Origin of the sequence: Persicobacter psychrovividus, assembly GCF_036492425.1 — a bacterium.
GTDB lineage: Bacteria > Bacteroidota > Bacteroidia > Cytophagales > Cyclobacteriaceae > Persicobacter > Persicobacter psychrovividus.
The window spans coordinates 57,672-115,342 of record NZ_AP025296.1; the positions used below are offsets into that span (position 1 = coordinate 57,672).

Sequence of the window (57,671 nt, forward strand, 5' to 3'; positions counted from 1 at the left end):
GGCCGTCTTGGGAAATTCATAAAAATTCGGTGAGGTAGGGTGATATAAAGGAGCGATCATGGTCTGGAATCTGCTTTTATCATAGGGGATATAAGGAATCATTCCGGGATTGTCCCACTCCCTATTTTCTACCTCGTTGAAAGTCACAAAGCCAAAGGAGGCGATGTTGATCTGCTCGTAATGCTTGCCATAAAACTCAAAAGAAAATGGCAATTGCTTGTTGGCGAAAGGCTGACCCGTCCAGAAATTCAACTCAGGCATATATTCTGCCTGCGGGTGATCAGCAAGTTCCACCCAATCGTAAGAAGGTCCCCTGCGTCCACAAACTTCAATCAAATCAAAGCCCCCGCTTTGTTCCCACCAGCATTCCTGCTTTCCGGTTTCAAACTTGTAATCCACTTCGGAAACTTCTGAGCTGCTGCCCGTTTTAAGGACATTGAACCAACTGTCGGTATCAAAGAAGAAGGTCAGGTCTGAGCGCCCTTCATTTTTCACCGTAAAGGGTTCATAATGCAGGTCTCCTCGGTGAAGGTCCACGGTGGTTTGGTCATTTTCCCATTGCCAACTGAAAATCGGCACTTCCGTTACTTTGGCCGTCAGGTTGAAATGCAGTGGATCAATACCCGATAACGCAACCTGCATGTCGGCACTATAATCGCCCACGTTTTCAGTATCAGCCACAATTTCAAGGTAAGCAGTTTCTTTAGGAGCAACGGTGGCACCGAGAATGGATTGATTTTTAAGTACGAAGCCCGGGTTTGAAAATTCTACCCCATCAATCCTGAAAGCAGACGTTCCGGTATTGTTGACTGGAATATACTTGGACTCGAGCTGCTGATTTAGCACCGCATCAAAGTGAATATCTTCCACAATGGTTTCGACACCTGGCGTACCTCCAGAAACAATATTCATCTTTACATGAACACCCTGAGAGGTATTGACAGGGTCGTTGGAAACCACCGCAATATATTGCTCAAACTCGCCTTCAAACCATTGGGAAGGATCGATATCGAAGGTAATTACTTCCTCTTCACCTGCCAGCAAAGTGCCGTGGGTGGTGTTGAAGTTTTCCGCCAGGTTGACGCCAGGGTTCCGAAATTGCAGGTAATAGCCCAGGGCCGTTTTATCCAATGCTTCGGTATCCTCAGGATCTATCGTGCCATAGCCCAGTTCTGGAAAATGGTTCCATTTTTTGAAAAGCAAACCATCCTCCTGCTGTGGTTCTTCAATAGCCACATAAGCGAACGTTCTCAGGATATAGCCATCGGTACCCTCGGCAGGCCACGAGCTGTCATATACAATATCAATGTCGCCACTGCTGTAAATTACATACTGAAAACTAAAGGCTTTATTGTAGGTTGAGGCATTGGCTGTTTTCACCTGATCGTACTGCACGGTCAGTTTACCCTGTTCCTGCAAGTAAAGCAACCGTCCGCCATCATTGAAAGACAGGTTTTCAAAGAGGCCTGAGATGTAGCCTTCGGGCATATAGGTATCCCTGAAGCTTGGTGTAGCATTGAAAGCATGATCACTGAAACACAGGATGCCGTACTTGCTCAGATAGATATGTCCATAGTATTCCCCAAAAAACGGGAAGGCAAAACCGATATCAATACGCTTGTTAAGTTGTGAACTTACTCGGATTTCCTCTGTAATATCCTGTGTTGAAACATGATTGGAAATATCACGAAACTCGGGTGCATCCTCTGCGGGATCATGTGACAGATTGCTGTTTTTAAAATCCGTTTTATAGGTATAGCCAAACAGGTTGCTGCGTTCATAATCCGGAATATCCTTGTCGGAGTATTTAGCAATAACATATTGCAGGGCAGCATTGCCATCATTCATGATTTTGAAAGTGTTGCCGATATGTTTCGGATCATTCAGATCCGTGTCAGGCAATACAATTTCCGCAGGGGATAATTTCAAAACACTTGGTGCGATCCCGCTGCCAGTAAGTACCAGTCGCAGCTTCCGATCTGTGCCCTCCATGCTTGCGATTGCCGTAGCGTTGTATTCTCGCTGTTCGGTGGGCTTGAAGGTAAAAGCAAATTTGTTCCGGTATCTTGCAGGAAGATCTGAAGGTCCTGTTACCGTGAAGGCATCGTCGGAAATTTCCCATTGAAGGTCCTTGGCGTCGGCGTAGCCAATATTCGAAATATACAAATCATGAGTGGTTGTTCCCCCTTCAAATATTCGCCCAAAATCTGTTACTTCATCCACTTCAAGCTGTGGCTGTACATTGATCAGGTTAAAATCTACCAGAAAATTGTGATAGGTTTGGTCTTTTTCATTAGTGAGAAAAGTGTGGGTAAGCTCATGCTCGCCCGCCTTCACGCTGTCCAGGTGTAACTGAATAGGGATCTGCACCTGTTCGCCGGCCTCCAGAATACCTTCGGTAACCGTTGGCTGTAGTATTTTCTGGGACTGATATACATAAGGCATCACCATGACATCAAACACACTGCCATAAAATTGCGGTAAATCTGATTCGAGCGCTTCGTTCAGGTCTTGCCAGTTTTTTCCACCATCAAAAGACATCATGGAGGTTTTATCGTGCTGAACCCCTGCCCAAGTACCGATAAACATCGGTGAGGCATTGAATTTCCCCGCAGGATGATGCACCACCACCCAGAAGTTTTCGCCTTCTTCAAAAATTAATTTGTTGGGTAAATATGCCCGACGAGTCATTGTCAGTGGCGCATCGTAATCTGAGGTCGTCCCACTTGGATTAAATTCCTGCGCATTGAATGCCGCCACACGCTTGGCGGTTTCCAGCGAGGAACCAAGATATATTTCCACCGATTCCGTGCCATAAAAGTCGGGACGGCTGCTGGCCCTGAAGGTCACATAATCTATCGTATATTGCCCGCTTTCTGTCGCCGGAACGGTAAAACGCTGCGCCTGACTGTTGGTCAGGTATCTTGAGCCATCTCCTATGGAAGTATACAACGTTTCATAAGGATCGCCCATTAAATGCAAGTAAGGGTCGGTGGTATTTTTAGGGTCGATAGCACCGATATAGTTCGGGTCCGAAACATTATTGGCTGCTGCGGAAATCGCAACATTGAGATCACTTCGCTCGAGTAACTGATTGGTCAGTGTCACCGAAACTCCTGCTGCCGATCGAGCGCGAGGGGCATTAAAACTCGCTGGCACTTCTGCCATTTCAGCGGCTTTTTCAGCCATAGCATTCAATTCCAAAGTTCCCGAAACAAGTTGCCATTTCAGGGCCCCACCTTCAGAGGCCGAGGCCATATTTTTTACTTTCAGCCATGGGGTCGAGGGGTTAAGAAAATCCGCTGTAATCAAATGATGCCCATCCGCATTTGAATCATGAAATTCCACTGTAAGTTCAGGAGACCTTTTAATTTCAGACGCAACAGTTACCGATTCCTCATTGGTATTCCCCCAGCGGTCGATGGCTTTTATTTTGGCAAAAATCGGTGTGCCGAAAGGAAGGTCGTCAAGCTTTTTCAAATCAAATTGCATCTTTGTTCCTGCCTGTTGATTATTGTTTTTTATGGTGACCGTTTCCGCATTTGAAAACTGGGCGTCGGTGGCCCAGGTAAAATGGTATTCTTCGGGATAGATATCCACCACATCGGAAGGTACCGACCATTGGTAGCTCACCATATCGAAAGAGCTCCCTACGGCAATAAAGTCGGTAATATTTTCAGGGCCATTTCCGTCGTCAATTCGCAAAGCATATTCTGTGTCAATATATCCGCGTCCAAGCTGCCCAGCATATCCCGAGGCATTGTACTGATAGATATCACGGACAGAAGTCAGGATAATATTTCGGAGACCTTCACTGTCAAGTTTCCCGAAATTTTCCGGATGCGAAAGTACCAAAGCGGCAATTCCCGACACATGAGGGCAGGCCATTGAGGTCCCTGCAAAGTAGGCATAACCATCACTTGGCGCCAGGCTCAAAACCTCGGTAATCCCGTATCCGTCCCCTCCTGGGGCAAACACATCAAAATATTCCCCAAAATTAGAGTAGGATGCTTTGGTGAAATCTGGAGCCATGGCACCCACAGCCACAACCTCATCATAAGCACCAGGATAAAACCTAAAGTTCACATTGCTATTCCCAGGAGCAAAGAATACCAGGCCTCCCTTCATAGGACTTCCTTCATAATCTCCAGCTTCCGCAACAAAATACTTGATGGCATCATGAATCACCTCTTCCTTGAAATCTGGGCTGGTGTATCCCCAAGAATTCTGTGAAATCACGGCACCATTATCCGCGGCATAAATATAGGATTCAGCGATACGCTCGGCCGTAGATCCTCCTGAAAGAATCTGACAAACCATCACTCGGGCACCGTCACCATTCCCCGATCCGCCAGCAACACCCGACACACCCACGCCATTGTTGTTTACCGCAGCCACAGTTCCCGCAACGTGCGTGCCGTGCGGGTCTGGGGTGATTTCAGGACTGTTTTCTCCAAAATTAAATCCGTGGATATCGTCAATATAACCATTGCCGTCTGTATCTTTTCCCACTTCCATTCCTGTGTTAGACTCCCCTGAATTGACCCATAAATTGGCCTTCAAATCTTCATGCTCAATGTCAATCCCTTCATCGTGCACCGACACAATCACCCGGGAATCCCCATAAACCTGATGGCGTTCCCATGCTTCAAACAAATTAATATCGGCTCCCGCAACCGCCTGATCATGCCATTCTCCGGTATTATGATAATGCCACTGATCAACCAGCGAGGGGTCATCCATGGGCATCGACTCATTATTTCGGCTGCGCATAGCGTTCAGGTCTGCGGCAATCATTTTACCCTGATCAAACTGCTTCTCATAATTGGCCTCTGCCCGCTCAATTTCTGCCAACTGCTCAAAATGTGTTATCATGGTTGCGATATCCTGAGTCGGATCTCCGATCACCTCATACCACAAATGCAGTCCGTGTTTCCTAAGTTTGGCCTCATTGCCTCCTTTGGCTTCAAAAACCCGCTTAACTTGAGTGGCTCCAAACTGCACATTGATCTGATCAAAGGCCGCTACGCCTGTCTGTATAGCCTCGCCGCTCGTTCTGGCGTTAGAAAAATAGGCTGGCTGATGGCCCTCCTTAAATTTCACACGGACAACACCCCTGCGCATACCGTCCATAAATTGGGCTTGGCTAAAGGCCCATTGTGTACTGAAAGTGCATATAAGCAACCCTATTACAGACACAAATACCTTATAGTACCTGTATAAAAAATTTGACATTAATAATAAAGGTTAAAATGGATAATGATGATATAATTATTACTATTTTTTGGGAGTGCTCTTATCTAAAGCACGTACCAATTTTTTAAGGGCATTATTGAGTACAATTCTTTTTTGAATTTTTTTTCTCAAATGATCTTCAAAATCGGAATCTGTTTTGGTGTTTTCTTTCTTGTCTTTTTTCATATATAATTAACGCCTCCCAAATGCAATTATACATCGATATCTCATTCTCTTCTAATTCTTCACCCTAACGAAAACACTACCTGAATCACAGTGGCTACTACACAGCGACACAAACACCACTCAAATAGCGTTAACTCACTTTTTATCAGCGATAATAACACACATTTAGAAACCTTAAAAAATGAACTACAAAGAGTTTATTCTTCTTAAATTCTACTGAATCAGCCTTAATTAAAGAGGATAATCTGTATCGAAAGCCTATTTAGCATACCAAATTTAATTCTTCATTTCAGCCTGAGAGCAATTGATATATAGGTGAAATTGGTGAATGAAAGTAAAAATCGTGTTAAACACACAACCCCCAAAAGGATGAGGCTACGGGTCTTTCATTCCTTACATTGTCTGTAAATACTTAATGTATGCTGATGTAATTTTATCAAATATCACAAAACAATATATTTAATAGATGAATGTATCCCAAAGCAAAATTCGCCCTGACTTTATCTGATGATTTCTTAGGTTATAAAAAGTTATCATTATCTTTAAGCCTGCAACAACTTTCATTCTTTCAGCAAGCATATCATGCATAAATTTTATATCCTTACAAGTATATTAATCATATATACTAACACCAGTATTGCCAGGCAACCTTTAAATATCGACAGCCTGCTGGTCGTGAGCAATACCGCTGAATCCCCATTGGTTCAATGTGAATCGATATTGTTACTCGCACACCATTATGCCTTCGATCAAACCGAAAAATCCAAAAAATATAGCCGACGATTGCCCGAACTTATCTCGCGAATTCAAGAGGCTGCTCACCGCGCAAAACTTCACAGCAAATATGCTGCTTTACTATTTATCAGCAATCAATATGTCGCTGCTACGGAGGAGTACCTGAAGAGCCGAGCGCTGTGGGAAAAACTGAATAACAAAAAAGAGCTTCTGATACTCAATAATAATTTGGGGCTTGTTTATGAACGAAAGGGAGAATATGACAAGGCAATCCCTCTTTTTAAGACTGCTTACCGGGGACTTGACTTGTTCGAGCCCGCAAGAAAGCATCAGTTGCGGGCTTCCATTTGTCTTAATCTCGGCTCGGCCCTGCAAGGAATAGACCGCCTGGAGCAGGCGCATGCGTATTATGTGGAAGCCATACGGTCGGCGGAAATTTCAGGTTTCCTACTGCCTAAAGCCAAAGCATTACATAACCTTGGCAACCTGAGTTTGGCGCTGGAAAAAAATAACTTGGCAAAAATTTATTTTGAACAATCTTTACACCTAAAAGATAGCCTGGGCGAAACCAGCAGTCAATTCAGTGATTTGATTGGTTTGGCTCGCTACCATCTGGCGGTGAATGATACAGACATCGGGCTTAAGTATATTCAGCAGGCCGCAACTATTACTTCCGAAAATCAACAAGCAGTTTATCTTCAAGACCTTCACCTGTTACGTCACTCCTATTTTCTGAAAACCCACCAAATGGACTCCGCTTTGAATTACTATAAAGCTTATAAAATAGCCTCTGACAAGCTTCAGCGTTCGGAACAAACTGATGTGGTGAGCAACCTGATTGATCAATATGAGCTGGATAAAAAAAATGAAGCCACCAAAAGGGGGCATCAGAAATGGAGATGGCGAATGTATATGGGCTTGGCAATTGCGGTCGGTTTAATTATCAGCCTGGTTCTTTTAGGATTGTACCTGAAGCAAAAGCTTCAAAAAGAACGCGAGGCCACACAAAGAATTCAGGCTGAAAAAGAATTGGTAGAACAGCAGCTTGATTTTAAAAACCGAGAACTGGTTAATAATGTAACCCATCTTGTGCAAAAAAATGAGTTGATCAATACCGTCTCGCAGCGACTGTTTGAGTTCAAGTCAAAATTAAGAATGGACCAGCGCAAGAACCTGACCGCCATCATTGAACACCTGCAAAATATCAACAACGACAATACCTGGGAGGAATTCAGCTTACGATTCAATGCCGTACATTCCAATTTTTATAAAATCCTTGAAGCCAAACATGGTAAACTGACCAACAATGAGCGGAAGCTTTCTGCCCTGCTTCGCATGGACATGAATACCAAAGAGGTTTCGGCAATCACGGGGCAAAGTCCCAAAGCCATTGAAGTCGCTCGTACACGGCTACGTAAAAAACTCCAAATTGACAATACGGAAATCAACCTGAGCAATTACCTTCAAGGCATTGAAACGCAGGAGAGCGAGATTCGGGTGTTGGGGGAGTTCTCCAATGCTATTAATAAAGCATAACGTCATTATTATAAATAACCTCCTATTAAAGGAAAAAACTCCTTCCCCCAAGCATATCATTCCACTTCTTGTCTGATTTTAAAAAGACTTCAACTAAACAACGGTTTTGATACCATTAAACAACAAAATAATCCACCGCCATATCGTGACTAAGTGACCTGATCGAAAATTGCAATGAGCCTTAAGGTTAGCAGGATGTCAATCAAGAAATATTCCATCGAATTGCCATTAACCTGTCGAACCCATTGATAACTAAATAATTTAATACAGGTATCGATTCGAATCATTTGCATCGGTTTTACCAATAGTTCATTACCTTGAATTTCCGCCACTTCTATGCTTTCAAATTCTGTTGAAGGGGGGGCTATTGCTTCTTGTTCACAATGCAACACTAACGACCCCAAAACCGCAAACCTATGCCATAAAAAACTCTTCCGATAGATTCCTGTTAATCTGATGAGTAAAAAAATTCTCCTTAATTGTACTGAATATGGCCTCAAAATTAATTGTTTCAGCATTTATATTATTGCTTAGCCTTGGATTTTCGTGCACTCCTTCGATGAAAGAGAATCCACAAGAGCAAAAGTCCCTGCAAAGTTCTCCTTCTGAAAGTGATCCGCTGCCCTCATGGCGGGAGGGAAAAACGAAGCAAGCCATCATGGATTATGTGGCTTCGGTTACCGATCCCAACAGTCCGCATTTTATCCCCGTCCCCGATCGTATTGCTACTTTCGACAATGATGGTAACCTGTGGGCTGAAAAGCCGCTGTATTTCCAACTGATTTTTGCCATGGATAAATTAAAGTCGCTGGCTGATCAGCACCCCGAATGGAAAAAAGATCCTGTGATGAAGGCGGCGATTGATCATGATACCGAAGCTTTGTTTAAATATGGCGAAAAGGGTTTAATGAAAATTGTTTTGGCATCGCATGCCAATACAACGGGCGAGGAGTTTGAGCAAGAAGTGTTGCAATGGATAAAAACGGCTAAACACCCCTCACTCAATAGACCATATACTGAACTGATTTATCAGCCAATGGTAGAACTTGTCCACTTTCTTCAAAAGCACAAATTCAAAACATTTATTGTTTCCGGAGGTGGGCTCGCCTTCATGCGCCCCTGGGTGGAAGAGGTTTATGGTATTCCACGCGATCAGGTGGTGGGCAGTACCATAAAAATAAAATATGATGACCACGGGGAGCAACCTGTAATCCGAAGACTTCCTGAACTTGAATTTATAGACGACAAGGCAGGAAAGCCCGAGGCTATTTACAAATTCATCGGGCGGAAGCCTGTATTTGCTTCTGGAAATTCGGATGGAGATTTGCAGATGCTCAGATGGGCGGCATTGGGAACACACCAAAGTTTTATGCTATTGTTGCACCATACTGATGCAGAAAGAGAATGGGCTTACGATCGCGAATCTGCCGTTGGGCGGTTGAATATGGGATTAACAGAAGCACCGATGAAAAATTGGACAATCACTGATATGAAGAATGACTGGAAGATAATTTTCCCACCATCAGACTCCAAATAATCCTTATTTAGTCCTGTTCCATAAAGGCTAAAAGTCATTAATAATCATAAATGATTTATTGCCTAAAATAGCGCACAAATTCCCTCATAAATCGAATTTTGATAAATTTTGAGTTATTTTGTTAAATATCAATCTGAATATTGACATTTACACCATGATTTTCGTATTTTAATTAATGACATAGGTCATGTTTTGTAATGACTAAAATCTTATTTGTTGAAATAATTAAATTACTTCCATGTTATTAATGAACTTATCCAATCACGTAGATACCCTTGAACATATCCAACAAACCAAAAAAGACCTGGGAAATGACTTCATTGATATGATGAGAAGGAAGCCTCGATATAGCGGACAATGGTGGGCTTCCCCAGACCTCACCTACACTGGGCAGCCAGTGGTTTATATCGGCGACAAATTACCTTTGGGGGAACGGGGCTACATTATTGGCCATTCCAACTGGTTCGATGAGCGCATGTTTTTTGTGGGTTTTCCCGATCTTGGTCATGATCAACCTGTAGTGATTTTTGAAACGATCGAACATTTTGGTTTTTTAAAAAGATAAGACTTTCCATCGTAGTGGTAAGGTAAAAACAGCCTGAACATCTCGTTCAGGCTGTTTTTTTTGATCGTGTTTTTAGACTGTCGCTGCGGTCAAACACCTGAGGCATTAAATACTTTGGGCCCATTTCACAAGCCAACACCAAAATTCAGCGTTGGTAGTACCAAAAATTACGCACTTTTAGTTTTACAACGCTGAACAGGTTTATCCCTCACCGATCAAACTACCGTCGCAACACATCTATAAAGGTAACCACAGTTAAAAGCTGTAAAATTCGGAAACTTAAAATTGCATGTAAGATTCTACCCCTTCACGCATAAGATTACGAATGCGTCAAATTTGATATCGCAACGTATCTAATTTCGATACGGTAAAAAATGAATGCCTATTTTGATTTAAAGCGGAAAACTCAATACAAACGGCTAAATTATTAGCATTCTATAATAACATTGTGATTATTTATGATAATTTTCAGTTGGAATGCGCTATTTTGGTCGGGTAACAATCAAGCATATTTGATAGTAAAAAATCAAACAATCGAATAGAATAATAAAAATATAAAGACTAATATGCAACCCCAATATACCCCCATTCATCATGACAACAACACAAACAATTGCTAAATATGTTCCAGAGCGCTTGCTGGTGTATATCCCATCCCGAGAACAATTTTTTTATGTGAACAGAAAACACATTGACTATGGCACCGAGGTTGTGGATGAACACCTACACGCCCAGGTGAATTTGTATGCTCAGGTGCCTGGGGACTCGGATCATCTGAACCCAGTCTTATCGAAATGCATTGAGCTCTCCCTCGGTCACCTCGAGTCCATCCATATTTGTACCTTTACTGACGATGACTGCCGATTAGTACAAAAAAAAATCGCTGAAGAAATGCTTCAGGTCAATGCCGCAGAAGCCCACTTGATGACAGTGGCCGAAGCCAAATAGTTCAACACCGCACCATTTTTAGCATGATAACGGTGGAGCTTATCTGCGGTCACATTTTTTAACTTGCACAAAAACCAATGACTCCCTACGGTGCCTCTTTATTTTTTAAGTAGGTCATGGTACCATAAAAATACGCACGCATTAAAGGATTAATATTGAAGTGAATCTCTGTGTCGAGAATCGAATAGGAATGAATGATAGGCATTCGGAATCCTTTCAATAACTTAAGCGGAGGAAGGTAGTAATTATCCATCAATTTATCGCACGATTTTTCGAGGAGCGCACTTGTGAGTAATTGCTTGGAATGTATTTGAATCGCTTGAATATCGATCACAAGTTCATAGGAGGTAAATTTTTCAATAGACAAACAAATCACATTGATAATTGCTGATTCGGTTTCACTAAAAACAATGTCGTTAGATGCTGCCAAAGCATAAAAATGCGGTAATACTTTTTGCTGTAAATTTTGTTCAGACATTTGATAATCACACTAAATTGAACATCCACACCTACATGAATATTAACTTATCATTGATACATAAGTCATGTTTCTGCTAACGCTAAAACAAGAATACCACTAACCATCTGCGCTAAAGTATCTCGCCCGTTTCGCGTAGGTACATTTATTTTGATATACCTTGAAACAATCAATTTTGTTAATTTAAGTCTGTACAAAAATAAGTCATAATTATTCTAATAATCTAAACACAATACCACAGATCATGATGAAACTGACTTAATCCCGAAAAATCCTGCTCAACCAACATCATTTTTAGCCATTCCTAAAGCCTATGAGGTGAAATTTATGGTTTGCGCGTAACAAAAGGTTGATTCGATATTTTTAGTAAATGTAAAAGTTTATTCAAAATAACGCCTATTTGCCTGCTCATGCCCTAAAAGCAACTCTTTCAATCAATTACAAAGTGGACAATAGGTAAATTTTAAATGCCCACGATCGGTCAAATTGACCAGCTACTGAAAAACAGTATCACACTTTTATATATATTTTAGTACGGTTATCATACACATGGAAAAATTCCTGAAATCCCTCAGGCATCATATCATAATATCCGACCACCAGCAAACCATTTGGTTTCAATGCCTTATGAAACTTGATCAATACTTTGGATTTAAGATCGTTATCAAAATAGATCATGACATTACGACAAAAGATAATATCTACCTCTTCTGGAAATTCATCTTTCGTCAGATTGTGTGTATAAAATTCAATGCTACGTTTAATTCGATCTTTAATTTTGATCCCTGTGGGTATTTCTTCAAAAATACTGCTCCAGTCTCCTTTAGGAAATGCTTTGCCAAAATTTCGTGCATATTTATTGGCCTGCACACCAAAGTACTTCCCCTCCTTGGCTGTGTTTAATGCCATGGGACTCAGATCAGTCGCAATTACTTTACTTTTAAAAGTCAGCATAAGGGAATGAATAATATAATACATTGAATATACCTCCTCGCCAGTGGAACAACCCGTGTGCCAGATCTTGACCTTCGCCTGTTTGCTATGTTTTTTCTTCAGCAATTTTTGCAGAAAAATCCATACCTCAGGGTTCCGAAACATCTCGGTAAGGTTTACCGTCAGGTCATCAATGCAACCAAGAAAAAATTCCTTATCCTTTAAAATGGCGCTCCAAAGGTCAATCAGGGAAGTCATCTGATGCTTGTTGATCAAACGGCCAAAACCTCTTTTCAGGGATTTAATTTCATAATTGGTGAAATCGATTCCATAGCGGGTTTTTATGGCCGTAGCCAAAGATTTCAGCTCTTCGTCGGAAATTTTATGATCTGTAACTATTGTACTCATTATGAAATAGCGCTAATAACAAAAGTAGATAATTCCTGCAGTTTAATATTGTGCTGGATCGCCCCAAGATGATTGGCCGCTTTGGGCATCCCGTAAACAACACAACTTTCCTCACTCTGCGCCACCGTCAAGCCACCTGCATGATGAATCCTTAACATCCCCTCGGCGCCATCGCGCCCCATCCCCGTCATGATTACACCGATACACCGCCGACCAAAAATATCAACTGCCGAACTGATCAGTCCGTCGATGGAAGGCTCATTATAACTTGCGAACTGCATTTTTGTAGGGCGAAACTTGACCTTCCCATGCACTTCGCGAAGCACCGTATTTACCCCCCCTGGCAAAAGATAAATTGCCCCAGGCTCTAATAAAGTGCCCGATTTGGCGATAATCACCTTTTTCTTGGTTAATGAGTTGAGTCTTTGACCAAAAGAAGGGATAAAGGAGGCAGGCATATGCTGCGTAATAACAATAGGAACAGGTAAATTTTCAGGGATTTTCGTTACAAAAGCCTCGACCGCGGAGGGCCCTCCCGTGGAAGCTCCCACACAAATAATATCATAGGCCAACTGCTGTTCAAAAGTATGAGGAGCCGTATTGCTTTTGAGCTGCTTGGCCGCCGTGAGTGCTGAAACATCGGTGGCCAGGGCCGTTCTTATTTTCTCAAAAAGCACCGTTTTTATAGCATGAATATCGGAATGGTGATCAGCAGATTTATTCACATAATCAAAAGCTCCTTCCTTCAGCGCCGTCAGTATGGGGTCCATGTCTGTATTGCCCAGAGCCGACAGAATAATGATCGGCACCGGGGCTGGCCCATTCATGATTTGCTTCACGGCAAACAGGCCATCATAGCCCCCCATATTCATATCAAGCAAAAGGATATCGGGCCTAAGGGACTCATTCTGCATCACGGCATCCCGGCCGTTATTGGCCGTACCGACCACCCGCAAGCTTTCATCCTGCTCCACCACATCTTTAATCAGGTGGCGCATAATACTTGAATCATCGACCACCAACACGCCTTTTTTATGTTGCATATTCAATACCTATCAAAAGTACGTCATCAATTTGTTTTGCCCCTCCCTGCCAGTTTTTCCATTGAGAGATGAAATTATTTTCGAGCTCCTTCAGGCTTTTTGCCGCACCATCTTGCAAGGCATCGAAGGTTTGCTTTCTCCCAAATTTCCGATTGGTAGATTCTCCGAACTGATCGACCAAACCATCCGAGAAAATGAACACACGATCTCCAGGCTTCAGGTCAAAATCATGTGCCTTGAATGGCTTCCGATTTTTGTATTGAGTACCACCGACAGGCATTTTATCCCCACGAATCATCTGCAAAGTTCCCTCCTGCTGTAAGAACATCGGCAAGTGGGCTCCACTGAATTGCAGGTGATTGGTTTTGGTGTTGAATCGAACCAAGGAAATGTCAAGCCCATCATTAATTTTCACTTTTTCGCATTCCTGCTGTAACAAATCGACAATTTCAAGGTGCAGCAAATCCAGAATCTGATTGGTCGTATGCGAAATATCGGTACACAGGTATTTCAAAATCACATTGGTCATGATCGCCAGCATTGCCCCAGGAACGCCATGCCCTGTACAATCCACGGCAGCTACATAAAGGTAGTCACCCATTTTTAAAGCCCATGGGAAGTCACCACTGACCACATCCTTCGGCTGATAAAAAATAAACGACTGATTAAAATACCCCTTGAACCGATCGCTATTGGTATTTAACGCCTGCTGAATACGATAACTGTACTGAATACTTTCGGTAATTTTTGAGTTTTGAACCTCAAGTGTGGACTTCGTTTCTTCCAGTAACTTGAGCAATTCTGCCAGTTCTTCCTTCATTTCGCGCTCGCGGAAAGTCGCTGAAATAAGATGTTCGTTGGTGGTGGTCAGTTCCTGAATACTAATTTGCAGCATCTCTGCCTTGGTCGCCAAAGAATGATTCTCCTCTTTCAGCCGACTGATTTCCTCATTAATACCCTCTTGCTCCGACTGCATCGCGTGGTGGTTGTACTGAAAAAGTTCGAGCTGATTCCGCAACGATTTAATATCAAGGGGCTTGGTCAGGAAAGCCCACGGAAGGGTACGCTTGGCAATTTGCAACACATCGTACTGATCATGGGCAGTAATATACATGAAAGGAGTTTTGTACTTTTCCCGATAGTAGGACATGGTCTGAATACCATTCAGATCCCCCATCAGGTTGATATCCATAATGATCAAGTCGGCACTTTTAAACACTTTTTCCTCATTTTGCAGAAATTGCTCCCCCGTCTGAAAAGTACTGATGACCTCATGACCACAACTTTCGATCAGTTCGGTAAGCATTGCCAAAGCCACAGTACTATCATCGATAAGTACAAACTTCATTTTTTCATTCACTGAGGCGTTCAGGCGACTGACGCGCTCCTGCTCCAGGTTATCCTTAACCCTCTTAAAGATGCGCTGATTTTGAGGATTACAGATAAAGGTGTTCACCGAATCCATAAATTTTGCATCAAGGCTCCAGATAAACTCCGGGCTAATATCGGCCTCTTCAAAATGTAAAATCACCTTAAAGTACATTAAGTGTGAATTTACCCCAAGCCGTTCACAGAGTGCGGGATTCAGTTCATCTTCCGTATAAACATCATGCTCAGGCACATAACCATGCATTTGCAGTTCAAGCAAATTTGAAAATTGAGTAACGACCGAAGCGGCGATAATATTGTCAAGCTCCATCAGGAAAGCCTTCCCCATCGCTTTTGCTTCTTCGCTCTCGGGATTCAAACTTGAAGGCAGGGTTTTAAGCAATAGTTGTTCCCGCTCCTGCTGATTGAGGATAAAAAAACATACCCCCTGCATTTGCCCTTTGATCGCGGTGGTCAATACGGTCACCTGTTCCCCTTGTTTTTTGCTGACCCGCATTCTTGGCGATACCCGCTCAATACTCAGGTTGAAATCTTTGAGTTTAATTTTGTCGGCCACAAACATCGACATGGCGTCCGCAGCTTTGGCCAATCCAATATTAATAACCTCTTTGGCTACATCAAATTCAATTTGTGATATATTCATGTTCCTGACCCCGTCTTTTATTTTTTAAAACCTTCCGAATGATGTTTGGAATATCAAGTACCAAGCAAACCTGACCGTTTCCTAAAATGGTGGCACCACTGAATAAGGGCACCTGATCAAGGGGTTTCGAGAGGGTTTTTTCCACAATCTCTTTTTGTTGCAAAAGCTTATCAACGATGAAACCGAGATAAGTATTTTGATAGGAAATCACCAATACCTCAATCTTTTCCCCTTTCTTGAGTGCATTAAAGCCCTGGTGGAAGTCAAAGCTGGTATCCATCGTTTTTCCATACTGAAAAAGGTCTTTCAGGAAAAATACCGACATCGGCCGATCGAGATAACTTGACATCAAGCCATTGCTGATTTTATGCAGATCCTTTTTATGCAGGGAAATCACCGCCTCCGTATAGGACAGCGGCACCGCATAAGTTTGCCGATCCATCTGAAACAACAAGGCTCCTTTTAGCGCCATTGATGACGGCAACGCGAGTTGCATAACGGTTCCCTTTCCAATTTCAGACTGCACACTCACCCGTCCGCCGATCGATTCTGTTGCCCGCTTGACCACATCCATCCCGACCCCACGACCAGAAACCTCCGTGATCTTTTCCGCATTCGAGAAGCCTGGCTCAAAAATAAACTGCAACTTTTCATCTTTGCTGAGGCCCTTGCCGATTTCTTCGGAAACCAGCCGTTTTTCAATGGCTTTTTTCAGAATCACCTCTTCATTAATCCCCTGCCCATCATCCACCACTTCAATAAAAACGGTGTCCTTTTCATTAAACGCCCGCAGGGTTACATTTCCCCTTGTACTTTTACCGCTTGCGCGTCTTTGTGCTGGCGACTCAATGCCATGGCTTACCGCATTTCGTACCAGATGCACCATCGAATCACTGAGGATTTTCAGGATATTACGGTCGATTTCGATCTCCGTGCCTTCCAAATTCAGGCTGACTTCCTTCTGCTCTATGGTGGCTACATCGCGGATAATACGATGAAATTTATGAAACATAAAACCCACCTGCACCAGCCGAATGCCCATAATTCCATATTGCAAGTCAGATGTAATCCGATGCAAAAGTGCCAGCTCATTGTTGCGTTGGCCGTCTTTCCTGCCCGCGGCAAGACTGTCTTTTTCAATCAGTAATTCCCCCACAAGGTCAATCAGGCCATCGAGTTTTTTGATCGGCACGTTGACAAAATCTGAAAAGGAAATATCTGAAACGGTCGATAAATCATCTTCCACCTCTTCCGCTTCCTGACTTTCCGTAGCCGCTGTTTCTTCCATTGCCGGCGCTTCCTCCTGCACGGCCTGTTCTTCCGTAGCGGACAATGAATCCTCAGGTGCAACAGGTGCCTCGGCAGGTTCCGATTCAGTGGCGACAATGGTTTCCGCTGCATTCGGCAAATCAGCAGGCACCACAACTGCTGAACCGCTATCGTCAGTGGCTTCTTCTTCTGGCAAAATTTTTCTGAAGGCTACCTGCAGTTTCGTTCGTATGCCCTTATAACTGACTTTTTCATCCGTATTAATCGCCTGAATCAGCTGCCCGAGCTTATCTACTCCACGGTATAAGTTTGAAAACAATTCTGAAGAGAGGGAAAACTTTTTCTTCTTAATCTCTCCGAAAATATCTTCCATAACATGGGAGATCTCGGCAATGGACTGAATCCCCAAACCCATTGAATTTCCTTTCAGGGTGTGGGTGATTCTGAAAATGGCATCGATGGCTTCCTTATCGTCCGAATTGGCTTCCAGGGCGGTAAAAAGCCTGTTCAATTGCTCAAACTGGTCGTGCGCCTCTGCCTTAAAAAGTTCAAGGTATTCTTTTTCCTTCTCTTTCATCAATTATTCAAATGCTTTGGCAGCCGAGGCTACGATGCCTTCCGCTGTAAATGGTTTGACAATGTAATCAGTCGCTCCGAGGCTTAACCCTTCCTGAATCACTGATTCTTGCCCTACCGCACTGATCATGATCACTTTAGCGTTCATATTTTCTTCACTTTTCAACACCCTGAGAATATCAATACCGATCATGTCGGGCAGGATATTATCAAGTGTGATCAGTTCAGGTTTCAACTCCATGGCAAGGTCGATGGCTTTTTCGCCATTTTCTGCCTGCCCAATAATTTGGTAGCCTGCCGACTCCAACGCATCACTGATCAGTGATCTCATATACATAGAGTCATCCACAATCAAAACAGATCTTGACATAATTAAAATTTTGGTCTTTAATAGTTTAACTTCCGAGTGTTACATCATCCATTTGCAGCATGGCGATAATGTCCAGCAGAATAATCATCCGATCCCCCACCTTTGCGATGCCACGAACGCACTCTTCCTTCAGGCTTGAAAACTGAAGCACCTCCTTGGAGTCGTCAATATCTTCTGAATCGATAGAAAGGGTATTGGGAACTTCTTTGACCAATACCCCTACCTTGAACTTTTCATTTTCGATCACCAGCGAATAATGCTCCTGCGCCTTGACATTCGCAATCTGATCACTGAGGTGAAACTTATGTTCAAGATCCATAATCGCAATCACGGATCCCCGAATATTGGCCGCACCGAGAATATATTCTGGCGTATGTGGCACAGGTGCCAGGCGGGGGGTGAGCACCACCTCCTTCACCTGATCAATCGGTAAGCCATATTCTTCGCCGCCGAGCTTAAAAACGATGAGCTGAGACCGTGTAGATTGCTTATTGGCATTGCCCTTCATGGCATCGGTACTTTGTCCATGAAGGGGATCGTTTACGATGGGTTGACTCATTGTTTTCTCAGTTTAAATTTGGAAACACCTTCGAGTAACTGATAGGCCACATCCGCAAGGTCAACGCTGGTAGCAGAAACCTCATCCATCCCCTGGTTCAGTTCCTGAGAAGAAGAAGCGATCTGTTCCGTTCCTGCGGAAGTTTCCTCAGAAACCACCACTACTTTCTCAATATTTTTCACCGTTCCATTGATGGCTTCTTCCTGAATGGCTGCTGATTCCAAAATCTGCTTCGAGAGGTTGAGGGTCTCAATGGAGGCCGCATCAATTCTTTTGAATACTGCCTCAGCTTCTCCGCCTGCTTTATTGCCATTTTTCACCGATACCTCCATGCCTTCAATGGATTTTGAAGCTTGGTTGATATCGTTTTGTACTTCAGAAATTACCTTTTCAATATCCTGTGCCGACTTCCGTGAGTCTTCAGCAAGTTTCCGGATTTCTTCCGCAACAACGGCAAAACCACGTCCCGCTTCCCCTGCTCTGGCCGCCTCAATGGCGGCATTTAATGCCAACAGGTTCGTCTGAGAGGCGATATCGGTAATTACGTTCAACGTACGGGCGATTTCTTCTGATCTTTTGGTCAGCACCTTAATGGACTCCGAAGTAACCGTTGCCGACCCCTGAATCTCTTGCATATTTTCCACCACCGCTTCGATGGTTGACACCCCCTCTTTACTGTTTCGCTGTCCTTCTTCGGCAGACTTATTAATCACATCCGCTTTCAGGGCAGTATCCTTGGCATTGGTCAGAATTTTGGCAATCAGTGAATTCGCCTGATCAATTTGCTGCGCCTGATCCTGAACACCTTCGGCCATTTGCTGAATTGCCGAAGCCATTTCCTGCGTGGAACCCTTCATTTGTTCGCCTTTTCCTGACATTTCCTTAGCAGACTTCACCACCAGGTTCGCTGAATCATTGATCTGTAAGATCAGCTGATTCAAATTGGCCAACGCCTCATTGAATGCCGATCCCATTTCCTTGAAATCCCCCTGTACATCCAACAGAAAATCTTCACTCAAATCTCCCTGAGACAAACGGATCAGTAATTCTTTGATTTGACTGAAAGGCTCAACAATATTGTCCATCAATCGGTTGAAAGCATCTGCAAGAATCTGATAATCCCCTTCGGCATTGTTCAGATGAACCCTTGCGGAAAGATTTCCGTGATCTCCCGCTTCACGAACCACATCCTGAATCGCCTTGATAACCTCTTTCTGCTGCGTAATCTCATTGGCAATTTTGATCACCTTAAACACCTTTCCTCGCTCATCCCTGACAGGAGTGTAAGAGGCGTTGATCCAAACGGATTCCCCTAATTTACTCATCCTTTCAAACTCCCCGGACTTGGAAATGCCATTCGCCAAATCATACCACATTTTCTGATACTCATCGGATTTTATCAAACCTGGACTACAGAAAATACGATGATGCTTGCCTTTGATTTCATCCACAGAATGATAGCCCAATGTGCTGATGAAATTGTCGTTGGCGGTAATAATCGTACCATCTGGCTCAAATTCAATGGATGCCCAGCCGGTATCAACCGCAGATTTCACTGCCGATGCCTGTAGTCGGCTTTCCACCATTTTGGTAATGTCATTGGCAATTTTGATCACCTTCACCACCTTACCCTGCTCATCGAATACGGGAGTATAGGAAGCGTTGATCCAAATGCCCTGCCCTTGTTTGGTCTGACGTAAAAACTCTCCTGTAGTCATTTTTCCATTGCCCAGTGCATCCCAAAAAGAGGCGTATTCTGCGCTATTGGCGTATTCATACTCACAAAAGATCCGATGATGACGACCAGAAAGCTCCGCACTGCTCTGGTAGCCCAAGGCTTTCACGAAGTTATCATTGGCACTGATGATGGTACCATCTGGCTCAAATTCAATGGATGCCCAACTGCTATTGACCGCACTTTCAAGGCTTTGTGCTCGCATCAGGTTTTGGCGCGCCTCCGTAACATCCTTAATGAAGGCTGTAAAGTTAAGCTCACCACCAATTTCTACTTTACTCAGGCTGATATTTGCCCAGAATTTGGATTGATCCTTTCTGCTCACTTCAAAATCTTGTGTCTTCCCCGCAGGATCATCCATCCCATAATCATCCTGTGCCTGCTGGCTTACCTGAGCAATGACCGGCGCAAGCACTTTAACTTCTTTGCCCAGTACATCCTCCTCACGGTGGCCAAACATCTGTACCGCCGCAGGATTAATATAGGTGATTTCTTTGCGGGAGTTAATCGTTACGATGGCATCAACGGCCTGATCCAGTGTTTTCCTGATCCGCTGACTGTTGCGTTCCACCTCTTCCTGAGTGGCCTGAATTTCCTCCAGATTCTGTCGAAGCTCCTCTTCCTGCGTACGGATATTCTCGATCATATCACTTGTTTCCCGCTTACGATCAGTAATATTGGAAGCCAGTTTAATAATTTTGACCACCTCATCCCTACTGTTTTTTACTGGCGTATAAGCGGCCTGCAACCAAACTTCCCGACCAGTGCTATCGAAGCGGCAAAATTCCCCATCCATACTTTCACCACTGGCAAGTGCTGGCCAGAACCGAGCGTATTCCTCGCTGCTGGTGAACTCTTCATCACAGAACATTTTATGATGTTTTCCTTTTATCGCTGACAAGGAATAGCCCATGGTCGCCAAAAAATTATCGTTGGCATCCAAAATGATGCCTTCAGGCGTGAATTCAATCATGGCCATACTGATATCCACCGCCGACTTGATACCTGCTGCCTGCACCCGAAGCGCCACCATATCGGTGATGTCGGAAGCAATCTTTAGCACCTTTTTCACCTTACCAGCACTGTCTTTTACAGGCGCATAGCTTGCGCTAATCCAAATAGATTTCCCTGCTTTCGTCTTGCGTTCAAATTCGCCAGACTTCACCATGCCATTGCCCAAATCCTGCCAAAATTGTGCGTAATCCTCGGACTGTTCGTAGGCTTCGGCACAAAAAATTCGGTGGTGTTTGCCTTTAATCTCCGATAAATCTTCATAACCGAGGGCATGAACAAAATTCTCATTGGCATTGAGTATTTTCCCTTTAGGGTCAAACTCAATGAATGCCCATGCTAAATCAATGGCTGATTTGAGGTTGGTATCCTGCACGGATTTTGCTCTTGTGCCAGTAGGGTTGGTGGTTTCACTTGCCATTATTATCTCATACTAAATTGTTGGTAAAACATCGTTTTGAGCCTTCGGTGATAAAAACAAAAGCAGGGGCTACAATGCCCCTATTTGCCTGATCTGGCTCGAAAGAAGATTTCAAACTATTTTAAAAACCTTCTCCCTAAACATTTTTTTTTACACGATTCATGAGGAAAGGTTCATGGCTGTGCTTCAGTAGCGCACTGGTCGAACTCCTCACCGATAACAATATCAAAACAAGTGAAAAACGACCTTTATACTATCTCTATGCGCATATTGAAGATCTCTATGAGGATAAAGTAACCGCCTAAAAATAAAAAAATGATGAAAATAGGTACGTGATTTTTACTGTTGATTTATAGGTAATTCCTCCTACATATCACCTTGAGGAATACGCAGGGGTTACCATATTCTATGAAAGCCAGCGAAAAAATAGCAGGGATAAAACGGATATAGCGAGTTAAAAAGGCCAATGGTAACCCACCCTTGACCGGACCCATACATTTATTTTCTTTATTCTTAGACATCCAGAACACAAGGTGCTCCTGCCTATTTCCTGATAAATGGCACATACAGGCAATAAAAGCATGTTCAGTCCGAGATCTGCTGATGAGTGTGTTTGATCAATCCAATTTTCTGCGGCAAGCTTAACTACAGATTCAACACCCAATGAAAAAAAAATACACTTTCAGACTTAACTAAAAGTGTATGTATATTTATAGAATTGAAAGCCAGAAGGCTCCTAATACTGCTGTACTACAGCGTGGCTATTGCCCAATATATCAGGCTTGGAGGTCGTAATAATTTTTGTGATCCGCCCATTGGCATCCCTGACCACCGTTCGGGTATTGCCCAGCACATCGGGTTTGGAGGTAACTGCCGAACCAGTTTGCTGCCCCTGTGCATTTCGAAATGTGGTCTGTTGATTCCCCAATATATCGGCTTTCCTTGTGGTAGAAGTCCCTGTGTATTGCCCTTGAGCATTTTTAAAAGTCGTCCGTCGGTTACCGAGAACATCGGCTTTTTGGGTGGTTGACGATCCTGTATACCGCCCTTGTTGATCTTTGAAAGTGGTCTGTTGATTCCCCAGTATATCGGCTTTTTGGGTAGTATAAGATTGCCCAAAAGCGAAGGGCGAAAGTAGCATACAGCATAAAAAGCTAAAACAAATACGTTTCATATCGAACTGATTTTAAATAAAAGATGGGAGATACGCGCTGTTGAGTTGAGCTGCGTTTAATGGCCTGCGGCTTCATAAGCTTTGACCCGTTTGGCGCGGGCTTTTTGTTCGCGAATAGCTTTCTGTTTGGCCGCCTTTCGGTCAGCGACTTCTTTTTGGTAAGCCTCAAAGGCTGCGGTAGTGGGCAGGAGTTTATCCTCAAATCCGACCTCCATCATTTGAGTGCTGTAACCTTTAGACGGCATTTCAGAACGGTAACGATATCGGGGAGGGTCATTCGACGGTAAACGAAAGTACCCCTTAATGGAATCGAGCGTGAGCAGTTCCACCCATACCCCATCAATATCAGGGGCAATTTCGGCACCATATTTACCTGTTAACTTCACAAAGTCTCCCCGCTTGAGGTGTGCTACAACGGCAGAACGATTAACCTTGGCAGAAATTGACGGCTCAGCCCAAACCCTGGTTCCCTGGTACACCTGCGCATAGCATTTGAAGGCATGAACCTGATGCACCGAATCATTAAAATGCTTGGTAGCATAATATGTACTGTCGTGACCAAATACATGAGTGTCTACAAAAGTGCCCACTGCGGTATCTCGGAGGGCACCAATCGCAATTACCGCATAAACGATCAGCGATAAATAGGTGCGGTAATCTGCCTTAAAGTCCTCCCGTTCCTTGAATTTTCTGTAAATCTCCGTCATTGGCCAAACCACCAACACATAAAAGAAAAATTGCAAAGAGATCAGCAGTAGCATAAGCGCACCTGCGACCAATATGATTCCAAAGGCATCTTTAGCCCGAATTCGGGTAATAAAACTAAAGCCACCACCTAAGTGCGTTCTATGATAAAAAGCCATCGTTGTGTCTTATTTGGATCCTCTTCCTCAAGAGGAAGAAAGGGCCATTAAAATTAATAATTAAGATTTTTAATAAGCCAAAAGTAGACCAATAAAGAGCAGTGGAAGTGCATTGGGTGGGGGCAACAAATTTTTAAGTGCACCGAAGTTTCGATTGTCCTGTTTTTTAATCTGTAAATTTGTTGTGGTTCAAGTTAGAATTCAAGAAACGAAAAAATATACCATAAAAAAAAGCTGCACAATGGCAGCTTTTTCAATATTGTTTAGTGTGAATCTACTCAATTATTATTTTGGTAACTATTGAATGATTGTGCTGAGTAACCTCAACAAAATACACCCCTGATGGTAAGTGTTTAACATCAATCCCATCTGTTTCAATTACTGTTTTTTCCAGCCATTTACGTCCAGAAATATCCAATAATTTTACCTGAGCAGTGCCCTGAAGCTTAATATTCAGAATATCCTTCACAGGGTTTGGATAAATGCTAACCTTGCGTGCATCGTCATTACTTAATACGCTTATTGTTATGCTTAGACCAGCACTGGCTTCTGACATAAAATGCGTTTCCGTTTCCGCTACCCGCTGGTAGAATATATAAGTATTGTCAACTGATAAGCCTGTAAAGGACGACTCTGCCTGCCAATCACCATCATCCATCTTATATTCATAGCCTTCCGTGTGAAGAAGCTCTACGCTGTTATCATCTGAAGAATCCAACACAGGTATGCTTGGCGCTGTTTGAGTGGCTTTTGTTACGGCCTCTTCGTCTTCATACATCAATTTTCCATAGGTTTCGGAAGAAGCAACATCTACACTTATGACTGCATTAATATCATCCGAAGTTAATATATATGTTTTAGATTCTGCGCCTTCTATTTGGTCACCATTCCTGTACCATTTGATCTCCTGAGCTGTGAAGTTTTGCCCTTCGATCTCCAAAGTGAGTAATGAACCAAAAACGCGTGAACCATCAATACTTAATTGCCCAGCAATAAATTCTTTCTCCATGTTAAATGTTAACGCCTCACTTGCTGGCGACGGAGCATGTGTTTCGGTCTCCATTAATCGCTGATAGAACAAATAAGCTTCACCAACTGTCAGGCCTGAAAACTCCGGATCTGACTGCCAATCGCCTTCATTCAATTTATATTCATAACCTTCGTGACTTTGAAGCCATAGTTTACCATTATTCATCATTACAATGACCGGCGACTCCGGCGCCATTGTACTTATTTTATGAATTTCAGTATCAGAAATACCGGTTAATGTCCCTTGCTTTTCTGGACTAATCGCCCTTACCTTTATATATTTTCCTATATCTTCCTTTACAAGGGTATATCGCACCGATGTCGCTCCAATAATTGGCTCACTACCTCTGTACCATTGCAGTTGAATATCGGTACTATTTACCTGATCTAAAGTCACCATAAGCTCTTGATCAAAAATAAGGTCTCCTGAAATTGCCAAAGAACCTTCTAATTTATTTTCTTCTATTGACTCAGTGAGCTCCCACCGGTAAGATCCAGTGGTAAAATCTCCTCCATAATTGATATAAAATATATCCCCGATTTCAACATCCAACGTTAATTCTTGCTGATAACCACAATTATCATCTGCAAAATCATATAGATTTTCACAATCAGTAAATACTCTGAGGTAAGTATCTTCAGTCGTCAAATCGCAAGTAGAAATTGTGATTTCCCCATTGTGAAAAGCTTCATAAATATACCACTGATCTCTTTCATCCCGATTATCAGCGAAATTAATTCCTGCTGTAGCGGAAAGCGGTGCCTTACAGTGTTCTCCTGCTTCGTATTCATCAATTTTGTTGATAGTCCATTCAGCAGATTCCCCTGATACTACCCTAAAAATATATGTTTCACCAACTTCTGCATAAAAATCAAAAGATTCATTCGAAGGTTTTAAATAATATGCACTTTCAAAATCAAGGTATTCCGAGCATCCACTCATGAGGTAAAAAGAGGTGGGATTTCCGTTCGTCAAAGATACTGTCGTTTTTCCTTCTTCCTCTGCAGTAAAACTAAACCAATTAACGTGATTGTTGCCCATTTGAACGGTATCAGAGGTTGTCAAGGTACGGGCCACACCACAGTATTCCCCATTTGATATCCCATCAACCTCTTCGATTGATACATTCCCCTCGCCAAACTCTCTAAAAAAGACCAAATAATTTTGTCCAGCTTGCGCATAAAAAGTCAATGGCTGATGTCCTTCCTCTGAGTTACAATCAAAATTCTTCAATTCAACAATATCCCCTTCATCACAACCGGTAATCACTTTAACGAATGGCTCCTCTCCGTTATCAATGCCAGAACACTCAGGTGTAATTTGGATTGGTCCATCATTCTCTGCGGTAAATGAAAGCCACGCAGCTCCCTCATTGTTAAATGTTCCAAGGCTAACATGCTTGGGTAGATCACAAACATCTCCGGCTGCTAAAGGCCTTTCACTCAACTCAACAGTGGCGTCTTGGTCTATTCCACAGCGCAGAAGATACGATTCTCCTGCAGTAACCTCAAATCTATTATTAATTACCCCATCTGAGATATAGGAACAATCAAAGTCATAACGAGTAATACGTCCACTTTCGCTAAGGTTAACTTCGACAACCCCTGAAGAAGTAGCCGTGTACTCCAACCATAAATCATATTCTGCATGTGGATTCGAATAAACTACTGACATTTCTGCATCAAGAGGATCGTCACAAAATGCCCCTACAAGGCTTTCGGTGGATGATTGCCAGCCTTGGCTTTCTCCAGAAACGGGTGCGCTGATTTGAATCATCACAACCTCTCCACTCGACAAATCAATTGAAAGGCTATCTTGACTTTCCTCAGTAGGAGAGCTACTATTACAACTCCAAAAAGCTTTAATTTCTGCTTCAGTATCGTTCGGTTTTTTAATCTTTAACCTGGTGGCTTCTGAAGCTTGGTAAGCATACCAAACTGTATGTAGCGGACTGTTAATATGTGGATTAAAGTTCCCGATAGATAATTCAATAGCGTCATTACAAACTGCTCCCTCACCTACTTCTTCATCAATCTGAATGATATTAAAAGAGAGGTCTGATTGAACCGAACGACGATCGTCGACCTCGGCTTTGATAAGAAAAGTTTCTTGATCATCGCTAAAAAAAGTCAGCATATCATTGGGTGTAGTTTGAGATGGATTACGGGTACTGCAATCATCATAAACCGTAAACTCTATCGAAACATCCTGAATTTCATTATATTCTATCCCGAAATATCCTTTAGAATAATCGTCCACCAAAAAATATTTAGTTGTTAACCCAGCAGAAATTGTTTGCTCTCCTAAATTAACCACTTCAGGATATGTACAGTTTATGCCCTCAAAATAATCCACAACATCTAATTTCCATGGGTAAACCATTGTTTCTGAAGTGAGGTAGTCATCCCGCCATCTAATAAAAATTGTTTCCCCGGCAAGTACTCGGTGTTCAATGTACGACTGATAGGTTCCATTATAATCATCGTTTCTTTTGATAATGGTTTCACAGTCTGAGAAAATCTCTAAATAAGAATCTACATTTGAGGTGTAACCATAGGTGTAGATAGATACCAATTGATCCGTTTCTGCAGTATATGAAAACCATTGGTTTTCATCTGCCCTATGATCAGATATATTCTCGCCAACAACAGCCACATAGGGTTCCTCACAGCTTGCCCCTTCATTTTGAGCATAAGTGATTATTGGCATGAATAGCAAAGTCATCCACGCAAATAGCAGGTAAAGTTTAAGTTTCATAGAGTTAAAAATTAGGTTAATGTTATTTCTTTAATGAACTCACGTGGCTACTAATATAGGGTGATATTAAAAAGCCATAAACGAATATAGATAATAAAATATTATTTTCAATTCAATTTAAACTATATTCTAAACCTAAAAGACACTACTACCATATTATTATATCCCGAAAAAACAAATACAGACATCGACTTTATTGATTACTTAACATTTTATTACATAGAGTCATGTAAATCAACAACACCTTATTATTGTGTTACAGTCATTTACAAATCCTAAAGTATTGACTGATATCATGAATTTAACTTAGTAAAATAACACATCACCTTGATAGTGTAGATCAGCGATGTCTAAATAGCCTTCAAACACAAAAAAAGCCAAAGACCCTTGAAAAGAACCTTTGGCTTAAACTGAACGGGGTCAGTTTTAATTTTCTGTTTTTAGTTGTTTGGCCATTGCTGCACCAATCAGACTTTCCAAAGGTGTGCTTGCACCTTTGCCGCCACTGCCTCCGATGATCATTGTTTCGGGGAATTTGATTTTAGCAATTTCAGCCGCCACTTTAATATCCCTGTTCAGTTCCATTTGAAGTTTCACTTCCGGTGTAATACCGGCGGTAACTTTTTTAGAGATTTCATAGGCCTCAGCATCTGCTGTTACTTTTTGCTTTTGAGCGTTAAGGCGCTCGGTTTCCAAAGCAATCGCTGCCAATTTTTTATTGGTTTCCTCTTGCTTCAGCTTGGTTTCAATAGCAATAAGGGCTTTAACCTGCTCTTTCTCCTGTGTTACACGTTCAGCCGCTTTATCCCGCTCCCCCTGTGCTACAATACGCTGCTGCTCCGCTTTCGCTGTTTCAATTTTTTGTTGCTCAAGCTGGCGTTTTGCCGACTCGTCACGCTGCGCTTCAAGGCGTTGCTTAAAGGTAGATTCCAGGTCTATTTTATCCACAATCACCTGAGAAACGATAATGTTGTTTTCAGACAACTCATGTGGAATACGCTTTGGAATACCATTTTCAAGGATCTTTTCTACATGATAACTGGTCTGAATTTCCTTGATGGTCCGTTGGCGATTTGTCATTTCAATCTCATGAAATACTGTATCTCTGGCCTCAATTTTATTTACCGCATAAGTCCCATGTTTTAACTGCTCCTCAAAAGTCTGACGAAAGGATTGTGCCTCTCCTGAAATATAATTTTGAGCCGCAAACATATAGCCCGTGTTAATCAACTGCTCGCGTACCGTTGGGATAATGGTGTTGTTGACAAGGTTGCTCATCGTACGGTATTTGACAGCCAGCTGAACAAAGGTGCTTTCGTCTTCAGGTAACTGAAAGCGTAGGGATACATGCCCCAAAGCGGTTACCTGGTCAATAAACCGAACCGGTATGGGTGACATGATGCCTTCAAGTTCATTTTCATCCGACTCCGTGGATTTACTGACCACCTTTACATCAATATATTTCTGCCATTTGTCAATCTTGGCAAATCCCCGCCATTTTATCCCTTGCTCCATAACGGCACTCATATGCCCAGTGGGGGAAACAAGCAGGTAATTAAAACCACGGTCAGCAAAAAAAAACAATGATTTGAATAACATCAGTAACAATCCAATGCTCATCAATACATAAGCATGAACACTGGTAATTCCGCGAAGTAAAACAGGCAGACGGTCTTCTGTATCCAATTTTGAAAGTACAAAAGCTCCCATCGCCAACAATAAGGCCAAGATGCCTAAAAAAGTTGTCATAGTTGATGAAAGGTTAATTTGACCATGAAATAAACAGAGAATACTCTATAGTCAAAATGATTAAATTTTCCTTAAATATAATCAATGTTGACAAATATACGTTGAGATTTAATATCAAAAACCACAAATATTCTATGAAATTTAGTATAAGGTTTTTTAATACTAACTGGTCATGTCCAAAATTTATGTCACTTAAATCCTACCGATCACCGCCCGCTTTCTGCATTCCAAATTTCGATCAATGTATTTCCGTAAAATAAGTCAGTAACCAAAATTAGCCCACGCCTCCCCCAAAAAACTACACCATACCACCAATAGCATTATGTTAAATAAATGTCCCCTATAATTTTTTTCTTTATTAATGATCCACTGTGAAAAACAATAAAAGCTGTCAAATACCCCCCTATTGAATCGAAAGACCGATCAATATCGCATTTCAGGCGAGATGGCAAAAGACCGTCAGCTGGTGAAGCTATGGATGCCTGTTCCCAAAATTTCCGGATAAAACAGCGACTGCCCTACATATTATTCAAAGATCACATCCTCATGAAAAGCTTTGGTGAGAATAGTCACTGAAATTTATTTCAGATATATTGATATTGGTTGTATACTAATACCGCCATGAAACTAAAAACCTATCTTCCAATCAGCAATTGGCTCCCCACTTATAAAAGGGCACAACTCAGCGGCGACCTTTCTGCTGGTGTGACCGTGGGTGTAATGCTCATCCCTCAAGGAATGGCCTATGCCATGATTGCCGGTTTGCCTCCTGTTTACGGTTTATATGCTGCACTGATCCCCCAGCTAATGTATGCGCTCTTCGGGACTTCCCGTCAGCTTGCGGTAGGTCCGGTGGCCATGGATTCCCTGCTCGTCGCTGCAGGTTTATCCACTTTGGCGATCCAGGGAACTGAAAACTACATTGCCCTCGCCCTGCTGCTTTCCTTTATGGTAGGTAGTATTCAACTGATTTTCGGTCTACTCAAAATGGGATTTTTAGTCAACTTTCTCTCAAAACCCATCATTAGCGGATTTACCATTGCTGCCGCACTTATTATCGGTATCAACCAGTTGAGGCATGTCTTGGGGGTATCGCTTCCAGTCCAAAACCATCCGATAGAACTCCTATACCATACACTTTTGAACCTTCCGCAAATACATTGGCCAACCTTTATAATGGCCATCGCAGGTATATTGCTAATGGTCGGGCTAAAAAAAATTCATCGATCGATACCCTCCGCACTGGTTGTTGTGGCCTTGAGTATTTTAGTCGTACAATTTGGGAATCTGGAAACAAGGGGTGTGCAGATCATCGGAACAATTCCTTCAGGCTTGCCCTCATTTGCGTTACCATTCCATACTTTAGACATGATCTACGAATTACTACCCATCGCATTTACCGTGGCGATGGTCGCATTTATGGAGTCCATTGCCGTCGCAAAATCGATACAAGCAAAACATGCCGACACCTATCAGATCAATAATAACCAGGAACTGATCGGTCTTGGGATCAGTAATATGGCAGGTTCATTTTTCGGTGCCTACCCTACCGCTGGAGGCTTTGGCCGTTCAGCAGTGAATAATGAAGCAGGTGCCCAGACCAATATGGCCAATATCATCAGTGCTGCGCTTGTCGCCATGACTTTACTCTTTTTTACAGAGCTGTTTTTCTATCTTCCAAAAGCCATTTTAGGGGCCATTATTTTGGTGGCAGTAACGAAACTAATTGATTTGGACTATCTGAAATATTTATGGCGATCGAGTAAAGAAGATTTCCTGCTGTTGAGCCTTACTTTCCTTATTACCCTCATTTGGGGTGTAAAAGCAGGAATTATGGGAGGAGTACTCTGTGCCCTGTTAGCCCTAATCCGCAGAACTGCTTATCCGCATATCGCTGTTTTGGGGCGTTTGGCCTCGACGGATGACTACCGAAATGTACGTCGGTTTAAACAGACTGAACAAGATCCTGCGGTGCTAATTATCCGTCAGGATGCCGCAATGCACTTTGCCAATATTGCTATATTTACAGCAACACTTCAGGAAGAAATTCTGAAGAAAGGGGCGCCTTTAAAATTAATCATTCTTCATTGTGGAAGCATTCCTCATATCGACACCACCGCATTACAAAGCCTGGAGTTATTGGTCACTTCCATGAAAAAGCAACAAATAGCAGTATATTTTACCCATGTGATTGGCCCAGTACGCGATCTGTTTGTGAAGTCCAATTTTTTGCACAACATTGGAGAAGATCATTTTTTCAGCGATGTTACCACCGCCGTCGATTATTTCTATCAGCAACACAAAACAAGAAACCCTGCCAAATTACAGATTGCAATGCAAAGTAATGTCAGGCCTGAAAAATAAAACACCCATAACAAACCACAAACCATGAAAATAGAACAGATTTATACCGGATGCCTGGCGCAAGGTGCCTACTACATCGAATCGGCAGGAGAAGCCGCAATCATTGACCCTTTAAGGGAGTCGCAACCCTATATCGAAAAAGCAGGACAGGCAAAGATAAAATACATTTTTGAAACGCATTTTCATGCGGATTTCGTCTCTGGACATGTGAGTCTCGCCGAGAAAACCGGGGCTTCCATCGTATTTGGACCGCTTGCAGATACGGCATTCACTTCCATAACAGCCAAAGATGGTCAAGAATTTGAGGTCGGGAAAGTGAAAATAAAAGTGCTGCATACTCCAGGACACACGGCGGAATCGTCCACATTTTTACTGATCAATGAGGAAGGAGAAGAACATGCGATCTTTACCGGCGACACCCTCTTTATTGGCGATGTTGGCCGACCTGACTTAGCGGTAAAATCTGACCTGACGGCCGAGGACCTCGCTGGTATGCTGTATGAATCCCTCAGGAATAAAATTATGCCCCTGCCTGATCATATTTTGGTGTACCCCGCCCATGGCGCCGGCTCAGCCTGTGGCAAAAATATGAGCAAAGAAACCTATGACCTGCTCGGGCATCAGAAGCAGGTAAATTATGCCCTGCGTGCCGATATGACCAAAGAGGAGTTCGTTGCAGCGGTAACCCATGGACTGCCTGCCGCACCACAATATTTCCCGAAAAATGTGGCACTGAATAAGGGGGGCTATGAAGATCTTGAGCGCGTGATGCTGCGAGGAAATATCGCGTTGAATCCTGCTGATTTTTTGCTGAAGGCACAAGCAACCAACGCCCTGACACTCGATACAAGAGCTCCACAGCGGTTTAAAGATGGCCACATTCCCAACAGCATCAATATTGGTATTGATGGCGGATTTGCCCCGTGGGTAGGGGCGCTGATCCTGGATTTAAAGCAGCCGATCCTTATTGTTGCTGAGGAAGGGCGATCCGAAGAAATTATCACCCGCCTTTCTCGCGTGGGTTATGATCAGACCATCGGTTACCTTGAAGGGGGAATCGATGCCTGGAAAGCTGCCGGTCAAACCATTCAGACAATCACCTCCATTTCCGCAACGGAATTTTCTGAGCTGCTGACGGCTACTGAGTCCGTGCTCGACGTTCGAAAAACAGGGGAATACCTTTCAGAACATATCGATCTTGAGGGGGTGATCAGTGCGCCACTGGATACGATCAACGACTGGTGGCCTACGCTCGATAAAAACAAAACCTACTACGTGCACTGTGCTGGAGGTTACCGTTCGATGATCACAGCTTCTATTCTAAAATCAAGGGGCATTGATCGCATCATTGACATTGCCGGAGGATTTAAGGCGATTAAAGCCACCAATGTACCGAAAACTACTGCGGTGTGTCCGTCCACTTTGAGGTAAGTAAAATTACAACGGAAGGAGGGAATCATCCGCCAACGGAAGCCCCCTCCTTCTATCTCCTACAGCAATACCGAAATTACTGCCCGCCCATAAACTGCAAAAAATGCATTTTTATAGGCCCTGATGATTCATTTTTCTTAACACTTCCTTTTTTCAGCTTCATGTAATAAATCATGACCTAAACCACCAAATTTAAGCTGCTCACCCACGGGAGGCCCACTCTCACCTACCCTTCTTTGTCCACAGCCGCCAATCGCCAAAAATAAAATTATCTCCTGAATTAATATAGGAGAAAATTCCCGCGGAGCTTCTCTCGGTTTTCGTGGTACAGCACCGCTAAAAACTTTCCCCACAGATCTTCATTATTGTCGCGCATACTCTGCTTTTACCCCTCAGCCCATTTTTAACTTCTCTTTTTTTATAATATCGAATAAAGAAGGCTCAGCCCTGTACATACATTCTTGGTAATGAACCCAATTTCAAACCAAAACTTAAAATGATGTACAAAACCTATTTTTTAATGGTATGGCTAATCGCTATTGCCCTACCCGTTCGTGCACAATGGGAAGACCTCAACCCCGGAGGTGGGGGACAAATTCAAGATGTAATTTGTGACCCCAACATTGAAGGAAGACTATATCTTTCTTCGGATATGGAAGGCGTGTACCGCAGTGACGATTACGGTGCTTCGTGGCATATCAAATCAGATGACCTCGTTCACACCCGTGCTTTTGTAACCACCGTTGACCCTACCAACAGCAACAGAATTTATGTCGGAACCCTTTATGGCCTCTCGATTTCCGACAATGCGGGCGACCAGTACCACTTTGCGACCAGCACCGCAGACAATTCCATCAATGCCATTGCCATCGACCCTTTTGATGCCTCGCATATTATTGCAGGGGTTGGCTGGAAGGACGATTATGACTTCTGGACCTGGGGCATTGGCCGCGTGGCCTCCAAAGGGCTCGGCTATTACTTCGAATCCAAAGATTACGGCAGCAGCTGGCAGAAGGTCACCTACACCACTATTGACGATGAATATTTCAATATTTACGCCATTCGGTTCGATCAAAAAAGACCAGGAACTTTCTATATCGGCGGAGATCAAGGCTTATGGAAAACCATCGATGGCGGAGCAAATTGGGCGCTCATCCCCGGCCCAACCACCTTCAAATGTCGAGGCATTGACCTGACCCCTGACGGAAATACCATTTACGCCACTTATGCCACTGACAATGGTGACTATTTTAATGTAGGTTCAGGATCCAAAATTTTTGCGACAAGAACCGCCAATATTCAATGGACGGATATCTCCGCAGGCTTACAATATACCAGCCAAATGTGGTACCCAGAAGTGGATGTTCGGTCAGATGGAGACTTCCACAAAATTCTTGTCGGCTTCAGAAATCAACGAACCGGCGTATGGGAGGGAAGCATACAATGGAATGACAACAGCATCAGCAGCCATAGCTGGGCCAACATCCTTAAAGAGCGGGATAATTTTGACCCCGGCTGGGATACCTGGTACCCCAACCCCAATGTCAGATGGGCACACTATACCCCATTAAGCTGGAGTAACCGGGGCATCTGGGCCACGGGAAATCAGACCCTTTTCTACGGAGAAGAGCAGGCAGGAGAATGGCAGTTTCTGAATAAATATTGTCAGCCGTCAAGCATTATCACCCCATCCACCGGAGAGCCAACGTACCATAACCGTGGATTTGCCAGCACCTTCACCTTCGACGGTACCGCCATTGAAAATTATGCCATTCAGAGCCAAGGCGACAACGGCATACAGGAAAGCTGGGATTATGGCTATTCCTGGAATAACCACGAAGTGCGGGAATACAGCAATCACAACCATGCCGACGCCGTGGATATCGCAGAGGTGGACGGTGTACCGACGGTTGTGGTAGCGGCCGCAAAAGGCTGGGGCGGCGTGAACCTGAACAGCCATACCATCCTGACCAAACAACTTCATACTTTCAGCCCTTCTGATCAATGGCAAAGCCGAAATGGCAACCTGCCCACCAACTACAATGTGAAAGAATTGCGGGTATCGCCCCATAATAAAAAAAGTGTGGTCATGGGCATTTATGGCAGTGGCATCTGGTGGATTGAAGACATCAAAGACTTCATCAATGGGGGCAATGCGGTACAAATCGCCGACAAGGTAACCGATCATATTGCAGGGGCAAACTCCATCGCCTTTCACCCTACCAACCCTAATATTCTCTATCTGGCATCGAATATTTTCACCAATGATCCCAACACCAACGAAAAGCAAGTGCTCTGGAAAGGGGAACGGCAGTCTGGTAACCAGTGGGAATGGTCGATCATTCATGACGCCATCGGCTGGGGAGCAACCGTTGCTGCCACTCAAATCGACGGGCAACTCTACCTGCTTCATGCTGCTCAAACCAAAACAGCAAGTGGCTACACCACCGACCAGCAGCTCAGCATTTCTGCTGATGAAGGCGCAAGCTGGCAAACCATCCTGAATAAAGAAACCACCCTGCCACTCGCCCAACACAGCTGGTACGACTACATTGCCAACCGATATGAATTCCGATATGGTGGGCTTGCGGTAAAAGACAACCAGATTTTTGTGGCAGCCTATCACCATGAATTCGGCAAACCCTATGGAATGTTTCGAGGAATTATTGAGCCGGATAAAACCATCAGCTGGGAAAACTGGACCGCAGACCACGACTGGCCCGGTATGAATGGGGCACAGATACGGGAGATCGAAGGGAAAACATACTACTATGGTTCTACTTCGGGCGCCGGCTTATGGCGAAGGGAAATTACGCCGGTAGATTATGGGGGTATCACAGCTCCTGATGGACTGTTAGCTGAAAACGTAGCCTCAGGCATACAGCTGAGCTGGCAGGATAACAGCAACAACGAAACAGGTTTTCAGATTGAAAGAGGGAATGGGGGAGCAGGATTTGCCACCCTTACCACCGTGGATGCCAATACCACCTCTTTTATTGATGATGGCTTTTGCCCTGGCAGAGCCTTCTCCTACCGTGTAAGAGCGATTAATGCCACAACTAAATCTTCGCCTTCCAACACCGCAACAGCAACCAGTGCATCTCCGGTATTGCCTACGGGTAATGGCGATGGCCTCGTGGTGCAGTATTTCAACGACATCAATTTGGAAAATCCGGTAGCGGTAGATATTGTATCTCCTATTGTTTTCAACTGGCAGCGCACCGCCCCAAACACCTGCATGAATGTCGATTTCTGGTCGGCGAGGTTTGAAGGGGAAATCACTGCGGAAACCTCAGGGACCTATCAAATTCAGGCCACTGCCGATGATGCCGTTGCCGTTTGGGTGGAAGGCCAGCTCTTGATGCAGCAAAACCTTGAAGATCCCAACGATCCCGTTTCAGGCACCCTTCAAATGACCGCAGGGCAGGCCTATCGTATCAGAATAGAATATCAGGAAGAAGGCTGGGACGCCCACCTGAAAATGGAGTGGGCCAAAGATGGCGGTGCCTTTACCACCATACCTGCTGCTGCATTTTCATCCTATACGGTTGGCCCTATGGACCCGCCAGCCACTCCTGCTGATGTATCGGCAGAGGCCATTTCAGCTTCAGCAATACAAATCAACTGGACCGATCTTTCCGATAATGAAGAGCAATTTATTATTGAGCAAAACAGCGGGCAAGACTGGCAGGTAACAGGTACCGCAACGGCCAATGCCACCACTTTTGTTGCCCAGGACCTGGTGCCGCAAACCGACTATACCTTCCGGGTACAGGCGAAAAACAATGGCGGAAGATCGGGCTGGAGTAACACCGCCACAGCCACGACCAACAGCCTGCCAACCACACTACCCGAAGCACCAACAGACTTGCAGGTATCTACTAATGGTACTGAAGTGAACCTCCTTTGGAGCGACCAATCGGACAATGAGTTGTGGTTTATCATTGAGCGGAAACAAAATCAGTGGGAAGCCATTGACAGTGTTGCCGCCAACCTGACCAACTATATTGACCGATCTGCGGAAGCGGTTTCAAACTATGAATACCGGGTGGTGGCCAAAAACAATGTGGGCATCAGTGGCTCAAGCAACAGCGCAATGGTGCGTATTCCTGACGCGCCACAGCAGGGGATTATTGGTGCCCGAAAAACCCTTTCGACCATGCAAGTGGATGGTCAACTGACGGAGAATGTATGGGATTTATATGCTTCAGCGAGCAAAAATATTACTGGAGCCTCCGACAATAAAGTTACTTTTGCCACCCTGTGGGATGATCAGTACCTTTATGTAGCGATTAAGGTGGAAGATGCAAACCTGTGGAACGATTCCGCGGAAGACTATAACGATGACGCCACTGAAGTTTATATTGATGGCGGATTTGAACGCAGCAGCAGCTACGATCAAAATGACCGTCAGTTCACCAAAGGCTATCAGTCTGATGGGCTTTCGGGATCAACGAATAATGCAGGAGTGATGGTCGCTTGGGCACAAGTCGCCGATGGTTATACCGTCGAGTATGCCATTCCGTGGAGCAATATAGGGCAGTCAGCCTATAATAGTAAAAAAATCGGTTTCGATATTGCCGTTAACGATGACGATGATGGGGGGCCGCGCGATGCACAACTCATGTGGATGGGAACCGACAACAATTGGTCGAACACCAGTCAGTTTGGAACCCTGGTTCTTTCCGATGAAACCGTCAGTGGCGGAGACCAGCCTTGGCCGCCGGTAGTCGAAATATCCGCGCCCACAACAGGCAGCCGCAGCAATGTAGGGGAGGATGTACTGATCACTGCTTCAGCATCAGATCCTGATGGCAACATCAGCAAAGTCGCCTTTTATGCGGGTGATCTAAAAATAGGGGAGGATTACACCGCGCCCTACTCGGTAACGTATCCAGCACCAGCGGTTGGTTTGCATTACCTTTCCGCAGTGGCAACGGATCAGGATGGGTACAGCACACTTTCCGAGGTCGTCACGATTGAGGTGGTGGAGCCCACTGCCTGCGATGCACCCAACCTTTTACCCAATGGGCACTTTGAATCTGGCACCGGAGGGTGGAATTTCTACACCAACAGCGGCAATGGAGTGGTCGCCAATTTCAGCAGTTCCAATGTCGGTGCCATTGCCGGAGCACAGTCTGCAAAAATTCAGATCGATCAAAATGGCAGTCAGGATTCCGACGTGCAATGCTTCACCAATCTGTCGTTGGCCGCAGGTATAGATTACGAGATCAGTTACCAGGCCAAAGCATCCTCGAGCACCAACATCCGGGTACAATTGCTGCAAGAGGGCAGCTGGGTTGATTATGGTCAGCACACCGTCAGCCTCAGTCCACAAATCGGCACCTATACCTTGCAGGTCAATCTCGCCAATGCAGATCAAAATGCACGACTTGATTTTTTCCTCGGTAATACCGCATCCACCATTTATCTGGATGAAATTTCGGTACGTGAAAAATGTACAAATGTCCCTACGGATCCCGTACCTCCTGTGGTACATATTTCTTCCCCTTCAGCCGGAGACACCTTCACGAGTGGGGAATCCGTTTGGCTAACCGCGGAAGCTTCGGATGCAGATGGATTTGTGAGCAGCGTGCGCTTTTTTGCTGACGATGTCCTGATCGGGGAAGATGATTCGTCGCCTTTTAGCATCCAATGGCAAAACCTGTCAGCAGGCACTTACCAGCTCACGGCCCAGGCCGTGGACGACGATCAGCAAACCACCCTCTCAGGTGCAGTACAAATTCAGGTGGAAAATCCGAATCTTCCTCCTACGGTCAGTTTGACCGCGCCACTTGACGGCAGTATATTCCTATCCGATGAGGCTGTCCTAATCACTGCTGAAGCCTCAGACCCTGACGGTACCATCAGTGCTGTGGAACTTTATCTTGACGGCAGCCTGTTGGAAACGCTAAACAGTGCGCCTTATCAATGGGAAATAAACGATCTGTCAGTCGGGAATTACACTTTGCAGGTTACGGCGACCGATCAGCAGGGCATGACTGCAAGTTCGGAAACGATCGAAATATCGGTGGAAAACAGCAGCGTTTGCGACTTCCCGAATCTGGTCGGAAATGGTGATTTTGGAAATGGCGCCAATGGCTGGCAATTTTATACCAATGGCGGCAGTGGTACTTCGGCACAACTGCAAACCAACGGAGAGGCCTACGTCAATATTGATCAGGGTGGAAATATGGACTCCGACATTCAACTGTATACCCAGCTGAACCTGCTGGCGAATGTTACTTATGAAGTTACTTTTTCTGCCAAAGCGCAATCAGACCGTAACATGAGAGTACAGGTTTTACAGGAAGGAAGCTGGGCGAACTATGGTCAAACTACCGTTGCCCTCACCCCAAACTTTGTCAGCTACCAGTTTGAGTTTTCGATATCCAGTCCTGACGGCAACGCCAGACTCGACTTCTTTCTTGGGCAGGCCAATGCTGATGTAACAATAGGGCAGGTGACAGTGCAGGAAAAATGTGAGGCACAAAATCAGCGGGTAATGCCTGAAAACACCATACAGATTTACCCTAACCCGATTTTCCGACAGCAGGCATTGTTCATCGCTCCTGCAGGGGCAAAGGTGAAGTCGGTTGAAATATTTACAGTCGGAGGAGCGCTGATATATCAAACCAATTTCAGCCAACAAGCGACAACTCCTTTGGAGATTCCTTCAGGCTCCTTTGAGCAAACAGGGCTTTACCTGATTCGTCTGCAGACAGATCAAGGGCAACAGCTCAAAAAAATAATGGTGTACTAAGCTTTTCAAACAATGAAAAAGAGGCTGCTACTTTCGGGTAACAGCCTCTTTTTTTTGCTTTCTTATATTTTGCTCCTTATCGCCTAAACTAAAAAACGGTACTTTTAACACCTTTCAATTTCAGGACTACTTCAGCAAGTAAACATTTTGTGCACTTGATACATCGCCAAGAGCATCGGCAATTTAACCTGCATTCATAACTCAGTCAGCAGCTCCTATTATCAGCAGATCCAAAATATCTTGAATTCAAGGATATTGAAGCAAGTAAACATTTTGTGCACTTGATACATCGCCAAGAGCATCGGCAATTTAACCTGCATTCATAACTCAATCAGCAGATCCAAAACATCTTGAATTTAAGGATATTGAAGCAAGTAAACATTTTGTGCACTTGATACATCGCCAAGAGCCTCGGTGCCTTAACCTGCATAAATAACTCAGTCAGCAACTCCTATTATCAGCAGATCCAAAACATCTTGAATTTAAGGATATTTCAGCAAGTAAACATTTTGTGCACTTGAAGTATTGACTTCAGGATTATTGAAGCAAGTAAACATTTTGTGCACTTGCTGACTTTCCATTAAGCCTGTTCGATTTCCGAAATCAGTTTTTGGTAGTGAGCCAGTAAAAGTGCCTTTCCTTCCTGATCCGCAGACTTCAATACCTTCCTGATCCGCGATTCTTCCGACTTCATGTACTTATGAAGATCAAAAGTAGTTTTGGCTTTCACCACTGGTTTCACCTGTACCGAAAGTTGATCGTACCATAAAATATCATCTTCGGAGGCATTTTCCTGCTCCAACTCAAATATTCGAACGATGTCTAAAGCACCGATTTTTTCAAAAGTGTTAAAAGCACCGATTTTTTCAATCTCCGCTTTCTTGGCAGAAATTTTACGGTCGAGAAAACGCGCTTTTACATCTTCTGGCAAGGCCTGTACGCCACGGTAAAATTTGGCATCGCGCTGAATGGTCATCGCACTGACGCCAAAAGAAGCGCCAAGATTTTCCGCAAGACGACCACCTTCCTGCGCCGACCTGTCGCCGCCGTGGTTCCCTTTGAGTCTTTCATATTTCATCCCCCTGAAATAGGATACCTGCCACTTGACAAGGTTTCTTTTCCCCATTTGCAGGTCCACCATATACTCTTTTACAGCTTCAAGGTCTGCAAATTGCAGCACACGATAGGGGATTTCCATCAGTTTCAGTGCACCTGCAACCCGCCAGCGGTTATGCCCATCAACGATATAATAAAAACCGCCGTCAGGGTCCTGCCAAACAAGTACGGGTTCACGAACACCTTCCTTCTGAACACTTTCGGTCAGTTTCTGATATTCATTTTTTGTCAGGGCAGGAATGAGCGCCTTCAGCTCTGGCTGCACCTTAATTAAAGGGTCGTCAAAAGAGGTAAAAGCAATCGCACTCAGGTACGCATCACGGCCAACCATGTGGGTTTCGATTTCAGACTTTATGGCAAAATCCTGCACGCGGGTAACTTCTGCTGAAATTTCGGTGCTTTGTACATCTTTCGTGGAAACATCATGAGGCTGTATCGCACGACCTCGTTTCCCCCCCCGACTTGATTTGATTTGTTTCTTAGCCATTGATCAACTCCTCAGTAAATGATTTATAATCTTTTGCAGCATTGCTTCGGTGAGAATAAGAGAAAATATCCTCGCCAGCTTCTGAGGCTTCACTCAGGGCAATGGTATTTCGTATTTTGGTATCAAAAACCTTGTATCGGCTGAATTTACTGCGGATTTTCTCCTCAATACTCTGGTGCAAAGCGGTATTCCCTTTAACCATCGTCAGCAAAATGCCTTCTACCGTAATATCAGGGTTCAGTCGGAGTGTTGTTTCATCCTTCACAAAATCAATCACATCGGCCAAGCCCTCATAAGGCAATGAGTCGGGAATCACAGGAATAATCACCGAATGAGCCGCCACCATGGCATTGGTCACCAGAATATCCATATTCGGTGGGGTGTCCAGCAAAATATAATCATAATCCTGCTTCACCATCCCAAGCACCTTCGAAAGGCGTTCCATTCCCGGAATCTGACGGAGGGTAAGATCACGTGCAATTTTAGTCAGTGACAGCTCCGAAGGAATCAGATGAAAGGTGTCCAGATCTTCATAAGGCTGATAGATACACGATTTTATTGGTAAATTATTCGCTTCATCAAATGTAAGGACGTTACGGATAGTGTTCGTCGGACGGTCCTCGCCACGATAGCCGAGGTGCTGTGTGGTGTTCGCCTGCGGGTCAAAATCAATCAGCAACACTTTGAAATTCTTATTGGCCAAACCTACTGCCAAATTAACCGAGGTGGTCGTTTTGCCTACTCCGCCCTTGTGATTATAAATCGCATAAACTTTTGCCCCCTCATTGTCTTTAAAGCCATACCTGATCAGTATTGGCGCAACCTTCTTGATGTGTTCTTCTGACAGGTTTCTGCCTTTCATGGCCTTATTCAAATAAGTATTGGGAATTCCTGCTTCAATCTCGATTTGCTTTAAGTTCAAAGCCGGATTGTTGCGAAAAAATGTGCGGATTTGGTCGTTCGTCATAACTTGTGATATATTTACCCTGCTTCAAAGGTATTCAAAAAAAAGAGAATTACACCCAATTTATTCAAAAATAATATACTTTATGTGAATTTATCTGCTAAAGTTTGTACTTTTACGATTGAATTTTGTCGTAATTGAACAATAAATCAAAAATAATTGAAAACATCGACTGCTTGGGAGCGTGCATAAACACCGTCTGCATCGGTATTAATATATACTACCCAGAAACGGTGCTTTTAACACTTTTAGCAATTCGACCAATGAATGAACCTTCCAAAAACGGTGCTTTTAACACGCTTCGGCAAATTTTTAAAAACGGTCGTCGGTATTATGGCCTCATTCAGATAACCAAAAGCCACAAATTTACTACCCAATGGCTCAATTGTCTATATACACGGTTTATTTCCTTGTAACATAGCCCAAATTCAGCCCACGCAAAAATGTTTATGAAGCAATACAAAGCGGTGCTTTTAACATCCTTCGGCAGATAATGCCAAATTAATCAGTAAGCAAAGTGAAATTTTCGGTGCTTTTAACACTTTTAGGCTTACTTATTAGCTAACTCACCAATAAAAACGGTGCTTTTAACATCTTTTCTTTTCAAGGAATACAAAATACACTATCGATCAACATTTTTGATTGATCTTTAATAATTATGGTCAGTAAAATTTAAACTTGACCACCTGTTATACTTAGTTATTATAATTAATACTTACTATTATAGTTAAGAGGGGGTGCATCCCCTTAAAAATGAACGGCTTACAAGCTTAAAAATGTACAAATGTCCCGTAAAGTATGTACAATCGTCCCGTAAACGATGTCTAAAGCACCGATGAACGATGTCTAAAACACCGTTTTTAAATGTACAAATGTCCCGTAAAGTATGTACAATCGTCCCGTAAGTAATTTATTATGTACAAATGTCCCTACATTATTTAAATAAAAAGTTTTAATTATGGACAAATGTCCCGTAATTAAGGCTTTAGTTTTAAACGTACAGATGTCCCGTATTTTTATGCTTGATCAAGAAGCTTCTACCGTTGATTTTTACATCTCCAAGTCTAACAGGATCGTTCAGGCCAGTCGCAGGTACTCCTTAAACTTGTTTCAGCAACGTGCATTCAATAAAATTACTGAGTTAATTCGGGAAGGCAAAATTATCCGTAAGATTGATTCGGGCAACGATCAGGTGCGTTCGGATGTCGTGGTGCGTTTGCACATTCAGGATGTGATCCGTTCGAACCGCCTCGGCGGGACGGATTATGCCAAGTATGTGAAGTCGATATCCGATTTGCCAAGTTTTTTGCTACGGATGAAGCAGGTTTTGCCTGACGGTACCATCAAGTGGAGCAGTGTGTCTGCCTTTCCGAAAATTCTTGGAGAGGATGATCTGAAGAAAAAGCGCAGTACGGTGGATATTCAAGTTGCGGGTGAACTCATTCAGCATGTCATACCGAACCAATCGATAGAAATTGGTGGCTACATTCAGTATAAAGCCAGCCGAACGTTTGACTTGAAGCACAGCTATTCTCATTCTCTATATGAATTTTTGAGATCGCACGCCTTCAAAAATAAAAAAAATGGGGTGGCCAATGCGATTTTTGAAATCAATGAACTTGCCCAAATTCTTTGTCCGGGCAGTTATCAGGATCGGAAGAAGCCTAAAATTGAGGTCCACGGCATGAAGATCCACCCGATCAAGTGGGTAGAGCTCAATCGTCGGGTATTGGCACCTTCGGTCAAGGATGTCAATGAGAATATTAATTGCGATTTGTCGATCGAGAAATACACGCCCATAAAAAAAGGACGGGCGGTGTCTTCTGTGGAATTTTCTTTCTTTCTCAAAGGGGAAGGGGAGCATGATCCGATTTATCTTGAAGATACATTGTGCGATCACCTGATCGCAAAAATCACGGGACTGACGGTTTTTAAAAGTGAAAAATTATTGCAGGATTCTCGCAATAGGGTACAGGCGCTGATTGACCAGTACCCTGAAGAACGATTGCGCTCAAACCTTGATTATATGCTTGCCAAAAAGAACATCAAGTTGCCGATGAACTATTTTGAAAAAGCGGTGATGAAAGATTACGCCAATACGAAAACGGTACAGCAAGGGCAGCTGACTTTCGGAGCACCTGCACAAGTTCAGCAGGAGGTCGCACAGGAGAGTTATGTGAGCAGAAAAACTTCGGAGAACAAGGAAAAAGCACAGCTGGAAGCTTTTAAGGCACGAAAAATAGCCATGGAGCAGGCTTATAACCAGTGGTATGAGCAGGTGCGTGAACAATATCTTTCCTCTCCGGATTCTTTGCGATTGATGACGAAATACTTGAGGTTTCTGGAAAATGAAGCTTCGGCTTATGAGCGTAAGTTCTTGCAGGAATGGGAAGCGGGAACACCCTCCGCTGATGCCAACAAATGGTTTGGAAGATACCTCGTCAGTCAGATTGGTACACCTCAGGAACAGGAGTTTTTACAGAAGGGGGTGAAATTTTGGGCACGGGTAAACCATGATTTCAATATGGATGAAATGTGATAGATAATGGGACAAAGGTATTGCCTTTGTGGTCTTTAAATGTTTATGTTTCCAATAAATTTCCGCATTTGAATCCGAGAAAAGGCGCCTGCTGATCGGCGCCATTTGGAAGGGTGAAAAGTTAAGTGGTTATCCTGTAGGGACGTTATTTTTAATGACTAACTCAATGCTGATTTAAGACATTTATACCCGTGGATTTATTCGTTAAGCATGGCTTTTGATAAGTATTTTTTAGATCACGACGTAAATGCTCCCCACTCAAAAGGCAGAACAGCTTTGTTGTTGCGGTCGGAGCAGTTTGGAGTTAGGGTGATTCAGTAGACCAAGGCAAGAGGCTGTTTTTATTGCTATAAATTTAGGAAGGCCGTTAAACCATGGTGGTGTATTAGCATCTAAAGGTTAAATCAACCATTTAATTTAACCGCTATGTTAAAGATGCCAGTTTTTTTTACCGCCAGCTTATTTATTTTATTTGCCTGTCAAAGTAATACCATTGTGGTCCCTGAAGAACCAGATGTTCCCACGCCTGAAATCAAGGTGAGTTACCCTATCGTTGATACTCGTATTACAGATTTTTATACTGACCTCGATCTTGTAAGTGAAATATCGTTTGGGGCACCATTTTATGGTCAGGATGCGCACTATCAGGGGCATTCGCCAACATATACCAACAATGGGGATGGGACGGTCAGTGATCGGGTTACTGGACTGATGTGGGCAAAATCAATGGGAGCGAAAATGACTTTCACAGAGGCCTTTACTTTTGCTGAAAATGCCTCACTTGGGGGGTATCAGGATTGGCGGGTGCCAACGCTGAAGGAGTTGTATTCCCTGATGCTGTTTGATGGGATGGTTTCTGGGCAGCATGCTATTACCCCTTTTATTGATACGGATTATTTTGATCAGCCATTAGGCGATACCGAAATTGGAGAGCGTGAAATTGATGCACAGACGTGGTCATCGAATCAGTACGTAGGCAAAACAATGAATGGCGATGAAACCATCTTTGGGGTTAATTTTGTAGATGGGAGAATCAAGGGATATCCACTGAAATCGAAAGCGACAGGAGAGGAAAACAAAATGTATGTCAGGCTGGTGCGGTCGAATCCTGACTATGGAAAAAATCAGTTGGTTGATAATGGCGATGGGACGGTCAGTGATTTAGCTACTGGATTAATGTGGCAACAGGCAGATGATGGACAGGGGCGAGATTGGGAGCAGGCGCTGGCTTATGCGGAATCTCTTACGCTTGCAGGGCATGACAACTGGCGCCTTCCCAACGCCAAGGAGTTGCAAAGTATTGTAGATTATTCCCGATCACCACAGACTTCAGCCTCCGCAGCTATTGACCCTATCTTCGAAATTTCGTCCATCACTGATCCAGAAGGTAACAGTGGTCATTATCCTTTCTTTTGGACGAGCACCACACATTTGGATGGCGTGAATCCATATGCCTCAGCAGTGTACATTGCTTTTGGCGAGGGACAGGGGCAGATGCACGGTCAGTTGATGGATGTGCATGGTGCCGGCTGCCAGCGTAGCGATCCCAAAAGTGGTTCTTTGGCCGATTATCCTCAGTATTTTGGCCCACAAGGGGATGTTCGGTATGTATTCAACTATGTCCGCTGTGTTCGCGATATTGAATAACAGACTTTTACGGCTGCTCATTTTGGGCAGCCTTTTTTGATGGCTATTGATATTTGGATCATTTTCAAATATATAAGATATTGTAATTGGCAGCCACTTCAATAAGTTCAGCAGTAAATAAAAGCACTTGCTGTGCCAAATTGTTGTTGTCGTATTCACCAGTGGAAATGACTTTTTGCTGATGAAATCTCCCGATATTTGAAGATTTAGAAAATGAAAATAGACCATGAATTTAAGGAAGCGCTGCGCAATCTTCCACAAAAAGAGAAAGACAAATTAATCCTACGTTTGTTGCGCAAGGATCCCATGCTGATGAAGCGGTTGTATTTTGAGTTGGTCAGCACCGACACTGTTGAGGAGGCTCGTTCCGAGGTCGAAGCGATGGTGATCAAAAAGGTCGCTTATGAAACGGATTCTTTTTACAGCCCCGGCTATTTAATGATGGGGATGCGGGATATCAGCGGTATGATTACCGATCATGTGAAGCAAACCAAAGACAAATACGGTGAAATACGACTGAATTTGGTGATGCTCACAGAAAGCTTAAATGGCAATTTAGTGCATATAGAAGGGTTTTCCCCGAGCAGGGTTTCCAAGCTGTGCATATATATCGTTGCGCGGACGTACAAAATTTTATGTCTGATAAAAAGTCTGCACGATGATTATCAACTCGATTTTAATGAGCAATTGATGGCGCTCGGTAGCCTGATAAGCAGCAGTGATAAACTAATGCGGACCAGCATTCACCACGGGCTGGATGTCAACTGGTTGCTGATGGCAGAAATTCCCGAAGATATTATCGAAATACATAAACAAATTCGGGCAAACGGCTATTTGCGGTAGTTGTAGGTTTGCTAAGGAAAATGAATTTTCCCTCCGCAATTAAATATGGCCAATGATTCAGGTACAAAAAAAAGCAGTCCTAAAAGGACTGCTTTATAATAGTATTGATTTTAACCATTTAAAATGATTTAAATAAAACGTTATGTAAAAAAAATCGCTCTTCAGTCAAACAAAAAAATATATACTGAAAAAAAATAAACTGTCATTAACAACTACATGGTCAACAACCAAAAAAATGTGTTTCAAAGTAACCGTTGTTCCCTTTCCACATTTTAAAGGTCGTACTTTTTTTTGAAAGATGCAACAGATACGGCAAAAAAAGCGCAAAAAAAGGCATCTAATTTATCATTATTAAAAAATAGACCTATTTAAATGCAAAAAATCAATTATTAGGGGGCATTTTCGTGCGATTTACCTTGATTGAGTACAATTGCTCCTTTTTACATACTTTTCTTCATTTTTTTAAAGTTTATAGCATTAAAAAAGGCCACACCTATTGGTGCGGCCTTCGTGGGGTGTGGTAAGTGTCTACTGTTTAAGTAGTGTGGTGATTATGATCTTTTGTTTCTGGTGTTTACAGGTGGTTTTCCAAAACTTCGAGGTTGTTGAAAATCTGGTAGAAGAAGCCGATGGATTTGGCATATTCATCTACAAGGATACGCTCATTTACACCGTGGAAACCTTTGAACTCGGTGGTTGATTCAAGCTGAATCGCCGTGATGGTATATACATCGGGGGCAAAATCTTTGGCCTGGAAGTGTTTTGAGTCTGATCCGCCGACCACAAAGAATGGTGATACGATCAAGTCATTACCCCAGATCTGACGGATGGTTTTTTCAAGGGCTTCATATCCTTTACCGGTAGGGTCGGCAATGTTTGTTGCCGGTGTGGATGCCGAAATATCACGGATGGTGATGCGGTCATCTTTGATGGCTTTTCTGATGTGTTCAATGATCACCTCTGGGGTGTCGCCTGGCATCGGGCGGAAGTTCACCACAGCAGTGGCCGTAGGCGGCAATACGTTGTCTTTGATTCCGGCATTGAACATTGTGGTGGCAATGGTGGTATGAAGCATCGCTCTTGTAACTTCATTTTTGGACATTTCATCGATAAACTCCTCTTCCATTGGCGTTACTTCACCGTCTTTCCCAAAAGCTACCGCTGCATAAAGTGGCTGTTTCTTTTCATCAAGTTCCGGTCCCATATAACGGTACTGGTGACGTACGGCAGGGTGAATTTTGTAAGGGAACTGTGCTTCCTCAAGCTTGGTGATGGCTGTGGCCAAAATACCAATGTTGGATTCTTCCGGTGGCATAGAAGAGTGCCCACCGATACCGTTGATTTCCAGCTCAAGACTGATAAACCCTTTTTGAGCAATACCGATCAAAGCCGTATTGTCTTTAATGCCCGGGAAAATTCCTGGTGTCAGTGGTGCAGACTCATCCATTACATAAGCAAATCTTTTGATGCCCCGCTGCTCCAGCACATCAGCAATATGTTTGGCGCCTTCATTTCCGCCCACTTCTTCATCCTGTCCGAAAACAAAATACATGGTTCGTGTTGGCTGCCATCCTTCTTTCAATCTCATTTCTGCGGCCTCAAGAATGGCGTGAATCTGGTTTTTATCATCCAGCACCCCACGTCCCCAGATATAGCCGTCTTTCACTGCACCCGAGAAAGGGTCTTCTTTCCACTGATCCCTTGAGTCTTCCGGCACAGGAACAACATCCTGATGGGCGTAAAACAATGCCGGCTCCAGACTTGGGTCGCTGCCTTCCCAGGTGTAAAGCAAGCTGTAAGGGCGCGGGTTACCGAGCAGTTCCCTTTTCAGATGCTTGTGCACATTCGGATAAGATTCCTTGATAAATGCATGGTAATCATCAAATGCCTGGGTATCAAAATCCTCACGGTCCTGATTGGAGATGGTCTTGAACTGCACGGCTTTCGACAGTCGGTCCACGGCTCCATCAAGATCAACATCAACGGTAATCTGCTCAATGCCCTGCATCTGCATGGAAGTGAAGTTTTTCAGCTCGCCATCCTGGGCGAAAGATGCCTTGGCGCTGGTCAGCAACACGAAGGCGGATAGAAGAAGATGTTTGATTTTCATATTTTTATTGTTTTGATCGATGTATTTTTTTTATTCCCAGGAGATAAGCGATTGTCGTTATCCCCTGATGACCTTACAAATATGCAAGCTTTCTCTGGTAGTTTGTTTGCATGTTCAGTTCAAGCTTTTGCATAAAATCGGCAAACAGATTTTTTATTATTTATTGCCCTGAAAAAGGCTATTCAATTTTTCAAATGGGCAGCTATAAAACTTACTATCGCCTCCATAAATTGAATCATCTGTCGCGAGACTCCGTCTCGTGACTTAATCATGACCCGGTTCCATGACTTGCTCATGACTTAATCTCGCAACAAACTGATCGCATTAACATTTGATCAGAAGGCATATTTAATCATCACCTGCCAGCGGGAGGCATGTCCTTTGGCGCCGTCCAGATTGGCCACATTTCCCCATCCGTATTCCACACCGGTGGTGGTTTGCTTGTCAATATTCCAGATCAGGTTGGCGTGCCCCATCAGTCCGGTGTTCAGCGTCGGCTCCTCACGTTCCGCAAGCTCGCCCCTTTTCAGGTAGGCCACCGCCACATTTGCCGATACTTTCTGCGTGATTTTGTATCCGCCACCAAGGGCCAAAGTAATGGCTTCTTCGGTGTCGAGAGTACCGTCAGGGTTCAGTACTGCCCCCTGATCCGTTCCGCCGAAAATAAGAATCTGATTGGTGAGTCCTTTATTATAAGCCGCGTGCCAGGTACCAAAAAGGCGGTCCGTGATCATCTGCCGGCCATTGAAAACCAGCCCATAACCTATCGCTGTGGCGTTGGGTCCCTCTTTGAGACCATACCATCTGACCTGCTGCATTTGTCCGCCGAACATCATCATGCTGCCATCTTTTTTGTTGTTGGTAATGCGGGCAGAGAGCAGTGGCATCACCGGCATGGTTTCTCCGGCGAGCTCATAGGGGTTGTAAATACCACCCAGGCTCGGCATTTCGAGTGCCACACCATACTGCCAGGTTTTGTAGAAATTCTGCTCGTAGCGCACCTGCATCGACCGTCCGCCGAACAGGGCATCACCTGCCGAGAAATCCATGATGAAAGGGAAAACCCGTAGATCCGAAAGGTTGGTCCAGGTTTGTCCGATCAGCAGGTTGCCGTATTTCACAAAAGCATGACGCAAACGCGGCACCCCGGCATGCAAAGACTCATCGAAGAAATCAAACTCCATGAAAAATTTCAGGTCCTTGCCCAGGCTTGTTTTCCTGCGGATATCAAAGTTGAAACGGGTTTCACGAAGGTGCATATTGAAGAACGGCCCGGCATTGGCTGCAGGCGTTCCGTGTACGGGTATCTGCCCCATGAGCAACTGATTCCGGCTTCCTGCCCCGGTGAGGTCGTAAATGGCATCCAGACGGAAATACCCGCCAAATTTCATGTACATATCCGTACCGGGCAATTTCCATGCACCAGGGAAGTTGGTCGTCATCACGCTGTCTTCCTCGGAACCCCTGAGGTTGTGGAAGTTATTTTGCGCGGCCACATTTTGCTGCAAACCAAACAGCAGCAATAAGCTCAGGGCAAGTTTGAAAATATTTGACATTATTGATCGTGATAGATGTTCGAAATTAAATTACCAGGGCAATGGAATTACTGGTGCAATCTGGAATCTGATTTGTCCTTTCGGGCCAAAACCTTCCGGCGCGGCCACATAGTGCCAGTACTGCACACTCAGTCGGATCGGCATCTTGCCAATGCGTGTTACCTTGTTGACCCCCGTTCCGACCGGCAGGGTCAGGCGGCTGCCCTTCGCTCCATTGTGGTTGTAGGCAAAGGTGGGTTGCCCCTGAATTTGCCATCCATTTTTCAGGTTTACCGTGTAGAAATACTGACCCGCAGTGATGCTCGCCCGCTCGCCGTTCATCGAGGCAGGCAACATTGGGCTACCCATTCCGGCGCTCATGGCCAAGCCCATATTCAGCGGCGAATGCATGCCCATCTGAGTGGCTTCCACAGGATCGAGGGTATTCAAACTCCAGGCGTGGTTGATCATCACACCGGCAACCCCCCATTTGAAAATCTGTGCGACCATAAACTCAGGCCCCATGGTGGTGAATTTCGAACGGAGTTGCTCATCCGTAGCCGTAGGGAAGCCCCCAAACACCCCGGCAATGGTAATCGTTTTTGACGGCCAGGTTTTCCCGATGGCGATATCAGCACTGATATTCCCAAGGTTAACCCCTTTTTGCTCGAAGCCTCCATCGCCATAAATCGGCTGACTGATCACCAATGGAATAAGCGGACGCACGAAAAGGTTAAGTCCCGGCGACAACGGAATCGGGAGGCTCGGCTGAAAATTGGCCACCACACCAAACTGCTGATTGGCCCCATTGAGGGTACCGCTGTATTGAATAAAATCTATGGGAACGGCGAAAGTTCCGAGCGTAGTGTTCGGGTTGGCCAGCTCCTTGGCAATTCGCTCTTCATCGTTGTCTTGCGACTCCGCAGCTTCCTCCTGGGCCATGGCCGGCATGCTCAGTAACAGGGCGGTCAGCAGAAAGAAACCACCGCGCAAAAGCTTATTAAATTTGATTGTAGATAGATTCATGCTTCATGTATTTTTTGGATGAGTATTGGGAATCGGGAAAAAATGATCCTCTGTTTTATTTTGTATCTCCCGCCTTCCGACCTTACAAAGGTGCATGATTCCGGTGGTTTCTTGTTTGCACGTTCAATGCAAGAATTTGCATGTTATCGTCAAAAGAGTAATTGGGGCAATTACCGGCATAAAACCCGCTTTAAGGATGATTAAGGCCGATATTTACGTCAGTCCATTGTATTTCATCGTTTGATGATTCATTTTTGATATAAAAATAATTATATTTATCAAGTTGATTTGTACCGTTTAGAATCCCCTTATCAATGAACTGATTTTCTTTTGATGAATATTAAACAGGGCACGGATAATTGGGCATCTTGATTATATTGTTAATTTTGGGGTAAAATATTTTTGATAAGCATTTTCGCCCATCCATGTCAACACATCAGTCCCCTCAAAAAACAACAGCATTAACGATTAGATTCAGTCAAATAGATTCCGAAATCAACTTGAAAAAATTGGCCGATGAGTTACAGGGCGATTGGGATGGGAGGGAGCTTCATGTCGATTCAGCACAAATCAAACTCAATGTCAAAAGTTATAAGTACATGGATGATATTTTTGTAGAGTTATGTGAAATGGAAACGATTAATGTTTGCCATTTTTTCCATGCTCCAAAAATTGACAGTGAATATATTTTTGTCCGTGTGGGGTTTTCCGGAGTGATTTTAAACCTTGAGGGAGGGAATGATTTTGACAGTAACGGCATCTTTATGTACAGTTCGAATCAGCAATTTGAAATTGAATACCCGGCGGGTGTTAAAGCACGCTGGCTGACGATCAAGTACCCGAGGCGTTTGTACAATATGTTTGGCCTGGATAAGGACTTCGGATTGAAGGAGCAAATGACCAGAGACAATATTCCATGGATCTATTATTTTCCGCTGGATCACGAGGTTGAGGAGTACGTGAAAACCATGTTTATGGCCGGAAAGACAGGAAATGGGCGTTATTCAACCCCTTTTTCCCGATCGATTGATATTCTGGGTGCTATTAAGGAAAAATTTCAGCTGGATGCTGCAGAGGGAACACCGGACAGGATTCATCCGGATGACTTCAATAAAATTATTACCATCAAAAATCAGATTCTTTTGCGCATGGATCATGCTCCGCGGCTTGAAGAACTCAGCATGGAGCATGGCATGAGTGTGTCAAAGCTCAACCGCTTGTTTAAAAGTATTTTTAAGCATCCAGTGCTTAAATTTTACAACTTGCAGAAGATTGAGGAAGTGCGCAGGAAAGTGCAGCATTCTGCAGATACCCTAAGCGATATTGCCGAAGATATGGGCTTCAGTCATGTGGCGCACATGAGTCGGGTGTTTAAAAAACACTATGGTTATCCGCCTTCAGATTTACGCAAGATAAATGCTTTTTAAATAAAATGGCCTGCCGATAGAAATTGTATTTTTCTTCTTCGGCAGGCCTTTTCTTTTGCGCATGATTAAAAGTGAGTTTTCTACTCCAAAATCAATACCTTATCAGGGGTTTATCGGACCTGATTGATGGGCTGTTCTGTGTTCTGCATAGCCCATAATGGTTTTTATTGCTGACCGCTGCACAAGTCCCTGCTCGGTAGTTATTTCAAGCTGCAGTCGGTTTTCTCCTGTAATGCAGCCGGCCCAAGTGAATTCTACCTGTTGTTTGCTGTTGGCTTTTTCAAACTGACGCCTGGCCACGGGGTAGCCATTCACCAATAGCTGTATGGTTTTTATAGGGTCCTGAGATTTGCCTTTGGCAACCACTTGCAACGGTGTATGGGGGGCACGGTAATCGGGGAAATCAGAAGTAAAATTGATTGTTGGGCTTTTGAGATGAACATCAGCAAAGTCAACCCTGAGCTCGGTATCATCAAGAAGCTGCTTTACCGGATAAATTTTGGATTTACCCTGATGGGTAACGATAATATCATAATCGCCCTTAAATACGGAAAAGGAGTCGGCAGTACCTGCTGGTACATAAGTCAGGTCGGTGCGCCATTGGCCATGCACCAGATCATAATAGGCTTTTCCACTTTCTTTCAGGTCCCAGTTGGCTTTATAAATTGCCCCACTGTCCCTCCATTGGTTACCATCCCAGGCACCCCAAAGGGTAAATCCGGTCATGAGTGGTTCCGCAAAACAGAGGTAAAGCACCCGCTCCATTGCCGTATACGAGCTGTCGGCCATGTCGAATTCAGTAACATGCATGGGAATACCATGAAGGGAAACTTCGTCGATTCTGCGTTGAATTTCCTGTGCATCGGGCATCGGGCCATAAAAATGCCCCTGCATTCCGATCACATCTACGGTGCCTTTGGCCGCTAAAAACTCCTGGAGGTATTTACCGAATTCCAGGTGGAAGTCATTACCGTTTTGGATCAGGTGAAACTCGTTGATCACCAATGGTAAATTTGGTGCTTTTGCCTTGGCATAATTGTACCAGTTGGCACGCTCTTGGGCAAAATTTTCCACCTTCAGAATATCTTTCACAATTTTGTCCTCATGCACAGGTTCATTGACCAGGTCGAGCTCATAAACGTCATCTGCCAGGGCTTCCAACTGATTATCAATATGTGCATAAATTTGACGGCGGATATCGGCAGTATCAGTCATCTGCAACAGCGTTTTCGGTACCGCATTGTATTTCGTGCTTTCCCAGATCGTGCCATGCCCCCTGTTGTCTACCTGGTTATTCCTGAGCCATTGCCGAAGTTCCCGATAAGTTTCTCGGCGGGCAGGTTTATTCCATGCAATCCATTTTCCTGTATTTTCAACGGTAATCGAGTTGAAATTCAGCAGATGATGGTAGTAAGGGTGGTCGGCACCAAGGGCAGCGCCTTGTGCTGTAAGTTTTTGAATCTGCTTGATATTGGCCGTTGATCCCCAGCGAAAGGCCTGCTTTTTTTGGCGGATTTGAATGCTGTAATCCCCAGAGGAGGGGATGTTTTCCGCCTGAATTTTAAGCGATGCTTTTCGGTGTTTTTCAATTTTTGCTTCGGCATCATTGCGCCATTGCTGTGCTTTCGCTGAATAAACACAGACGCTTAGGCACAGACTCAGAAAAAAGTATTTCATTAGCTTAAAAAAAGGTAAGTGAAGAGTAATACAACAATATTCCTCAGGTGCGGGTGAACCAAATGATATAACGGTCATCATTTGCTCCTGATCGTTGACTATCGCTGTCCGGAACGTTTTACTGAAATTGGACTGCTCAGCCTTTGCCTGATAGCATATTGATTGATTTAATATGGTGCGTGTTTAAAAATTGATCATTCTTCTGCAAATTCGGATTATCGCAATTGATTTTGAATCATTGATTACTTCTACAATGCGCTAATTTTTCGTTGCGAATTTTAAGTTTTGAACACGGCCTAATCGACGCTTTACGCCCGAAAAATTCGCATTGCAATTAAACACGCATTTATAAAAGCGGGCAAAAGGAAATTACCCTATATTCCTGCGGTAAAATGTACCAAAATTCGCGTTTTGGGATAGAATGTCAGCAAAGGAAATCGTCGATAGGAAGAGAGTGCTCTGATTTTTTTAGGTCGAAGAGTAGAGGGAAACTGCCGATTGGCATAAGGCGCGGAAAGCTCATGACTGAAGTGTTGAGGCGGCCAAGGAGAAGGATTTCAGTTTGAACATCCAGCCAATCTTTTAATGGGCGAATTAATGAGCAAAGACCAAACCTGTTTTTGTGGCAATAGACCTTAAAAGTAAAAACACCTTCGGCGATCATGCGGAAGGTGTTTTTTGGATTTTGATTTTAAAACAGGCCAGTGGCTTGCTTGTCATAGGAAATGAGCATATTCTTCACCTGTCGGTAATGGTTGAGCATCATTTTATGGGTTTCACGGCCAATTCCCGATTTTTTATAGCCACCAAAAGGCGCGTGTGCAGGGTAGGCATGATAACAATTGACCCATACACGACCTGCCTTTATGGCTCTGGAAATTTGGTAGGCCTGGTGGGTGTCGCGTGTCCAGACCCCAGCGCCCAGCCCATAGGCCGTATCGTTGGCAATTGCTATCGCTTCGGCTTCATCCTTAAAAGTGGTTACGCAAACCACGGGGCCGAAAATTTCCTCCTGAAATACGCGCATCTTATTATTGCCTTTCAGGATGGTAGGCTGAATATAAAAGCCGCCCTCAAGGCCCTGCTGAATTGCAGGTCCACCACCGGTTAAAATTTCACAGCCTTCCTCTTTTGCCAGGTCAAGGTAGGAAAGAATTTTATGATACTGTTCCTCAGAAGCCTGTGCGCCCATCATGGTTTCAGGATCGAGCGGATGTCCAATTTTTATGGCTTTGGTGCGTTCAATCACCCGCTCAATAAATGCATCATAGATATTCTCCTGTACCAGAATTCTCGAAGGGCAGGTACATACCTCTCCCTGATTGAGGGCAAACATGACGGCGCCTTCAATACATTTATCAAAAAATTCATCGTCGGCCTCCATAATACTGCTGAAGAACACATTGGGAGATTTTCCGCCGAGCTCAAGGGTAACAGGAGTAATATTTTTTGAGGCATATTCCATAATGGCCTGCCCCGTGGTGGTTTCCCCGGTGAATGCCACTTTATTGACGCGCGAACAGCAGGCCAATGGCTTGCCGGCCTCAAGACCGAAACCATTCACAATGTTAAGCACACCTTTGGGCAATAGATGCTGAATTAATTCAACAAAAACCAATATACCCACTGGGGTTTGTTCCGCAGGTTTTAAAATCACACAATTTCCTGCTGCAAGGGCCGGTGCCAATTTCCATACGGCCATCAGGATGGGGAAATTCCAGGGGATAATTTGCGCCACAACTCCCAGAGGTTCGAGAATATTGAGGGAAACAGTTGAAGCGTCGATCTCAGTGGCTGTTCCTTCTTCCGCCCGGATCACTCCTGCAAAGTAGCGGAAATGATCGATGGCAAGGGGAATATCAGCAGCCAGGGTTTCTCGTACCGCCTTACCGTTGTCCCACGTTTCCACTTTTGCGAGCTTCTCGGCATTGGCTTCCATGAGGTCGGCAATTTTGAGCAAAATATTGCTCCGTTCTGTGGCAGAACTATTGTTCCACTGCGGAGCGGCTTCCCAAGCAGCATCGACCGCCTTGTTCACATCAGCTTCCGACGACCTCGCCACCTTTGTAAATACCTGCCCATCTACTGGTGATCGATTTTCGAAATACTGCCCATCAGCAGGGGCAAGCCATTGGCCACCTATAAAATTTTCATACTGATTTTTAAAAGTTGGTTTCTCGTAAGTGCGGCTGGCACTTGTTGCTACATTGCTCATAATTTGGGTTTTAGTTTGAAAAATGGTGGCGATAGGTGTCGCCTATTGTTTGTCTTTAATCAAGTTAAAATTTTTGGAAGGATAAATTTTTGAACTATTCAGCCAAAAACCGGCACTATTCGATCAAAGAGTATGGAAACTCCCTTTGTGTAGCTTAAAAAAGTTGGTGGCTTTCCGTGTTGGTTAAGTGGTTAAAAATAAGTAATTTAAATAAACCACTATTTTTTATGATGAGAAACTTAACGGACGCGCTACTGAGTGGGAGACGCCTCGAATCATTGGTAGAGAATCAAACTTCTTATTGTTTTGAGAATGTTGAGCTGCATGTTTTTGAAACCTATCAGGAAGCTGAAAAAGTACTGCTCAACTTTCACGAC

35 protein-coding genes (2 of these 35 cut by a window edge) are annotated in these 57,671 nt (G+C 43.9%); 13 read left to right on the forward strand and 22 right to left on the reverse strand.

The annotated features are described in order from the left end of the window. Together AABK40_RS20580 and AABK40_RS20585 are read right to left on the reverse strand one after the other, a co-directional pair. On the reverse strand, nucleotides 1-5,235 hold the 5' portion of the coding sequence (locus AABK40_RS20580) for a S8 family serine peptidase (RefSeq protein WP_338399158.1). The gene continues 2,160 nt to the left of window position 1, outside the view; the window shows 5,235 of its 7,395 coding nt (coding positions 1-5,235); it begins with the start codon at nucleotides 5,233-5,235; its stop codon lies beyond the left edge, outside the window. Nucleotides 5,236-5,277: 42 nt separating this feature from the next. After that, nucleotides 5,278-5,421: a hypothetical protein gene (locus AABK40_RS20585; protein WP_338399159.1), complete on the reverse strand. Its 144-nt coding sequence runs from the start codon at nucleotides 5,419-5,421 to the stop codon at nucleotides 5,278-5,280. A gap of 582 nt (nucleotides 5,422-6,003) precedes the next feature. Between AABK40_RS20585 and AABK40_RS20590 the strand changes: the two genes are divergently transcribed. From AABK40_RS20590 to AABK40_RS20605, 4 genes are all read left to right on the forward strand, one after another. Beyond that, entirely contained in the window at nucleotides 6,004-7,692 is a 1,689-nt protein-coding gene (locus tag AABK40_RS20590; RefSeq protein ID WP_338399160.1) for a tetratricopeptide repeat protein, read from the forward strand. Nucleotides 7,693-8,182: 490 nt separating this feature from the next. Then, a complete protein-coding gene (locus AABK40_RS20595; protein WP_338399161.1) occupies nucleotides 8,183-9,229 on the forward strand; it encodes an HAD family hydrolase in 1,047 nt (348 codons plus the stop codon). 247 nt (nucleotides 9,230-9,476) lie between these two features. Continuing rightward, nucleotides 9,477-9,794, forward strand: coding sequence for a hypothetical protein (locus AABK40_RS20600; protein ID WP_332921860.1), 318 nt, complete (start codon nucleotides 9,477-9,479; stop codon nucleotides 9,792-9,794). 594 nt (nucleotides 9,795-10,388) lie between these two features. Next, nucleotides 10,389-10,742, forward strand: coding sequence for a hypothetical protein (locus AABK40_RS20605; RefSeq protein WP_332921859.1), 354 nt, complete (start codon nucleotides 10,389-10,391; stop codon nucleotides 10,740-10,742). An 85-nt stretch (nucleotides 10,743-10,827) separates the two neighbouring features. On the opposite strand, the gene AABK40_RS20610 is transcribed toward AABK40_RS20605, so the two are convergent. The 8 genes from AABK40_RS20610 to AABK40_RS20645 form a co-directional block, all read right to left on the reverse strand. Next, nucleotides 10,828-11,220, reverse strand: coding sequence for a hypothetical protein (locus AABK40_RS20610; protein WP_332921858.1), 393 nt, complete (start codon nucleotides 11,218-11,220; stop codon nucleotides 10,828-10,830). A gap of 510 nt (nucleotides 11,221-11,730) precedes the next feature. Continuing rightward, on the reverse strand, nucleotides 11,731-12,561 hold the full coding sequence (locus AABK40_RS20615; protein ID WP_332921857.1) for a CheR family methyltransferase: 831 nt from the start codon (nucleotides 12,559-12,561) through the stop codon (nucleotides 11,731-11,733). Further along, nucleotides 12,561-13,604: a chemotaxis-specific protein-glutamate methyltransferase CheB gene (gene cheB / locus AABK40_RS20620; protein ID WP_338399162.1), complete on the reverse strand. Its 1,044-nt coding sequence runs from the start codon at nucleotides 13,602-13,604 to the stop codon at nucleotides 12,561-12,563. The genes AABK40_RS20615 and cheB overlap by 1 nt, the downstream gene beginning before the upstream one ends. Continuing rightward, nucleotides 13,594-15,636 (reverse strand): SpoIIE family protein phosphatase, encoded by a 2,043-nt coding sequence (locus AABK40_RS20625; RefSeq protein ID WP_338399163.1) that lies wholly within the window; start codon nucleotides 15,634-15,636, stop codon nucleotides 13,594-13,596. Before AABK40_RS20625 ends, cheB begins: the two co-directional genes overlap by 11 nt. Then, nucleotides 15,617-17,482: a chemotaxis protein CheA gene (locus AABK40_RS20630; RefSeq protein ID WP_338399164.1), complete on the reverse strand. Its 1,866-nt coding sequence runs from the start codon at nucleotides 17,480-17,482 to the stop codon at nucleotides 15,617-15,619. The genes AABK40_RS20625 and AABK40_RS20630 overlap by 20 nt, the downstream gene beginning before the upstream one ends. Before the next feature lie 3 nt (nucleotides 17,483-17,485). Beyond that, nucleotides 17,486-17,851 carry a response regulator gene (locus AABK40_RS20635; protein WP_332921853.1) on the reverse strand — a complete coding sequence of 122 codons (366 nt, stop codon included), beginning with the start codon at nucleotides 17,849-17,851 and terminating at the stop codon, nucleotides 17,486-17,488. 25 nt (nucleotides 17,852-17,876) lie between these two features. Further along, entirely contained in the window at nucleotides 17,877-18,410 is a 534-nt protein-coding gene (locus AABK40_RS20640) for a chemotaxis protein CheW (protein ID WP_332921852.1), read from the reverse strand. Continuing rightward, nucleotides 18,407-21,577, reverse strand: a complete 3,171-nt coding sequence (locus AABK40_RS20645) for a methyl-accepting chemotaxis protein (RefSeq protein WP_338399165.1) — start codon at nucleotides 21,575-21,577, stop codon at nucleotides 18,407-18,409. The genes AABK40_RS20640 and AABK40_RS20645 overlap by 4 nt, the downstream gene beginning before the upstream one ends. A 161-nt stretch (nucleotides 21,578-21,738) precedes the next feature. Here AABK40_RS20645 and AABK40_RS20650 point away from each other — a divergent pair, with 161 nt between their 5' ends. Beyond that, on the forward strand, nucleotides 21,739-21,882 hold the full coding sequence (locus tag AABK40_RS20650) for a hypothetical protein (protein ID WP_338399166.1): 144 nt from the start codon (nucleotides 21,739-21,741) through the stop codon (nucleotides 21,880-21,882). Nucleotides 21,883-22,313: 431 nt separating this feature from the next. Here the strand turns inward: AABK40_RS20650 and AABK40_RS20655 are convergent, their stop codons facing one another. The 4 genes from AABK40_RS20655 to AABK40_RS20670 all read right to left on the reverse strand — a co-directional run bounded on the left by AABK40_RS20655 (nucleotide 22,314) and on the right by AABK40_RS20670 (nucleotide 29,150). Continuing rightward, nucleotides 22,314-22,751, reverse strand: a complete 438-nt coding sequence (locus tag AABK40_RS20655; protein ID WP_338399167.1) for a hypothetical protein — start codon at nucleotides 22,749-22,751, stop codon at nucleotides 22,314-22,316. Nucleotides 22,752-22,807: 56 nt separating this feature from the next. Further along, nucleotides 22,808-23,614, reverse strand: coding sequence for a hypothetical protein (locus tag AABK40_RS20660; RefSeq protein WP_338399168.1), 807 nt, complete (start codon nucleotides 23,612-23,614; stop codon nucleotides 22,808-22,810). 274 nt (nucleotides 23,615-23,888) lie between these two features. Then, on the reverse strand, nucleotides 23,889-27,401 hold the full coding sequence (locus AABK40_RS20665; RefSeq protein WP_338399169.1) for a T9SS type A sorting domain-containing protein: 3,513 nt from the start codon (nucleotides 27,399-27,401) through the stop codon (nucleotides 23,889-23,891). Nucleotides 27,402-27,827: 426 nt separating this feature from the next. After that, nucleotides 27,828-29,150 carry an SPFH domain-containing protein gene (locus AABK40_RS20670; RefSeq protein WP_332921847.1) on the reverse strand — a complete coding sequence of 441 codons (1,323 nt, stop codon included), beginning with the start codon at nucleotides 29,148-29,150 and terminating at the stop codon, nucleotides 27,828-27,830. A 621-nt stretch (nucleotides 29,151-29,771) separates the two neighbouring features. Between AABK40_RS20670 and AABK40_RS20675 the strand changes: the two genes are divergently transcribed. The 3 genes from AABK40_RS20675 to AABK40_RS20685 all read left to right on the forward strand — a co-directional run bounded on the left by AABK40_RS20675 (nucleotide 29,772) and on the right by AABK40_RS20685 (nucleotide 39,708). Then, on the forward strand, nucleotides 29,772-31,514 hold the full coding sequence (locus tag AABK40_RS20675) for a SulP family inorganic anion transporter (protein WP_338399170.1): 1,743 nt from the start codon (nucleotides 29,772-29,774) through the stop codon (nucleotides 31,512-31,514). A gap of 24 nt (nucleotides 31,515-31,538) precedes the next feature. After that, a complete protein-coding gene (locus AABK40_RS20680; protein WP_338399171.1) occupies nucleotides 31,539-32,945 on the forward strand; it encodes an MBL fold metallo-hydrolase in 1,407 nt (468 codons plus the stop codon). A 496-nt stretch (nucleotides 32,946-33,441) separates the two neighbouring features. Continuing rightward, nucleotides 33,442-39,708 carry an Ig-like domain-containing protein gene (locus tag AABK40_RS20685; protein WP_338399172.1) on the forward strand — a complete coding sequence of 2,089 codons (6,267 nt, stop codon included), beginning with the start codon at nucleotides 33,442-33,444 and terminating at the stop codon, nucleotides 39,706-39,708. 580 nt (nucleotides 39,709-40,288) lie between these two features. Here the strand turns inward: AABK40_RS20685 and AABK40_RS20690 are convergent. Both AABK40_RS20690 and AABK40_RS20695 read right to left on the reverse strand, forming a co-directional pair. Continuing rightward, nucleotides 40,289-41,311 carry a ParB/RepB/Spo0J family partition protein gene (locus AABK40_RS20690; RefSeq protein WP_338399173.1) on the reverse strand — a complete coding sequence of 341 codons (1,023 nt, stop codon included), beginning with the start codon at nucleotides 41,309-41,311 and terminating at the stop codon, nucleotides 40,289-40,291. Further along, on the reverse strand, nucleotides 41,304-42,278 hold the full coding sequence (locus AABK40_RS20695; protein ID WP_332922937.1) for a ParA family protein: 975 nt from the start codon (nucleotides 42,276-42,278) through the stop codon (nucleotides 41,304-41,306). Before AABK40_RS20695 ends, AABK40_RS20690 begins: the two co-directional genes overlap by 8 nt. A 1,000-nt stretch (nucleotides 42,279-43,278) precedes the next feature. Between AABK40_RS20695 and AABK40_RS20700 the strand changes: the two genes are divergently transcribed. The 3 genes from AABK40_RS20700 to AABK40_RS20710 all read left to right on the forward strand — a co-directional run bounded on the left by AABK40_RS20700 (nucleotide 43,279) and on the right by AABK40_RS20710 (nucleotide 47,304). Next, nucleotides 43,279-44,814: a replication initiation protein gene (locus tag AABK40_RS20700; protein WP_338399174.1), complete on the forward strand. Its 1,536-nt coding sequence runs from the start codon at nucleotides 43,279-43,281 to the stop codon at nucleotides 44,812-44,814. Nucleotides 44,815-45,249: 435 nt separating this feature from the next. Then, a complete protein-coding gene (locus AABK40_RS20705; RefSeq protein ID WP_338399175.1) occupies nucleotides 45,250-46,461 on the forward strand; it encodes an Lcl C-terminal domain-containing protein in 1,212 nt (403 codons plus the stop codon). Between the two features lie 213 nt (nucleotides 46,462-46,674). After that, on the forward strand, nucleotides 46,675-47,304 hold the full coding sequence (locus AABK40_RS20710; RefSeq protein WP_338399176.1) for a hypothetical protein: 630 nt from the start codon (nucleotides 46,675-46,677) through the stop codon (nucleotides 47,302-47,304). A 574-nt stretch (nucleotides 47,305-47,878) separates the two neighbouring features. Here the strand turns inward: AABK40_RS20710 and AABK40_RS20715 are convergent. From AABK40_RS20715 to AABK40_RS20725, 3 genes are all read right to left on the reverse strand, one after another. Beyond that, nucleotides 47,879-49,414, reverse strand: coding sequence for a M20 family peptidase (locus AABK40_RS20715; protein ID WP_338399177.1), 1,536 nt, complete (start codon nucleotides 49,412-49,414; stop codon nucleotides 47,879-47,881). A 335-nt stretch (nucleotides 49,415-49,749) separates the two neighbouring features. Next, nucleotides 49,750-50,970: a DcaP family trimeric outer membrane transporter gene (locus AABK40_RS20720; RefSeq protein ID WP_338399178.1), complete on the reverse strand. Its 1,221-nt coding sequence runs from the start codon at nucleotides 50,968-50,970 to the stop codon at nucleotides 49,750-49,752. 30 nt (nucleotides 50,971-51,000) lie between these two features. Next, nucleotides 51,001-51,975 (reverse strand): hypothetical protein, encoded by a 975-nt coding sequence (locus tag AABK40_RS20725; RefSeq protein ID WP_338399179.1) that lies wholly within the window; start codon nucleotides 51,973-51,975, stop codon nucleotides 51,001-51,003. A gap of 425 nt (nucleotides 51,976-52,400) precedes the next feature. Between AABK40_RS20725 and AABK40_RS20730 the strand changes: the two genes are divergently transcribed. After that, nucleotides 52,401-53,402, forward strand: coding sequence for a helix-turn-helix domain-containing protein (locus tag AABK40_RS20730; protein ID WP_338399180.1), 1,002 nt, complete (start codon nucleotides 52,401-52,403; stop codon nucleotides 53,400-53,402). Nucleotides 53,403-53,504: 102 nt separating this feature from the next. Here AABK40_RS20730 and AABK40_RS20735 read toward each other — a convergent pair whose 3' ends face one another. The 3 genes from AABK40_RS20735 to AABK40_RS20745 all read right to left on the reverse strand — a co-directional run bounded on the left by AABK40_RS20735 (nucleotide 53,505) and on the right by AABK40_RS20745 (nucleotide 57,294). Further along, nucleotides 53,505-55,079, reverse strand: a complete 1,575-nt coding sequence (locus AABK40_RS20735) for an endo-1,4-beta-xylanase (protein WP_338399181.1) — start codon at nucleotides 55,077-55,079, stop codon at nucleotides 53,505-53,507. Nucleotides 55,080-55,503: 424 nt separating this feature from the next. Then, nucleotides 55,504-55,743, reverse strand: coding sequence for a hypothetical protein (locus AABK40_RS20740; protein ID WP_338399182.1), 240 nt, complete (start codon nucleotides 55,741-55,743; stop codon nucleotides 55,504-55,506). A gap of 27 nt (nucleotides 55,744-55,770) precedes the next feature. Continuing rightward, nucleotides 55,771-57,294: an aldehyde dehydrogenase family protein gene (locus tag AABK40_RS20745; RefSeq protein ID WP_338399183.1), complete on the reverse strand. Its 1,524-nt coding sequence runs from the start codon at nucleotides 57,292-57,294 to the stop codon at nucleotides 55,771-55,773. Nucleotides 57,295-57,521: 227 nt separating this feature from the next. On the opposite strand from AABK40_RS20745, the gene AABK40_RS20750 reads away from it, so the two are divergent. After that, nucleotides 57,522-57,671, forward strand: the 5' portion of a protein-coding gene (locus tag AABK40_RS20750; protein WP_338399184.1) for an AraC family transcriptional regulator. Its footprint extends 771 nt past the window's final position; 150 of the gene's 921 nt are visible here — the first part of the coding sequence; it begins with the start codon at nucleotides 57,522-57,524; the stop codon falls past the right edge of the window.

What these genes read in the sequence shown, in the direction of transcription:
- AABK40_RS20585 (WP_338399159.1), bottom strand. Translation starts at nt 5,421, where the DNA reads ATGAAAAAAGACAAGAAAGAAAACACCAAAACAGATTCCGATTTTGAA.
- AABK40_RS20590 (WP_338399160.1), top strand. Translation starts at nt 6,004, where the DNA reads ATGCATAAATTTTATATCCTTACAAGTATATTAATCATATATACTAAC.
- AABK40_RS20595 (WP_338399161.1), top strand. Translation starts at nt 8,183, where the DNA reads ATGGCCTCAAAATTAATTGTTTCAGCATTTATATTATTGCTTAGCCTT.
- AABK40_RS20600 (WP_332921860.1), top strand. Translation starts at nt 9,477, where the DNA reads ATGAACTTATCCAATCACGTAGATACCCTTGAACATATCCAACAAACC.
- AABK40_RS20605 (WP_332921859.1), top strand. Translation starts at nt 10,389, where the DNA reads ATGACAACAACACAAACAATTGCTAAATATGTTCCAGAGCGCTTGCTG.
- AABK40_RS20610 (WP_332921858.1), bottom strand. Translation starts at nt 11,220, where the DNA reads ATGTCTGAACAAAATTTACAGCAAAAAGTATTACCGCATTTTTATGCT.
- AABK40_RS20615 (WP_332921857.1), bottom strand. Translation starts at nt 12,561, where the DNA reads ATGAGTACAATAGTTACAGATCATAAAATTTCCGACGAAGAGCTGAAA.
- cheB (WP_338399162.1), bottom strand. Translation starts at nt 13,604, where the DNA reads ATGCAACATAAAAAAGGCGTGTTGGTGGTCGATGATTCAAGTATTATG.
- AABK40_RS20625 (WP_338399163.1), bottom strand. Translation starts at nt 15,636, where the DNA reads ATGAATATATCACAAATTGAATTTGATGTAGCCAAAGAGGTTATTAAT.
- AABK40_RS20630 (WP_338399164.1), bottom strand. Translation starts at nt 17,482, where the DNA reads ATGAAAGAGAAGGAAAAAGAATACCTTGAACTTTTTAAGGCAGAGGCG.
- AABK40_RS20635 (WP_332921853.1), bottom strand. Translation starts at nt 17,851, where the DNA reads ATGTCAAGATCTGTTTTGATTGTGGATGACTCTATGTATATGAGATCA.
- AABK40_RS20640 (WP_332921852.1), bottom strand. Translation starts at nt 18,410, where the DNA reads ATGAGTCAACCCATCGTAAACGATCCCCTTCATGGACAAAGTACCGAT.
- AABK40_RS20645 (WP_338399165.1), bottom strand. Translation starts at nt 21,577, where the DNA reads ATGGCAAGTGAAACCACCAACCCTACTGGCACAAGAGCAAAATCCGTG.
- AABK40_RS20650 (WP_338399166.1), top strand. Translation starts at nt 21,739, where the DNA reads ATGAGGAAAGGTTCATGGCTGTGCTTCAGTAGCGCACTGGTCGAACTC.
- AABK40_RS20655 (WP_338399167.1), bottom strand. Translation starts at nt 22,751, where the DNA reads ATGAAACGTATTTGTTTTAGCTTTTTATGCTGTATGCTACTTTCGCCC.
- AABK40_RS20660 (WP_338399168.1), bottom strand. Translation starts at nt 23,614, where the DNA reads ATGGCTTTTTATCATAGAACGCACTTAGGTGGTGGCTTTAGTTTTATT.
- AABK40_RS20665 (WP_338399169.1), bottom strand. Translation starts at nt 27,401, where the DNA reads ATGAAACTTAAACTTTACCTGCTATTTGCGTGGATGACTTTGCTATTC.
- AABK40_RS20670 (WP_332921847.1), bottom strand. Translation starts at nt 29,150, where the DNA reads ATGACAACTTTTTTAGGCATCTTGGCCTTATTGTTGGCGATGGGAGCT.
- AABK40_RS20675 (WP_338399170.1), top strand. Translation starts at nt 29,772, where the DNA reads ATGAAACTAAAAACCTATCTTCCAATCAGCAATTGGCTCCCCACTTAT.
- AABK40_RS20680 (WP_338399171.1), top strand. Translation starts at nt 31,539, where the DNA reads ATGAAAATAGAACAGATTTATACCGGATGCCTGGCGCAAGGTGCCTAC.
- AABK40_RS20685 (WP_338399172.1), top strand. Translation starts at nt 33,442, where the DNA reads ATGATGTACAAAACCTATTTTTTAATGGTATGGCTAATCGCTATTGCC.
- AABK40_RS20690 (WP_338399173.1), bottom strand. Translation starts at nt 41,311, where the DNA reads ATGGCTAAGAAACAAATCAAATCAAGTCGGGGGGGGAAACGAGGTCGT.
- AABK40_RS20695 (WP_332922937.1), bottom strand. Translation starts at nt 42,278, where the DNA reads ATGACGAACGACCAAATCCGCACATTTTTTCGCAACAATCCGGCTTTG.
- AABK40_RS20700 (WP_338399174.1), top strand. Translation starts at nt 43,279, where the DNA reads ATGTCCCGTATTTTTATGCTTGATCAAGAAGCTTCTACCGTTGATTTT.
- AABK40_RS20705 (WP_338399175.1), top strand. Translation starts at nt 45,250, where the DNA reads ATGCCAGTTTTTTTTACCGCCAGCTTATTTATTTTATTTGCCTGTCAA.
- AABK40_RS20710 (WP_338399176.1), top strand. Translation starts at nt 46,675, where the DNA reads ATGAAAATAGACCATGAATTTAAGGAAGCGCTGCGCAATCTTCCACAA.
- AABK40_RS20715 (WP_338399177.1), bottom strand. Translation starts at nt 49,414, where the DNA reads ATGAAAATCAAACATCTTCTTCTATCCGCCTTCGTGTTGCTGACCAGC.
- AABK40_RS20720 (WP_338399178.1), bottom strand. Translation starts at nt 50,970, where the DNA reads ATGTCAAATATTTTCAAACTTGCCCTGAGCTTATTGCTGCTGTTTGGT.
- AABK40_RS20725 (WP_338399179.1), bottom strand. Translation starts at nt 51,975, where the DNA reads ATGAATCTATCTACAATCAAATTTAATAAGCTTTTGCGCGGTGGTTTC.
- AABK40_RS20730 (WP_338399180.1), top strand. Translation starts at nt 52,401, where the DNA reads ATGTCAACACATCAGTCCCCTCAAAAAACAACAGCATTAACGATTAGA.
- AABK40_RS20735 (WP_338399181.1), bottom strand. Translation starts at nt 55,079, where the DNA reads ATGAAATACTTTTTTCTGAGTCTGTGCCTAAGCGTCTGTGTTTATTCA.
- AABK40_RS20740 (WP_338399182.1), bottom strand. Translation starts at nt 55,743, where the DNA reads ATGATCGCCGAAGGTGTTTTTACTTTTAAGGTCTATTGCCACAAAAAC.
- AABK40_RS20745 (WP_338399183.1), bottom strand. Translation starts at nt 57,294, where the DNA reads ATGAGCAATGTAGCAACAAGTGCCAGCCGCACTTACGAGAAACCAACT.